The organism is Halopseudomonas pachastrellae (assembly GCF_900114765.1).
GTDB lineage: Bacteria > Pseudomonadota > Gammaproteobacteria > Pseudomonadales > Pseudomonadaceae > Halopseudomonas > Halopseudomonas pachastrellae.
Window position 1 is genome coordinate 1 of the sequence record NZ_FOUD01000007.1, and the last position, 55,750, is coordinate 55,750.

The following is a 55,750-nucleotide window of genomic DNA, read 5'->3' on the forward strand; positions in this document are numbered from 1 at the left end:
GATCTCGGGCAGGCGCGGGTAGCAGGTCTGGTCATCGCCAAACACCAGGGTATGGCCGTCACGCTGGTGCTCAAAGTGAAAGTGCAGCCCCTCTTCCTCGCACAGGCGCTGGATAAAGTGCAGGTCGCTCTCATCGTACTGAGTGCAGTAGCGCCGCGTGGGCAACGGCGTATTGAGGCTGAAGCGGTAGGCGTCGCTGTGGATGCCGTGCTCCTGCAGTACGGCGGCGATAATCTCGGACGCCGTGCGGTGCTGGAAGATGCGCTGGTTGATGCGGTGCTGCAGGTAGCCCAACTGCGGCTGCAGACGCAGCTGATAGCGTGTCAGCCGGCGACCGGACTCACCCTGGGTGAGCTGATCGATAAAACCGTGAAAACCGCTACCGGCACCGGTATCCAGCCAGGCTGGCAGGTGCAACAGGCTTGAGAGGTCAATATCTGGACGTTCGCTGACCAGGGTCAGCAGCACCGCATAGGGCTGGTTGAGCGCTTCATGGGCAGTGAACTCGAGTACCTTGAAATCGTGTTCGGCGCCGTCGATTTCGAGGCTGAAGTGCGCCTGATTGGCGGGGGAGAACATCCGTTGTTCCTATAGGGTCTGTGGCCGTTCCGTTCACCCGCCTGCCGGAGGCCATTTTTCGGCCAGGCAAGGCGGAGGAAGTGATGTGTAGTCGCTCTACCTGAGCGACCGACAACGCAGCATGGCCAAAAATGGCCCCGGCCCTACCGGTTGCGCCTGTAAAACCGCCACTCGGCGTCGCTCGTCGCTCACGTGGAATGACCACGCTACGCTCCTCGCTCCTTGATTGGCGGCTTTATAGACTGCAACAGGCGGGTGGACGGAACGGCCACAGACCCTAGCTGCTAATGCGACAGCCGAGGTTACGGACTACGGCCCTGCGTGGCAGGTGCTAATCCGGCAAAAGGCGATGCAGTGCGCATTTTACCGGGGAATTAGCTGCATGGCCTTACAGCGGCTCCAGCAGGCTGATCTGTTCTTCTTCCTGCAGTATCGGCGCAAAGGCGCTGATGCTGTCGCGGCGCGATTCGGAGCTTTCCCAGCGCTGCCAGGAGTGCATGTTTTGCCAGGTGACCATGATGATGCGGCGGTTGGGCTGCTCCATGTCACGGAAAGATTCGCCGGAGATAAAACCGGGGGACTGTACGGCAGCGGCAAGCACGCGCCGGGCGACCTCTTCGTAGGGTTGTTCCAGACCTTCTGCAATCACACGTTCAATCAGCACTTTGATCATCTTGCTTCCTTACCCTGCAGGGGTGTTGTGACTCTAACTCCAGTGTCGGTCGCCGCCGGGCGTCTGGCAAGCCCGGGATGATTGCGGGATAATCGCCAGCTTGTTGATTTAACCGAGCCTTGCCATGACTGACTCTGCCGCTACGACCCTGGATACCCGTGGGCTGACCTGCCCGGAGCCGGTCATGATGCTGCACAACGCCGTGCGCGATGTGGCCGCCGGTGAGCTGGTACAGGTGCTGGCCACCGACCCTTCTACCCAGCGCGATATTCCGCGTTTTTGCAGTTTTCTCGGCCATGAGCTGCTGGAGCAGCACGAGGCTGACGGCATCTTTCATTACCTGATTCGCAAGGCGGACTGAAGCCGAATCAGTCTGCGTTGCCCTGATCTCTTTGCTCCCAGCCTGCTTGCCCGGGTTGTGACTGGCACGCACCCAGTTGCTGCTTCCAGGCATCCGTGTGCTCAGTGAGCGCGGCCTGGTATTGCTCCCACAGACTCTGCGGCGTACCGGCCAGTTGATCGAGCGCAGCGGCGGTGGCGGCTGGTATGCCAGGCACCGCGCGCAGCGCGATGATGGATTCTGCCCAGGGCTGGCCCAGGCGTTGCAGTTGGGCCAGGTACGGCTGTATCTCGCCCGCATAGAACAGCACAAACACATTGAGCAGTACCTTGGAACGCGCCGACGGTGTGCCCATAGGGCACAGGTAGCGGCCCGGTTGCGCCTGCAGCATGGCGGTGGCCTGTTGCAGACCGTGGCGAGTTTGGGCCAGGGCGGTGATCAGTTGGCTGCCGTTGGGGCTGCGCTGCAGGGTTTGCAGGGGCTGCTCAATCAGCTCCAGCGCCGGCGGCAGCTGCGCTGGCAGGCCGGCACCGATGGCGGTCAATTGCTGCAGCGCGGCAAGCGCGGCGGTGTCATGCAGCGGCGGCTCCTGCACGGGTAACGGCGTGTCGGCAAAGCGCAGATAGCCGGCCAGCTCGGTACTGGTATTGATGGTGTTCCAGTAGACCTGCGGCAGCTGGCTGCGCTTGCGCTCGGCAATGGCGCTCAGTTCGTTGCGCAGTGGCTGCTGGTCGGGCTCACTCAGGGTGCCAAGGCACTGCTCCATGGCGCGCAGCAGTTCACCTTCATAGGCGATGCGGCTACTCCAGGGCATCACCTTACCCAGCACGCTGTTGCGCTCGGCCACGCGCTGTTGCAGTGGCCGGCATGGGTTCACGTCTACCAGCAGCTCCAAAAGGCCAATGCGCTCGGCCGGGATGCTGTACAGGCTGTCGCGGCGCTCGGGCAGGCGGTAGCGGCTGAGGCTGTCGGCGGGAAAAGGCTGCCAGTCCTGGCGCAGCACCCGGGCCAGGCGATCGAGATAATTCTCCATCTGCTGCTCGGCCGCTGGCTGTCGTTGGCAGCCGGTCAGTAGCAGAGTGCTCAGCAGGGTGATAAATAAGGTGGCCAGGCGCATGGGCACAGTATAGAGAAATTAAACCTCTGCCTGCCGTTGCCCCAGCCCGCGCTGCAGACCGGGTTTGCGGCTGACCGCGCGCAGACGCAAGCCCAGAAACAGCGCCGCACTGCTCAGGCCCACAATCAGGCCCAGCCAAAAGCCGGCCGGCCCGCGCGCCGGGCCCAGCCAGTCGGTTAGCCCCAGAATGCAGCCGGTGGGCAGGCCGATCAGCCAGTAGGCAATCATGGTCAGCAGCATTGGCAGGCGGGTGTCTTGAAAGCCCCGCAGCGCACCGGCACAGGCGACCTGAATTGCGTCCGAAAACTGATACAACGCAGCCAGTGCCAGCAGGCTGGCGGCCAGGCTGATGACCTCGCGGTCCTGGGTGTAGATCTGCGGAATCTGCTGCGCCAGGGTGTACATCGCGGTAGCGGCCAGTGCGGCAAACACCAGCGCCAATACCAGCCCCACCTTGGTTGCCAGTATGGCGTCACGGGCGCCGCTGCGGCCCAGGTTGTGGCCCACGCGCACGGTGATGGCCAGGCCCAGGCTGAAGGGCACCATAAACACCAGCGAGGAGAAGTTGATGGTTACCTGATGCGAGGCCACCACCACCGCACCCAAGCTGCCGATCAACAAGGCGATCACGGCGAACATGCTGGTCTCGGCGAACAGCGCAATGCCAATGGGAAAGCCCAGGCCGATCAGTTCGCCCTGAGTGCGCGCGTGCGGCCAGTCGAAGCGCTCGAACAGCCCGCAGGGTTGATAAAAGCGCGCGCGCTTGAGGTGAAACAGCATGCAGCCAAGCATGGCCCACATCACCAGCGCGGTGGCGACGCCGCAGCCCACTGCCCCCATCGCTGGAAAGCCGAACTTGCCGTACACCAGCACGTAGTTGGCCGGTACGTTGATCAGCAGCCCGATAAAGCCGATCAGCATGGCCGGTTTGGTACGCGACAGGCCATCGGTCAGCCCGCGCAGGGCCAGCATCAGTCCGACCGCAGGAAAGCCCAGCGAAATGGCCAAGAGGTAATCCAGCGTGACCGGTACCAGCTGCGGTTCGACCTTCATCCACACCAGCACCGGTTGCATCAGGTTAAGAAACAGCAGACAGAACAGACCGAGGATCAGCCCAAGCCAGGCACCCTGGCGCACCAGCGCGCCGGTTTCGCTGACGCGCCCGGCGCCGCTGGCCGCAGCCACCTTGGAGGTGAGGATCATCATCACCCCGGTCAGAAACAGCAGGGTCGGGATCCAGAACGAGTTGCCCAGCGCCACGGCGGCCAGGGCTTCGGCGCTGACGCGGCCGGCCATGGCGGTGTCGACAAAGCCCAGCAGGGTGTGCGCCATTTGTGCAGCGATGATCGGCAGCACCAGCACAATCAATGCCCGCAGCTCTGTTACAATGCGCGCCCTGGCGGGTTGGGGAGGTGTCTGGTTCATGTGTTGACTGGCTGCCGAGAAAAACCGCCAATGCTAGCAATTTAGCCGCCATTGTCCAGCCAACTTTATTATTCTTGCTCAGCCCTATGCCGCATCACTATCAGGATTTGATCACGCTGTTTGATGACTCCTTTCTGGCGGACTACAACACTTGCCTGCGTGGCGGCTACCCGGAGCCGGAATACCTGCCCGCCGATGCCAGCGAGCCGCATCACCGTATTCTCTTTACCCGTGATTATTTCCGCAGCGCGCTGCATGAGGTGGCGCACTGGTGTGTGGCCGGGCCCGAGCGCAGGTTGTTGCCGGACTTTGGTTACTGGTATGCGCCGGATGGCCGCAGTGCCGAGCAGCAGCGCACCTTTGAGCAGGTAGAGGTAAAGCCCCAGGCGCTGGAGCTGATTTTCTGTCTGGCTGCCGGCCACCGCTTTGATGTGAGTACCGACAACCTCAGTGGCGAGGCAACAGACCCGGCGCCATTTCGCGCCCGCGTGCGTGAGCAGGCCCGAGCCTACCTCAGCGGTGGGCTGGGCGAGCGCCCGCAGCGTTACAGTGCCGCGTTGCTCGCCCATTACCGTCCCGGCGTAGCCTGGTCTGCTTTGCTGGACGAGGTCTGAGCCTCATACCGGTAACGGCACCACCCGCGCCCCGCCAATATTGCTGATGCGCTCGGCCGGCTCGGCGCCGGTGTCCAAGCTGGGCGCCAGATAACCCAGCACCGCATCACGGGTTTGCGCCCAGGCCTCGCGGCTTTCCATATCCAGAAAATGCCCTGCGCCGCGTACGGTGGCAAAGCGGCAATGGCGGATATAGCGATTGAAATGCCGCGCATCCTCCGGGCTGGTGTAGCGGTCCAGATCGCCGTTGACGAACAGAATCGGCGTGTCGATATCGGCGCTGCCGCGCAAATAGCAGCGGGTGTCCTGGGTCAGTACCTGGCTCACGTGAAAGGCCATCTGGTGGTACTCGTGCTCGTCCAGGCTGACGATATGCCGAAAATTGAAGCGCTTGACCAGCGATGGCAGGTGCTCGCCAATGGTGCTGTTGAGCAGCTCGCCCAGGGGCTTGCGCTCGCAGTTGACCAGCAGGTCGATGCCGCGCTCCAGATAGTCGCGCATCGCCGAGTTGATCAGCGGCGAGAAGGCCAGCACCACCGCCTTGCGGATACGCGCCGGGCGCTGCGCCAGGGCCAGCAGGGCAGAGGCGCCTCCCCAGGAAAAGGACATCAGGTGATCGGCACGGTAGCGCTCGATCAGCTCCAGCAGGATGCTCGCCTCCTGCTCCTTGGTGATCGGCCGGCGATTGCTGTTGTACTGTTTGGACTGGCCCGCGTAGGGCTCATCAAACAGCACCACATTAAAGTGCGGCTGCAGGTAGCGCACGGTCTGGGCGAAGGCGGCAGTGGTGGCCAGCGAACCGTTGACCAGAATCACCGTGCCTTGCGGCGCCGGGCTGCTGTAGTAGTGGGTGTGGACGCGCAAGCCGCCCAGGGTTTCCACAACGTCGTGTTCTGCTTTCATATTCCCTGTCTCCAGTGTTGGCGTGGCTCGACCCGGCGGACGAGCGATACAGGGCAGTGCAGGCAAAGGGCCTTGGCGCAAACGCAGAAGGTCGCCGGGCGCACAGCGGCAGCGCCGGAAATTGAACATTGTTGTGGTGGCGACAGGGTGGTGAGGACAGTCCCGGGCGCGGCGCAGTGGGCGGTGCGCGGTGCGTTCCGGTACTCAGGCAGGTCCTGCAAAAACGAGGGTGTCCCTCGAAAAAACGCTTGGAATGGTTATCGGACTGAAAAGTCACATCCAGACTCTGACTTGCAGTTAAGCAGTGCCGCTGTCTCGACGCAAGGCCGATGTTGCATCAATGCGACAAACTGCAGTTGTCTGCAGAAATCGCTCCTTTGCTCGCCCGGCTGGACAGCACGCATCGCCCCCTCGACAATGGCTCATCATGCCTGCTCAAGTGACCTTTCATGCATATTGTTGCTGACGAAAACATCCCCCTGCTGGACGCCTTTTTTGCTCCGCTGGGCCGCATTACCCGGCTGGCCGGCCGGCAGATCAGCCACCAGGACCTGACCGACGCCGACGCGCTGCTTGTGCGCTCGGTCACTCGGGTAGACCCGCAACTGCTGGCGGGCACCCCGGTACGCTTTGTCGGCACCTGCACCATCGGCACCGACCATCTGGACTTGCCCGGCCTGGCCGCCGCCGGCGTCACCGTCGCCAGCGCGCCGGGCTGCAACGCCCGTGGTGTGGTCGAATATGTACTCAGCTGTCTGCTGACCCTGAGCGAGCGCACCGGCCAGGACTGGCGCGCGCGCCGCGTGGGTATTGTCGGCGTGGGCGAGGTGGGCGGGCGCTTGGCGCATACGCTCACCGCCCTCGGGGTTGAGTGCCTGCTCTGCGACCCGCCGCGCGCCGCCCTTGGCGAGGCCGGCTTCGCGCCGCTGGATCAACTGCTGACCGAGTGCGACGTCATCAGCTGCCACGTGCCCCTGACCCGCACTGGCGCCGATGCCACCTGGCACCTGCTGGATGCTGGCCGCCTGGTTGCCCTGCGCCCCGGCGCCTGGCTGATCAACAGCAGCCGTGGCCCGGTGATTGACAACCACGCGCTCAAGGCCGTACTGGCCCAACGGCCTGATCTACAGGTGGCGCTGGATGTCTGGGAGCAAGAGCCGCAAGTCGACTGCGCGTTGCTACAACGCTGCGCGCTAGGCACCCCGCACATTGCCGGTTACAGCCTGGACGGCAAGCTGCGCGGCACCGAGCAGATCTACCGCGCCCTGTGCGCCAGCCTGGGCCAGAGCGCACCGCTCAGCCTCGACAGCCTGGCCCCTGAGGCGGGCAGGGCGCAGCTGCAGTTTGCCGCCGGCACCCCGGCGCAATGGCTGCTCGAACGTTCACTCAGACAGGTTTACGATGTGCGCGATGACGACGCCCGTTTTCGTGCAGCCATGCTGCCGCTGGCCGGGCAAAGCACCGCTCAGGCGTTTGATGCACTGCGTAAGGGATACCCGCTGCGCCGCGAATGCCCCGAAGTTGAGGTGCGGCACAGCGAAGGTGAAGACGCGGCGGCGCTGCTGGCCGCCGCCGGATTCAGGCGCTGAAGCGCGGACGCGCCGGCACCCACTGTTGTTCCAGCTCCTGACAGGCTTGCTGGATCATCTGTTCGGTGATGGCAATCTCGCCGCCGTCTTCGTCGATCAGATGGCCGCCCACGCAATGGGACGGATGAATCAGGATGTCGGCACTTTCACGGCACGGTTTCAGAGCATGCACATTCATGGTTGTCTCCCAAGTGGATGGCAGCCGAAGGCTTATTGGCTGCAGGCAGGATATGGCACTGGCATGACGGATTTGTGACATGGCAAACAGCACACCCAACACACACTTCAGGCTCGGCCTGATCATCAACCCCCTGGCCGGCCTGGGTGGCCGCGCGGCCTTAAAGGGCTCGGACGGCGTTGCCGACGACGCTCTGGCCATGGGCGTCGAGCCACAGGCGCACAACCGCGTGCGTCAGACCCTGGAGCACCTGTTACCCCTGCGCGAGCGCTTGCAGATCCTCAGCGCCCCCGGCCCCATGGGCGCCGACCTGCTGGCCGACATGGGGTTTGATGCACAGGTGGTCGGTAAGCTGGCCAACCCGCCGCACACCAGCGCCGACGACACCGAAACCATCGCCCGGCAGATGCACCAGCAGGGCGTTGATCTGCTGCTGTTTGCCGGCGGCGACGGCACCGCGCGCAACATCTGCAACCAGCTGGACAGCACTCAATTGGTGCTGGGCATTCCGGCCGGGGTGAAAATTCACTCCGGCGTTTACGCCGTCAACCCACGCGCCGCCGGTGAGCTGGTTGCGCTGCTGGTGCAGGGCGAGCTGGTGCGCCTGCGTGAAGCCGATGTGCGCGACATTGACGAGCAAGCCTTTCGCAACGGCCAGGTGCGCACACGCCATTATGGCGAGCTGGCCGTGCCGGAAGAGGGCCGCTTTGTGCAGCAGGTCAAACAGGGCGGCCGTGAAGTAGAAACCCTGGTGCTCGACGACATCGCCGCCGGCCTGCAGGAAGAACAAGACGACAACACCGGCTGGATACTCGGCCCCGGCTCCACCACCCTCGGCCTGCTGGAGGCCATGGGGCTGGAAGGCACCCTGCTAGGCGTGGACGTGCTCAAGAATGGCGAGCTGACCCTGCGTGACGCCACCGAGCAGCAACTGTGGGAGCAGGTAGAGCAGGGCGGCGACTGGAGCATACTGGTCACCGCCATCGGCGGCCAGGGCCACATACTCGGGCGCGGTAACCAGCAACTGTCGCCCCGCATCATCCGCGCCGTAGGGTTGGACAACCTGCTGGTGGTCGCCACCAAAACCAAACTCCGCAGCCTCGCCGGCCGCCCGTTTTTGGTGGACACCGGCGATAGCCAACTCGACACCGACCTCAGCGGCCTGCGCCGCGTCCTCAGCGGCTACCGCGAAGAGATGCTTTACCCCGTGAGCTGGAAGGCCGAATAGCCTTCCAGCGTCTCTTTACCACGCACCACAATAGCGCTAAGTTCAATGCAGGCATGGCGCCAGCAACAGGACCAACGGATGGCCACCACCCCCGCAGCAACACCCAACTCCCACTCGCATACTGAGTCCGGCGCCTACGCGCTTGGCGCGGCCGTGCGCGCGGAAGTGATGATTGGCGTGAAAAAGAAGCGGTCAAGCGAGTACAGGCTGTGTTGCCAAGGCGTTGTTTTTTATGGGTTTAGTCGGGCGGATGGGCGTTGATTGCGGAAGTTGCTGATATGCAATCATAAAGCCTTCGGTCCAATCAGCTGTTATGTGATTTGATCGATTCCTACTGAAATAGCAATAAGGCGACATGAAAAGATGATCGAAGATGTTTTTACAATCACGACTATTTCGGCCTTTGTAGGTGGTACTTTGGGAGCGCTCGCTACATCTTATCTTAAAAAGAAAGGGGAGAATCTTGCAACGAAGGAAGATTTCGATGAGCTTCTTCGACAATTAAAAATGACTACTCATGAAACTGAATCCATAAAAATTGAGCTGACTAGAAGTAATTAGGTGAATCAACAGCAATGGATGCTTCGAGAACGCTATTATATTGGTTTACTAAACGCCCTTTATACTTTGAAAGATACAGTAGAGCACATGCAAGCTTGGTACATGGAGCCAGGCTCCGAACATAGAGATGGCGACATCAACCAAAGTGAAGGGTATGTCAAACTGAGAAGCTCAGCTTGGAAATCGTTCTCGGATATAAAAGAACTTCATGGGCCCGCTGAACTGGTCGTGTCTGGAAATGCTGTTATCGCTCTAAAAGAGTTTTATTCAATTCATTGGGAGGCATCGGAGTTTAGCGCTTGCAATGCAGAGTGGATTGATAAAGTGCACAAGGGTGTAAAGGAAGCTCACAAAATAGTGCTAAGAGAAGCTAAAAATGATCTGGTGCCAGACATCACATGAAGGGACCAAGCTACGCTCCGCCAATTTGCGGTTCGCTGCGCTCACTTTACTGCAAATTGGCTCCACTCCGTTTGGTCCCTGTTGTGGACGTTAGCTCTCGCTTACCAAGGAGGAAAAAATGAACAACTATGATAAGTACGCCGAATATACAAAAACGGGAAGCTGGGGCGAAATATGTAGGCTCAACAATGTCGAACTTGATTCGTTCGGCACAAGGAAAGAATTGAAAGCACTTCCTGAATATCTGGAGCCGGATGAGGTTGTTTTTGCGCTCACGTCAGGGGTTATGAATCAATCTGAAACTTCTAACTCTTTCGATTTCGGTGCGAACACATGGTTGGTGGTCTTAACAAGTGACAGATTTCTATTTCTCGATGCAGCGATGTTAACGAAGTCTGTAGATACACAGAGCATTCGCCACGACCATGTGCAAGCAGTCTCAGCATCTCAAGGGCTCATGCTGGGAAAGATAATGGTTGATCTTGGGAGCCGGATGCTAGTTATCGATAACTGCCAAAAGGCCACCGTCAAGGTGTTGGCTAATATTGCGAATAAATGGCTGAAGGAACTGAGTGAAAAAAAGGAAAGTGCAAGTAAGCCAGCTTCGCTGACATCAGAGACGCCTTTGCTGGATACATTGGAGCGGCTATATAAGCTTTGGAAGCTGGGAGCATTGACTGAAAGTGAATTCAAGGAGGGAAGACAGCGGTTGTTTGCATCGAAAGAATTTGCGGCTGAAAAAGATCGAATGTTGTCGAAGCTGCCATGAGCTAAAAAGTAGCTACAGCGGAACTCAAACTCCGCGCATCTTTTTGCGCATGGCTACGCCATTATTGCCCAAGCGCTGCACTCCGTTTGGGCCTGCTGAGCATTGGAGTTAGCTGGAGTAGTCATGTCAGAGTTTCGAATTAGCTCTTCATAAACGGAAGCAAGAAACTGGGGTCAGGTGGGCATTTTTCGCGCCTTCAGCGCTGGACGCAGCGCAGCGGTGTCAGTTGTTGAGGTGTTATATCTCATGCATACAGCGGTATTGGGGCCTGGCATCTGTGATCAGTTGATGCCGACCACGCGCCTGTCCCTCAATCGCGGAATCAGCAGTAGTAAAGCGCTGGTTCGGCAATGGCGGCTGGTTGTGCGTTATTCGTAATGGCTCCACAGCCGCAGTACCTTTACCACTCTGTCCTCGTCGATTACCTGGTAGACCAGGCGATGCTGGATGTTGATGCGGCGGGAGTAGGCCCCGGTAAGGTCGCCAACGAGCTTCTCAAAGGGAGGCGGCCTGCGGTAGGGGTCACAGCTAATGAGCGTCAATAGTTCCTGAGCTTTTGGCTTGAGGCCGCTGGAGGCCAGCTTCTTGGCGTCCTTCTGGGCTTGCTTGGTGTAAACCAGCTTCCATGTCACCAGTTTAGCTCTCCATCGCATTCATCCACAGGGGTTGCCATCCCCTCACGAATTGATTCCCGCATACCCGGTACTGAGAGCAGGTAAAGCGTCTCTTGAATGGCGGACCAGTCTTCTTCAGAGACGAGAATGGCGCTATTGCGCTTGCCCTGGATAACGACGGGTTGGTGGGATTCGGCGGTTTCGTCGATCAGCCGATAAAGATTGCTGCGCGCCTCGGTTGCGGTAATGCCTGTCATGACGCACCTCTTGCAGGTTTGGGTTGCTGGTCGAAAGTGTACGCCTAATGGTGCGTACGTCAAGACGAACGTCTCTGGTTTAGGCTGTACCCGGTGAGGGTGTACTGGCGAATGCAAAAGCCCGGATAAGATCGGGCAGATAAAATTCACGCAGGCCAGAGCCATGGAATACTTCCTCTTCATCCACAACAACACAGACCAGCCGACCACTGCGGCGCAGTGGGACGCGTTTTTTGCGGCGGCAAATCAGAGCGGGTTGTTTTTGGGTGGTAGCGAAGTCGCAGGTTCTGCCCAGATCGGCAGCAAAGGTGTTCGCGCGACCACCGATAGCGTTGCTGGCTTTATGCGTTTTGAAGCGGAAGAGCTAAGCCAGCTGCATCAATTGTTAGCGCTGCACCCGGTGTACCTGCAGGGCGGAACGCTTGAGTTGTGTGAGATGCCCAAGACGTCCTGAGCCTGTCGTGTCGCTGTCATCCACGGCTTTCTTGAACCTCTTTGGCTAGCCACGCCTTGATGAGCGATTGATAAGGCATGTCCCTTTTATTTGCTTCGACCTTGATGCTGTCGAGCAAGCCTTCCGGCAGGCGCAATGAAATGGTTTTGGTTGAGGGTTTCAGGTTCGGGAGGATGGCCCGCCGCGCCTTGCTTACATCCACGTAGTCGCTTGAGTCATGACTTTCCCAAAACGCACGTTCTTCCTGTTCTGTTTGAAAGGTAGGTATTTTCTTAAGTTTGGTCATAAATCATTCTCTCCTTCCGGTGCATGTCCCGGGCGGAAATCACTCGGATGAGGGTTTCGCCTTCCCTGAGAGTCAAGGTGATATGCAGCCTTCTGCCATCATCGGTTTTGCCGTAGGCGTGGTACCTCGCTTCCTGCCGGCTATGTTTCTCGTCAAGTAGCAGTAAAAGCGGTTCGTTGAAAAACACCTGCTCAGCCTCTGCTTGGCTAACATTATGCTTCTCTTTGCTTTTTCTGGCGTTTCCGGAATCCCAGTCAAAGCCTGTTATTTTGGTTAAGTTGAGCATCTTTGTATATTTTCACAATATACAAGCCAGATCAACGAGCCAAGCCCGGCCGGCTGCGACGCTTTTCTCATATTCACTATGTGTTTTCGGGCATTGTGGGGCGGCATATTTGAGTCGTTCAGAGGGCATCCGGCGCTCACCGGAGCTTAGGCAGGCTCATCCACCGCTACCTGATCGGGGAATCGGCTGATCAACACTGCCAGCACAAAGCCCACGCTCAGTACCGCGATGGTGTAGCTGAAGGCGGCGACAAAACCGCCGGTTCGCTCGATCAGCCAGCCGGCGATGGCCGGGCCCAGAAACTGGCCCACGGCGAAGAACAGGGTGGCAAAACTGAAGGCAACCGGAATATAGCGCGGGGCGACCTGTTCGGTGGCGCTGGTCTGCACCATGGAGAACACGCCGTTCACTGAAATCCCCATCAGCAAGTAGTGCACAAAGAAGTAGGGCTGGGACTGGTCGATCAGCGGCAGCGCCATGGCGCCGATCACCATCAGCAGCGACAGAGCCAGTGCGTTGCCGCGGCCGGTATAGTCCGACAGCCAGCCCCACACGGGCGAGGCGCCAATCGACAACAACCCCATAAGCGCCACGTAACGCCCGGCCACCGCAGCGCTGTGGCCACTTTCTACCATGTAGCTGACCGTGAACACCGTTTGCACGATATAGCCCAGGCCCACCGCGCCGTAGGCGCAGGCAACGATCAGCACGCGCGGGTTGCGGTAGATGCGCTGTTTTTCCAGGGCTGAGAGTTTGCCGTTGCTGCTTTGTGCCGGTTGCGGCGGGTTGCGGATATACAGGGCGATCAGCACCGTGACCAGCAGTGCGATAACTGCAAATAGCCCCCAACTGATGCGCCAGCCTTGATCGCCAAGCCGGGCCAGCAGATAGGGCACCATCATGCCGGTAATCAGTGTGCTGATACCCACACCGCTGCTCATGCCGCCAATGGCCAGGCCGCGCCGCTCCGGAAACCAGGACGCCAACAGCGACACCATGGGCGCGAACACAAAGGCCGAGCCAAACCCCAGCAGCCCCATCCAGAGCACCGCGAGCCAGAAGTTCGAGGCCCAGACCAGCCCGGTGAATCCCACCAGCACTGTGATCATGCCGAACAGAATCGACGCTTTTGCGCCCCAGCGGGCAGCGGCCAGCCCGCCGGCCAGCACAAAGCAGACGTAGCTGAGCGCTGTGACGGTGCTGAGCATGCCGGCCTGCTGATAGCTCAGGCCAAGGTCGGCGCGCATGGACGGCAGAATGACGCCATAGGCCAGGCGGCCAAAGCCAATCACTACCAGTGCGCTGAGCATGGCGCACAGCACGGTGATAAGCATGTTCGGGCGGGCGGTGCGCGATGCCATGGGGTGTCTCTTGTTGTTGTGATGTGGGCGGGTCAGGCAAGTGCCGATCGTTACGCAGGGTCTGCGGAGCTGACCGGTGTTCAGCAAACAGTGAACGCCAGCCGGCAGCCAAGTGCCATGAGGATAACGCCTGTTGTTGGTGCTGCATTCATCTGCGGTGATGACGTTGCTGCGGGTAGGGCGGTGCACCCTCACCGTAGGGGTAGACTCCGGCGCGCAAGGGCGTACCGGAGGCTGAGCCGAGCGTTAGCCGAGCTGAACGGCGGGCGCTTGCGGGCGCGGGATGCTGACTTTCTCGGTGGGCGCCATGACGGTGGCGGTGCCGTCGACAACCTGTTTGCCATCCTGGTTGATTACCCGGGTGGCGATTTTGACGCGGTTTTTCGGCAGCTTCTCGAGGATTTCCAGCTCGATAGTGACGGTGTCACCCAGGCGTACCGGACGCAGGAAGCTCAGCTCCTGACCGATGTAGATGGTGCCAGGCCCCGGCAGCTCGCAGGCGATGGCGGCGGAGATCAGCGCGCCGGAAAACATGCCATGGGCGATGCGACCCTTGAACGGGGTGGCGGCAGCAAAGTCTTCATCCAGGTGTACCGGGTTGACGTCGCCGGAGACGGCGGCAAACAGCAGCAGGTCGCGTTCTTCTACCTGGTGGCTGAGGCTGGCGCGCTCGCCGATGGCCAGTTCGTTGTAGGTGCGGTTTTCAAGGGTCTGCATCAGTGCGGCTCCGTTGCGATAGGGCGGTCAGGTGGGGCGCTAGCCAGGTGAGCAGGTCCTGCGTCACCTCGGCTCGGTTGGTCTCGTTAAAGACTTCGTGGCGAGCGCCCTGGTAAAGGCGCAATTCTACCTGCTCAAGTCCAGCCGCGCGCAAGCGCCCCTGCAGTTTCTGCAGGCCGCCGCCGGCGCTGATGGGGTCTGCGTCGCCGCCGATGATCAGTACGGGCAGGTCGGGGCGGATGGCAGCCAACTGATGCGGGCTGCGGATATCCAGCAGCGCCTGGGCCAGGCAGCGCCAGTAGTGGCAGCTCAGGACAAATCCGCACAGTGGATCAGCAACGTAGCGGTCAACCTGTTGCGTATCCCGGCTGAGCCAGTCAAAGGCGGTGCGATTGGGGGCAAAGGCGCGGTTGTATTGGGCGAAGGACAGCCGGTCGAGCGCCTTGGCCGGTGCTTCGGCACCGCGCAGCAGCCCTTCGATGCGCGCCACTACGCCGGCCATGGCGCTGAGCCCCGCGGGTTGGGCGTGGCTGCCGCTGAGCACGGCGATATCGACCAGTGCGCTGTGCTCGATCAATACGCTCTGGGCCAGGTAGGAGCCCATGCTGTGGCCCAACAGAATGATCGGCTGCCCGGGGTGAGCCACACGGGTGCGCTGCAGCAGCAAGGCGACGTCAGCCACCAGGCTGCCCCAGTTGGCAGAGGCTGGCAGCACGCCGCGCGGCAGCTCCGGGATGCTGGCACCGTGGCCGCGCAGGTCAAGCGCCTGCACGCTGATGCCCTGGGCGTTGAGCACCTCGGCCAGTGCGGCGTAACGGGCGCCGTGTTCGGCCATGCCGTGACAGATGATCACCTGTGCGCGGGCGGCCACATTGGCGGGCCATTGGTACACGGCCAGGTTGGCGCCATCGTTGGTGCTCAGGGTCTGCGGGGCTAGGGTGGGCTGCATGCTGACGTCAATCCTTTTTATGTTGTTGTTATGACTGGACATGTCGATAAGGTCACCCCGCAGCATACTGCGCACCTCGCGATATTCACAAACCAAATGAAACACTCTGAGATTTTGTGTTTGCCGCAAGCCCTGATAGGTTTGACCCACGTAAGGCCCCTGCGAGGGCCATCGGCGATGGTCGATATAAAAAAAGCACTCGGGGAAAAGGAGAACAAGATGGATGCGTCTTTCTGGGCGGACAAGCGGCCACAGGGGATTCCGAACGATATCGATCTGAGCCAGTACAGCTCGATCATCGATGTCTTCAATCAGGCTTGTGTCAAACACGCTCAGCTGCCTGCCTTCAGCAACATGGGTGTTACGCTCAGCTACGCTGACCTGGATCGTTACTCCGCTGCCTTTGCTGCCTATCTGCAGCAGCACACCGCGCTGCAGCCGGGTGACCGCATCGCCATCCAGATGCCCAACGTGCTGCAATTCCCCATCGCGGTATTTGGTGCCATTCGCGCCGGTCTGGTGGTGGTTAACACCAACCCGCTGTACACCGCCCGCGAGATGCGCCATCAGTTCAAGGACTCCGGCGCGCGTGCACTGATCTTTATGAACATGTTCGGCCACCTGGTCGAAGAAGTGCTCCCCGATACCGAAATCGAGTTCCTCTTTGAGGCGCGCCTGGGCGACATGCTGCCGGGCCTCAAGGGCACGCTGATCAATGCGGCGGTCAAGCACGTCAAAAAGATGGTGCCGAGCTACTCACTGCCCAAGGCCGTTTCGTTCAAGGCTGCGCTCAAACGCTGCAAGGGCCAGCGCCCGACAGCCGTGACCCGCACCCTGGAAGACGTGGCCGTGCTGCAATACACCGGCGGCACCACTGGCGTTGCCAAGGGCGCCATGCTGACCCACGGCAACCTGGTCGCCAACATGCTGCAGGTGTACGCCAACATGCAGCAGATCGACAGCGAAGGTAAGAAGATTTCTGGCGAGCCGGGCGAGGTCATCATCGCGCCGCTGCCGCTGTACCACATCTTTGCCTTCACCGTTAACTGTATGTGCATGATGATTGCCGGTCACCACAACGTGCTGATCAGCAACCCGCGTGACATCCCCGGCTTTATTGAAGAGCTGAAGAAGTGGCAGTTCTCCTCGGTGGTTGGTCTGAACACCCTGTTCGTTGCGCTGATGGACCACCCGGACTTTGACAAGCTGGACTTCTCCCGCCTCAAGAGCACCGGCTCCGGCGGCACCGCGCTGGTCAAGGCGACCGCCGAGCGCTGGGAAAAGCGCACCGGCTGCCGTATCGGCGAAGGTTATGGTCTGACCGAGTGTTCCCCGGTGGTGACATCCAGCCCCGGTGACGGTCTGGCGCGTATCGGTTCGGTTGGTCTGCCGGCCCCCGGCACGGCGCTGAAAGTCATCGACGAGAACGGTGTAGAGCAGGGCATTGGCGAGCGCGGCGAGCTGTGCGTCAAGGGTCCGCAGGTGATGAAGGGCTACTGGAATCGCCCGGAAGCCACTGACGAGGTGCTGGATGCCGAGGGCTGGTTCCGCACTGGCGATGTGGCCATCATCGACGAAGACGGGTTTGTCTCCATCGTTGACCGCATCAAGGATCTGATCATCGTCTCCGGCTTTAACGTCTACCCCAACGAGATCGAAGACGTGGTTGCCGCACACCCGAAAGTCGCCAACGCCGCGGCCATCGGTGTGCCGGACGAGAAGTCCGGCGAGGCGGTCAAGCTGTTCGTGGTGCCCAACGACAAGAGCCTGACCATCGACGAGCTGAAAGAGTATTGCCGCGCCAACTTCACCGGCTACAAGGTTCCCAAGCAATACGAGATCCGCGAGTCGCTGCCCATGTCTGCTGTAGGCAAAATCCTGCGTCGCGAACTGCGCGACGAGTGACCGCTAAGGTTTGCGGGTGACCTCGCAGTCACCCGCAACGCCAGCCCTGACGCGCTCCGGAGCCTGTTCCGGGGTGCTGGTTTGCCTGTCTAAAAGCTGCTAGTCTTCGAGCACTTTGCTTCCCGTGATGCGCCTGTTCAGGGCATTTCAGGGCCAACATAAAGAGTGCCAAAGGCACCTAACGATAAGACAGCAGCGAACCCACTGCAGCAGACTCAGGAGCAGGCTAGATGCTTGAAAATTTTTGGAAGGATAAATATCCGGAAGGCGTTTCTTCAGAGATCAATCCCGATTCATACCCCAATGTTCTCGCGGTTCTGAAAGACTCCTGTCAACGTTTCGCCAACAAGCCTGCCTTTACCAACCTCGGCAAGACTCTGACCTACGGTGAGCTGTACACCCTGTCCGGTCAGTTTGCCGCCTACCTGCAACAGCACAGTGGCCTGCAACCGGGCGACCGCATCGCCATTCAGATGCCTAACGTGCTGCAGTACCCGATTGCCGTCTTTGGCGCCATGCGCGCCGGCTTTGTGGTGGTTAACACCAACCCGCTGTACACCAAGCGTGAGATGGAACACCAGTTCAACGACTCCGGTGCCAAGGCGCTGGTGTGTCTGGCCAATATGGCCCATCTGGCTGAAGACGTTGTGCCCAAGACCGGCGTCAAGCACGTGATCGTGACCGAAGTGGGCGACATGCTGCCGCCGCTCAAGCGTCTGCTGATCAATGCGGCGGTCAAGTACCTGAAGAAGATGGTGCCGGCTTACAACATCCCCGGCATGGTGCGTTTCAACGACGCTCTGGCCAAGGGCCGTGGCCAGAACTTTACTGACGCCAACCCCAAGAGCGAAGACATCGCCGTGCTGCAATACACCGGCGGCACGACCGGCGTAGCCAAGGGCGCCATGCTGACCCACCGCAACCTGGTGGCCAACATGCTGCAGTCCAAGGAGCTGATGGCCTCCAACATGACCGACGGCGAAGAAGTGGTTATCTGTCCGCTGCCGCTGTATCACATCTACGCCTTCACCTTCCATTGCATGGCCATGATGGTGAGCGGTAACCACAACGTGCTGATCACCAACCCGCGTGATATTCCGGCCTTTGTCAAAGAACTGTCCAAGTTCAAGTTCACCGGCTTTGTTGGCCTGAACACCCTGTTTGTTGCCCTGTGCAACGACGAGGGCTTCCGCGCGCTGGATTTCAGCAAGTTCAAGGTCACCCTGTCTGGCGGCATGGCGCTGCAACTGGCTACCGCCGAGCGCTGGAAAAAGGTTACCGGCTGCAACATCTGTGAAGGCTTCGGCATGACCGAAACCAGCCCGGTTGCCACCGTTAACCCGATCAGCAACATTCAGCTGGGCACCATTGGTATTCCGGTGCCTTCGACCCTGTGCAAGGTGATCGACGAAGACGGTAACGAGTTGCCGCTGGGCGAGCGTGGCGAGCTGTGCGTCAAGGGTCCGCAGGTGATGAAAGGCTACTGGCAGCGCCAGGAAGCTACCGACGAGATTCTGGATGCCGAGGGCTGGCTGAAAACCGGCGACATCGCGATCATCCAGGAAGACGGTTTCCTGCGTATCGTTGACCGCAAGAAGGACATGATTCTGGTCTCCGGCTTCAACGTCTATCCCAACGAGCTGGAAGACGTCATGGCCGCCATGCCGGGTGTGCAGCAGTGCGCCGCCATTGGCGTACCGGATGAAAAATCCGGTGAGGCGATCAAGGTATTCCTGGTCAAGACTGCAGATTCCAAGCTGACCGAAGAAGACGTGAAGAACCAGATGCGCAGCAACCTGACTGCCTACAAGGTGCCCAAGTACGTCGAATTCCGCGACAGCCTGCCCACCACCAACGTCGGCAAGATCCTGCGCCGCGAGCTGCGTGACGAAGAGCTGAAAAAACTCGGCAAGCAGTAAGCTGCAACAGCCCCCGCGTTTTTGCGACAATAGAACCCCGCCCGGCATTGCCGGGCGGGGTTTTTTCACGCCACAGGATTCTGTATGCCAGCCAAACACGCCAACGCGCCCGATTTCAGCCAGGTCATGGCCAGTGACCGCCATCGCTTGCAGCAGCAGTTCAGAAAGCTGCCGGCCGATGATCAGGGCAAGGCGGCGGCCAGTTGGCTAGAGCGTTTTAACGCGTCCAGCGAGCGGGTAGCCGAACGTGCGCGGCTGATACCCAAGATTATCTACCCCGATGCATTGCCGATTGCCGACAAGCGCGAACAGATCAAGGCGGCGATTGCCGAGCATCAGGTGGTGGTGATTGCCGGTGAAACCGGCTCGGGTAAAACCACTCAGTTGCCCAAGATCTGCCTGGAACTGGGGCGCGGTACGCACGGCTTGATCGGCCACACCCAGCCGCGCCGGCTGGCGGCCCGCAGCGTGGCCTCGCGCATCGCCGAAGAGCTGCAGACACCGCTGGGCGAGCTGGTTGGCTATCAGGTGCGTTTTACCGATCAGACCTCCGAGCGCTCGCTGATCAAGCTGATGACCGACGGTATTCTGCTGGCTGAAACCCAGCACGACCGCTATCTCAACCGTTACGACACGCTGATCATCGACGAGGCCCACGAGCGCAGCCTGAACATCGATTTTCTGCTGGGTTACCTCAAGACCATTCTGGCCAAACGCCCGGATCTCAAGGTGATCATTACCTCGGCGACCATCGACCTGGAGCGCTTCTCGGCGCACTTCGACAACGCTCCGGTGATCGAGGTGTCGGGTCGCACCTACCCGGTGGGTGTCTGGTATCGCCCGCTTAGTGCGGAGCGCGACGAGGAGGGCAATACCGTTGAGGATGACCTGAGTATCGATCAGGGCATTGTAGCGGCGCTGAGCGAGATTCAGCAGTTTGAACGCGGTCAGGGCAAGACGCCGGGCGATGTGCTGGTGTTCTTGCCCGGTGAGCGGGAGATTCGCGACACCGCCGAGTACCTGCGCAAGGCCAACCTCAAGCACACCGAGATTCTGCCGCTGTACGCGCGCCTGTCTGCCGCCGAGCAGCAGAAGATCTTTGCCTCCCACGCCGGGCGGCGCGTAGTGCTGGCCACCAACGTGGCGGAAACCTCGCTGACCGTGCCGGGTATCGTTTATGTGATTGATCCGGGTGAGGCGCGCATCAGCCGTTACAGCCCGCGCTCCAAGGTGCAGCGGCTGCCCGTTGAGGCAGTCTCGCAGGCCAGCGCCAATCAGCGTAAGGGCCGCTGCGGTCGGGTGGCACCCGGTATCTGCGTGCGCCTGTACAGCGAGGACGACTTTAACGGCCGGCCTGAGTTTACCGACCCGGAAATTCGCCGCACCAACCTGGCTTCCGTGATCCTGCAGATGCTGCATTTGCGTCTGGGGCGAATCGAGGACTTTCCGTTTATCGAGCCACCCGACGGGCGCGCGATCAGCGACGGTTTTACCCTGCTGCAGGAGCTGGGTGCGGTGGAGCGCAGCGGTGCGATGACCGACATCGGTCGCCAGCTGGCGCGCCTGCCGGTCGACCCGCGCATTGGCCGCATGCTGCTTGAAGGGGCCGCGCAACAGTCACTGGCCGAGATTACCGTGATTGCCTCGGCACTGGCCGTGCAGGACCCGCGCGAGCGGCCGCTGGAGAAGCAGCAGGCGGCGGATCAGGCGCATGCCCAGTGGAATGAGGAGGGCACCGATTTTGTCGCCTTTCTCAATCTGTGGAACGGCTTTGAGGCTCAGCGCCAGGCACTGACGCAAAGCCAGCTGCGCAGCTGGTGTCGGCGTAACTTTCTCAATTACCTGCGCCTGCGCGAATGGCGCGAAACCCATCGCCAGATCCGTCTGACCTGCCGCGACCTGGGGCTGGAAGAAAACCGCCAGCCGGCCTCGCACGAGCCGGTACACAAGGCTTTGCTGGCCGGCCTGCTCAGCCACCTGGGCAACAAGACCGAAGAGGGCGATTATCTGGGCGCGCGCCAGCGCCGCTTTTTGCTGCACCCATCCTCCGGGCTGGCCAAGAAGAAGCCTGCCTGGGTCATGGTGGCCGAGCTGACCGAAACCCGTCGCCTCTATGGTCGCCTGGCCGCCAAGATTGATCCGGCCTGGGTTGAGCCGCTGGCCGGGCACCTGGTCAAGACCAGCCACAGCGAGCCGCACTGGGAGAAAAAGCGCGGCCAGGTGGTGGCCTTTGAGCAGGTGTCGCTGTACGGGCTGATCATCGTGCCGCGGCGCAAGGTGCACTTTGGCCCGATTGACCCGGTCACCTCGCGCGAGCTGTTTATTCGCCAGGCACTGGTGGGCGGTGAGTGGCATGGCCGCGCGGCGTTCAACAAGGCCAATCAGCAACTGCTGGCCCAGCTCGATGAGCTGGAAGCCAAGGCCCGCAAGCGCGATATCGTGGTAGATGACGAAACCCTGTATCGCTTCTTTGATCAGCGCATCCCGGACAACATCTACCAGCTGGCCAGCTTTGAACGCTGGCTCAAGCGCAGCAGCGAGAAGGAGCCCAAGCTGCTGCACATGACCCGCGATGACCTGCTACAGCGTGAAGCCAATGATGTGAGCGCGCAGCTGTACCCGGACGTATTGCGCTGGGAGTCGGTAGCGCTGCCGCTGAGTTATCACTTTGAGCTCAACCATGAAGCAGACGGCGTAACCGTGCGTATTCCGGCATCCCTGCTGCGTCGCATTGACCTGCAGCGGCTGGACTGGCTGGTACCGGGGCTGCTGTTCGACAAGTGTGTGGCGCTGGTACGCGCGCTGCCCAAGGCCATTCGCAAGAACTTTGTCCCGGTGCCCGACTTTGTGCGCGCTGCGCTGGAGCGCATGCCCTTTGCCGATGGCAGCCTGACCCAGGCACTGGGCCGTGAGCTGACGCGCATGACTGGCGTGCGGCTGGACGATGACGCCTGGAGCGATACCGAGCTGGAAGACCACCTGCGTATGCGCATCGAAGTGTTGGACGCCGCTGGCAAGCCGATTTGCGCCGGGCGTGATTACAGCGCGCTCTGTGCCCAGATCGACGGCCTGCCGCTGCAGGCGGCACCCGTTGAGCAACAGGCGCAAAGCACACCCACCGAGGCGCCGGGCAGCTATACGTTGCCGGAGACGCTGGTACGCAAGCAGGCGGGCATTGCGGTCAACTTTTACCCGGCTTGGGTGGAGCGGGGCGAGGAAGTGGTCGAGCAGCTGTTTGATGTCCCGCAGCTGGCCCAGCGTGAGCATCGCCTTGGTCTGCAGCGTCTGCTGCTGCAAAGCCAGCAGCTCAACGAGCAGGCCCGCTATCTGCGCCAAAAGCTCACCACCCTCAAGGACGCGGCGATTTATTACCGTGATCTGGGCACCCAGAAGCAGCTCACCGACGATGTGCTGCTGGGGGCGATTGATCGGGTGTTTTTGCCGGCAGACGCGCCCTTGCCGCGCGATGCGCAAGCGCTTAATGCGCGGCTGGAGGCGGGCCGCTCCGACTGGGTGCCGGCCTGCGAGGAGTTGGCCAAACAGGTGCTGGCGGTACTCAAGCAGTGGCATGGCCTGCGCAAGCGCTTCAAGGGCAAGGTGGAACTGGCCCATGCGCTGGCAATGAACGATGTGCGTGAGCAGCTGAACCACCTGATCTATCCCGGCTTTGCTCGCGCGGTACCCGGCGAGTGGCTGAGCCAGTACCCGCGTTATCTCAGCGCCATAGAGCAGCGCCTGGATAAACTGCCGGGCCAGGTGCCGCGTGATCGCGCCTGGACCGACGAGTTGCAAGGCTTCTGGCAGCAGTATCAGGCCCTGAGCGAGCGCTGGCAGAAAGAAGGCCGCTGGGATGCCCGGCTGGATGAGTGGCGCTGGATGCTGGAAGAGTACCGCGTGTCGTTGTTTGCTCAGCAGCTGGGCACGCGCATGCCGGTATCAAGCAAACGCCTGGGCAAACTCTGGCGCGAGATTCAGGGTGGCAGTAGTTGAGCAGGACCGCGCAAAGTTAGCGGGTTATGGCCTAGAACGGGCGCTTATGAGCGGCGAATGGCGTGATCTTGACGCGCTATTCGTCTATGCTAGCGCTCTGAACAGGCTGGCATGCCCGCGCGCTTGTGCGCCCAAGGCGATAGTCGTCAGCGGCCCACCCCGGCGCGCCGCCAGACGGCCTGAGGTCAGCCGGCTGCCGCAGCCACAGAACAGATAACAGCCGCGCCCTGGCGGTAACGCAATAGCGTTGAGGGGGCGGCCTATACGACACCACAAGAGGACCGACCGTGCACAAAGTCGTGATCAGCGGAACAGGTTTGTTTACCCCCTCCCAGAGCATCAGCAACGAAGAGCTGGTCGCCAGTTACAACGCTTACGTCGAGCAGTTCAACGCCGAGAATGCGGCTGCCATTGAAGCCGGCACCATGGAGCCGCTGGCTGCCTCCAGCACCGAATTTATTGAAAAGGCCTCTGGCATCAAGAGCCGCTTCGTTATCAACAAGAGTGGCATTCTCGATGTAAACCGCATGGTGCCGGATATCCCCGAGCGCAGCGATGACGAACAATCCCTGCTGTGCGAGATGGCTGTCAAGGCAGCCCATCAGGCGCTGGAAGCGGCGGGCCGTTCAGCGGCTGATATCGATGGCGTGATCGTTGCCTGTTCCAACCTGCCGCGCGGCTATCCGGCGCTGGCGGTAGAAGTACAGGAAGCCCTGGGCATCGACGGCTTTGGCTTTGACATGAACGTGGCCTGTTCTTCTGCCACCTTTGGCATCCAGAACGCGGCCAACACCGTTGCCCTGGGCCAGGCCCGCGCGGTGCTGATGGTCAACCCAGAAGTGTGCACCGGTCACATGAGCTTCCGTGACCGTGACAGCCACTTCATCTTTGGTGATGCCTGCACCGCCGTGGTGATCGAGCGCGCTGAAGATGCCGTTTGCGAGCACCCCTACGAGATCCTTGGCACCAAGCTGCTGACCAAGTTCTCCAACAATATCCGCAACAACTTCGGCTTCCTCAACCGCTGCGACGAGTCTGGCGTGGGTGCCCGCGACAAGCTGTTCATGCAGAACGGCCGCAAGGTGTTCCGCGATGTTTGCCCGATGGTGGCCGAGCTGATCGGCGAGCACCTGGGGGAAGTGGGTCTGCAGGTCGACAGCGTCAAGCGCTTCTGGCTGCACCAGGCCAACCTCAACATGAACATGCTGATTGCGCGCAAGCTGCTGGGTCGCGACCCGAGCGCCGAGGAAGCGCCGGTGGTACTGGATGAATACGCCAACACCAGCTCTGCCGGTTCTATCATCGCCTTCCACAAGTACCAGAACGACCTACCGGTGGGCAGCCATGGTGTGATCTGCTCCTTTGGTGCCGGTTACTCCATTGGCAGCGTGATCATCCGCAAGGGCTGAGTACGCCGATGGCCGACCAGCAGGACCTGATCCAGCGCCTGCTCAAGGGCGATCAGGCGGCCTACCGCGCTCTGGTACAGCAGTATCAGGGCGCCATGCGCGCGGTGGCCATTGCTATTGTCGGCAGCGCCAGCGCCGATGAGGTGGTGCAGGACAGCTGGCTGGCCGTGGTGCGGAACCTGCCGGGCTTTGCCGGGCGCTCAAGCCTGAAAACCTGGCTGCTCACCATTACCGCCAACACCGCCAAGAGTCGCCTGCGCAAGCAGCGACGCGAAGTCTCGCTGGAAGACGTCACCGGCCCACACGGCAGCATTGATGACGCCCGTTTTGCCGATGATGGTCATTGGGGCAGGGCGCCCACCCTCTGGCACACCGACTCCCCTGAAGCGCTGCTCAGCGAGCAGGCCCTGCGTGATTGCCTGGAGCACACGCTGGCCACACTGTCCGAAGTCCAGCGCAGCGTCTTGCTGCTGCGTGAACGACAGGCGCTGGAATTGCGCGACATCTGTAACTTGCTCGACATTTCTCACTCCAATGTCAGGGTACTGCTGCATCGCGCGCGGCTGAGCGTGTTTGCAACCCTGGAGCATTTTGAGGAAACCGGCGAATGTTGAGCTGCAAGGGCTTGGTAGCGCTGTCCAGCGATCTGCTGGACGGTGAACTGACGTGGAAACAGCGCATCGCGGTGCGTACGCACTGGCGATGTGTGTGCATTGCCGTCGTTTTATTCGCCAGTTGCGTGTCAGCCAGCGCGTGATTCGTCACCTCCCTGATGAGCAAGCCCCCGAGCTAGAGGCGCTGCTCAAGGCCATGCAGGCCCAGCAACAGCAAGGCTCAGACGCAGATTCAGGCGATTCTGCAAAATGATTTGCATCCCGCTGTAACAGCGATCACCAAGCAACGTCTAGTATGCAGAGGGTGGCAATCCGTCACGCTCTTTATCAGACGTTACTGGAGAATGCGCATGAAGAATCTCAATACCGCCGTCCTGACCCTTAGTGCCACTCTGCTGGGTGCCGCCGGTGCCGTACACGCCACCGAAAACCCCTTTGCCGTGCAGGAGCTGCAAAGCGGCTATAGCCTGGCCGACAACCACGGTGCCGGTGATATGGAAGGCAAGTGTGGCGAAGGCTCTTGCGGCGATGAAGAAGGCAAGGGCGATCAGGAAGGCAAGTGCGGTGAAGGCACCTGCGGTAGCTGAGGGTGAACGCAACCGTCAACCTGCCGGTGCACGGAGTCGGGCTGGGGCTACGCCGCAGTCTGCTCGGTGCGCTGGCACAGACGCCAGAGCCGGTCGCGGATTTTCTTGAGGTGGCGCCGGAAAACTGGATCGGTCTGGGCGGACGCCTGGCCCGCCAGTTTGCTGCGGTCTCCGAGCGTTATCCGCTGATCTGCCATGGCCTGTCCCTGAATCTGGGCGGGCTGGCGCCGCTGGATACGCGCCTGCTGCGTGATCTGCGTGCTTTTTTGGACGCCAATCAGGTGCAGGTTTACAGCGAGCACCTGAGCGCCTGCGGTGATCATGGCCAGCTGTATGACCTGCTGCCGGTGCCCTTTACCGAGGCCAACGTGCGACGCATTGCCGAGCGTATCGCACAGGTACAGGATGCCCTGGGCAGGCCGCTGATTATCGAAAACGTCTCTGCCTATCTGACCCTGCCGGGTGAGATGAGCGAACCCGCGTTTGTTGCCGCCGTGCTGGATGAGGCCGACTGCCACCTGCTGCTGGATGTAAACAACGTTTACGTCAATAGCGTCAACCTGGGCGGCGATGCCGCGCCTTACATCAGCGCCATGCCCTCAAAGCGCATCGCCTACCTGCACATGGCCGGACACTTTGATGCCGAGCCTGATCTGAAAATAGACAGCCATGGCGCGCCTATTATCGACCCGGTCTGGGCGCTGCTGGAACACACCTACCAATGCCACGGCGTGCGCCCAACCCTATTGGAGCGTGACTTCAACATGCCGCCGCTGGAGGAGTTGCAGCGTGAGCTGCAGCAGATTCGGCATTACCAGCAGGCTGCAGCCATACAGGTGCGCGCATGAGTGTTGAGCTGCAACAGCGCTTTACCGCGCGCGTGCGCGCCCCGCACCAGCAGCCGTTGCCGGCAGCGCTGCCGGCGCAGCGGGTAGCGGTGTATGAGCGGCTGATCCGCAACAATATTGAGGGCTTTGTGCGTGGCACCTTTCCGGTGTTGCACAAGCTCCTGCCGACTGCGCGTTGGGATCAGTTGATTGATGCATTTGTGGCCGGCCACGCCTGCCAGTCACCGTACTTTCGCGACATTGGCGAGCAGTTTATTGATTGGCTGCAGAGCGGCTATCAGGCGGATGCCAATGACCCGCCTTGGCTGCTGGAGCTGGCGCACTACGAGTGGGTGGAACTGGCGCTGGATATCAGCAGCGAGCAGCTGCCGGCGGGTGGGCAGGGCAGTGTGGATGCCGACGCCACGCTGCACTGGTCACCCCTTGCCTGGCCCTTGCTGTACCAATGGCCGGTGCAGCAACTGGGTACGGATTATCAACCTGTTGAGGCGCCGGCGCAGCCAACCTGCCTGCTGGTTTGGCGTGATGGCGGGGACCGGGTGCGCTTTATGCAGCTCACGCCTTTTGCCTGGCAGCTGGCCGATTTGCTGAGCCGGGAGCCGATGTCCTTACGCAAAGCGCTGGCACGTTTGAATGTGACAGCCGACGCCCAATTCATCACCGGGGCGCTGTGTCTGGTATCTGACTGGGTGGCCGCCGACGTGCTGCGTGCTACTCAACCTGCCTCTTGAAATAACGCCTATCTGGCTGATTTATCTAGCTTTACCAAAACCCGCCGCTGAGAGAGTTCGATGTGCAGGGGAAAGTTCCCCTGTCATCGAATGTTCATCTTCACGCAACTGATCTGAAATACAGCACTGCGAATATTCCCTCCAACACCGGGCCCGTCCCATCAACGCGCCCCAATGTGTTGTTTCACTGTCAACGCAAAATACTACTGAGGGAAGACTCAATGACTCTGCGCAAGCACATCGCTGGATTCGCTGTTACTGCACTGGCTGCTGCCATACCGGCCGTCGCCATGGCCGACGTAAGCATCTACGGCCGCGCCCACGTATCTGTGGATTTCCTGGATGACGGTGCTGATTACTCCGAAACCAACCTGTCCAGCAACTCTTCCCGTCTGGGCTTCAAGGGTGACCACGAAATCAACCCGAACCTGACCGCTTTCTTCCAGATCGAGCAGCAGATTGACTTCGGCACCGACAACGGTAGCTCTTTCAACACCCGCGATACTTTCGTTGGTCTTAAAGGCGGCTTCGGTTCTGTACGCATGGGTCGTTTCGACAGCCCCTTCAAAGCAGCTCGTGGCCCGGCTAACCTGTTCGGCGACCAAGTCGGCGACATGCGTAACTTGACTCGCGTTGGTAACGCCCGCTTCGACGAGCGGTATGACAACACCATCGAGTACACCACCCCGGACATGAGCGGCTTCTTCGCCAAACTGGGTTACTCCGTACAAGAAGGTACTGTTGCTAACCAAGACACCGACGAAAGCGTATTCAGCGGCTCGCTGAACTATGCTGGCGACGCTCTGGAAGCCGCTGTTGCCTACGAAACTGCTGAAGAAGATACCGGTCGCGGCGAGCGTGACGGCGTCCGCGCTGCTGGTGCCTTCAAGATCACTGACGGCTTCAAGCTGGTTGGTTTCTACCAGACTGTTGACTACACCAACCCGGCTGTTACCGCCGCTGTTCAAGACGCTCTGACTTCCGACACCTACGGTGTAGGCGCTGAGCTGAAGCTGGCTTCCGCCACTGCTCTGAAAGGCATGTGGATGACTCGTGATGCTGACGCTGACGACTTTGACACCGACATGATCGCTGTTGGTATCGAGCACAAGCTGGACAAGGCTGTACGTGTATACGCCAACTACGCCATCACCGAGAACGACGCTAACGTTGCTCTGACTCCTTGGGGTCAAGCACGTACCGCCAACCCGGCTGGTGCTGCTGGTGAAGACGCTTCCGGCTTCTCCGTAGGCCTGCGTTACGACTTCTAATCCCGTCTTACGATAGGAACAGAAGTAACCCCAAAGCCGGACTGTTACAGAAAACAGTCCGGCTTTGTCATTAAAGTGACATCCAACAGTCTTAATCTCGTCGCCAAGTGGTCATGAATGGTGATCACCAACGGACCCAATGTTCACTTGTGCCAGGAGTTTTATCCCATGCGTCAATTGCTCTGTCTCGCCGCCGCTGCACTGCTGTCTGCCTGTGCCCAGCAGGCCCCCGTCAAACTCTACTCGGGCGCCGAACAGCCGACCTCTCAGGTGCTGGTAGTAGAAATGCCCAACACCCTGGAAGTGCTGAACATCAACGGCCAGCCGGCACCGGAAGCCAACCGCATGGTAGGTAACAGCCTGCGTCAGCTGGAGCTGCAGCCGGGCAAGTACCGCATCAATGCCTACTTTGAAAATGGCTATGACGTAGGCGGTGGCCTGAGCCACGAAATCGTCCGCACCCGCAGCGCCACTTTCCTGGTTAACGGCCAGGCTGGCGATGTATGGCGCCTTGAAATTGATGAGCCGAGCAACCTGCGTGAAGCCGAAGCCATGGAAGATGACTTCTCCGGCTACGCAGTCAACACCCGCACTGGCGAGCGCGTTGCCAGCGAGCCGGGTCCTCGTTACGTCTCCATGCTCGGCCAGATGTTTGGTGGTGGCTCTGTAGTTGCTGCCCAGGACAACGGCATTGCCCCGCTGGGCGCTGCGCCGCAGGCCCAAGGCGCAGCTGCCCCGGCTGCCATCCCGGCACCGTCGCAGGCCGCCGCTCCGGCCCAAACCCTGCCGCACGACGCGTCTACCCTGGCAACCCTTAAGCAGATTTACCTGATGCTCAGCCCGGAAGGCCGCGATGCCTTCCTGGAGTGGGCCGCTCAGTAAGAATGTAATGCCCCGTCAGCTTGTGTGCTGCACGTTTATCCCCGCCTCGCGCGGGGATTTTTTTTCATGTGCCGGTAGGGTGGTCAATCGCATAGCGTTGGCCACGCGCGCTCCCGTAGGCGCCGATCAGCCCGAGGCCCATGGTGGACAAACCAGAGGCCTGTCCACCCTGCATATACCTGCCGGTGGCTTGATGCAGTCCCCGTCGGTAGGGTGGTCAATCGCGTAGCGTTGGCCACGCGTGCTCCCGTAGGCGTCGACCAGTTCGAGGCCCATGGTGGACAAACCAGAGGCTTGTCCACCGGTGGCTCAATGCGGGGACTCTTCGGTAGGGCGGTCTAAGCCGCAGGCGTGGCCGCGCTTGCTCCTAACGCGCCGCCTCGCCATCAATGGCCTGCTGTACCTGGCGGAAGAACGCCAAGCGCTCCTTGCTCTGGGTGCCGCCCTGGCTGTCGGTTGCCTGTGGCCAGTTGCCGTTGGAGGCGATCACCAGTTGGCGGTTGGGGTCGATAAAGATGCCCTGGCCGAAAATACCCTGCGCCATGTAGGCGCCGTCATCCAGCGTCCACCACTGAAAACCGTAACCGGCGCCCGGGCGACCAATATCCACCTGCTTGGTGGTGGCCTCGCTGATCCAGCCCTCGGGCAGCACCTGTTTACCACCGGCAACGCCGCCACCCAGCATGAACAGACCAAAACGCGCGTAATCGCGGGTCGCTGCTTGCACACAGCAACCGCCAATTTCATGGTCGGTGGAGCCCAGCATCCAGCTAGCGTCCTGCTGCATGCCAAAGGGAATCCAGATCTTCTCGGACAGGTATTCAGCCAGCGGCTTGTTGGCGGCAGAACTGGCCAGCACACCGATCAGGTTGGTTTCACCGGTCTTGTACACCCACTTGGTGCCGGGCTCGGCTTCTGCTGGCAGTTGCCGCATGTAGCTGACGGTCACGTCTACGCCCGGGTCTGCGTTGTGGGAGTTGAACAGTGCCACGTCCGATTGCGGGTCGGCGTAGTCCTCATTCCAGGCAACGCCGGAGGTCATGGTGAGCAGTTGTCTGATGGTGACGTTGTCGTACGCGCTGCCCTTCAGGTCAGGGATATAGTCCGACACCATGTCGTCGATGCTGTTGATGTAGCCATCCTGAATGGCGGCACCAACCAGGGTAGAGGTGAAGGACTTGGCGACCGAAAAGCTGGTCCAGCGCCCGTCAGGCCCAAAGCCCAACCCGTATTTTTCAAGCCGCACCTTGCCGTTGTGCACAATCACCAGCGCGGCGGCATGCTGGGCCGTCATGTAGGCTTCGACATCCACGCCCACATCCAGCGGCTCACCCTCAGGCAGCGGATAGACGTCACCGCCAGCGGGAATCACGCGGGATTCGCTCAGCACCGGCAGGCGGTCCATCGCGCGAAAAGCGGCGTCGCGCTGATCGCTGCTCCAGAACAGGACATTGCTGTCGGTGGGCAGGTTGAGGGCCAGACGGCGCATATCGTCATCGGCGGTTGCCCAGAAAACGCCGCCAGCCAGGCCCAGCAGCACCATGAGCGCGATAATCCCTTTCTTCATGGGTGTACTCCGTTTTTTATTGTTGTTCAGGGTGCGCTGATCAATGCGACATGCACAGCGCATATGGCATAAATCAGGGCTCCCCACGCGTAACTTACGTGACATGTGGCCTCGATTGGGCGTGATCGCAGCTAAATAAGCAGGTGTGATCCGCTGGCCGTCGCTTGCTAAATACCCCGGCCGGGCAAGGGCTTTTGCTGGTGCCTCAGTCCGGCGCCTTGGCGATCAGCTCGCGTTGCACGCGTACCGCCGTTCGCTTGGGGCGCACGTGCTTGCCACGCCCTTCAAGGTGGGCGCGGGTAAAGGCCGCGCCAAACAGCAGAATCATTGAGGAGTAGTTAACCCACAACAGCAGCAGCGCCAATGAACCGGCCGCGCCATAAGCAGACGCAGTGGCGGAATAGGCCAGGTAAAAGGCGATCAAAAAGCGACCCACCGTAAACAGCACCGCCGTGATAAAGGCGCCCACCAGCACATCGCGCCAGGACAGCAACACATCAGGCAGAATCTTGAACATCGAGGCGAACAGCAGGGTAGTCAGGCTCAGCGACAGGGCAAATTCAATGGCCACCATCGCCGGCCCCGGAATCGGTAGCCAGCTGTCAGCAAAGGCCATGATGGCGCTGAAGGCGACCGACAGCATCAACGACACCAGCAAAATAAAGCCAATGGCCAGTATCAGGGTGAGCGACAGCAGCCGGCTTTTTATCAGCAGCCACAGGTTATTGCGCGATGGCCGCGGCGCCACGCCCCAGATCTGGTTCAGCGACTGCTGCATCTTGGCGAATACTGTGGTAGCGCCCACGATAGTGGCGAATATACCGATAAGCGCTGGCCAGATACCGCTATTGTCGATCTGCGAGTTCGACACCGCCGTCTGAATCACCCCCGCCGCCTCAGGGCCGATGGTGCCCTCAAGCTGCGAAAACAACTGCCCCTGCACCGCGCTCTCACCCAACACTAATCCCACCAACGCCACCACCACAACGAGCACCGGCGCAATGGAAAACACAGTAAAAAAGGCCAGCGCTGCGGCGTAGATAAACGCCTGACTATCAAGCCAGTTCTGTACCGCTGCGCGGAAAATACCGAACCAGTGTTTGATCATAGGGGGGGGCTGCTGGGGAATTTGTGAGTCATCGGAAGGACACCTTATTTTTTAGTTGCGCGAAGGGGAAGTCGCCATTGTAGGTACGACCGGCTCAGCTGGCCAATGTTCATGGGGGAGGCGTTTGGTGATGCGCTCACTGCTTGTAGCTGCCCACCATTTTGCTGGCCAGACGCTACCGGTTTGCGGCTCAGTAGTCTTTGGCTGCGCTATCGGTTGGCATGGCCCAGAGGTGCGCGGCGACCAGGGCGCGCCAGGGGGCGAATTGGCTTAGCCATTTTTGGGTAAAGGCCTGGTCTGGCGGCTCGGGCAGGTTGAGCAGGGAGCCGAGGCGTTTGCGTACTACAACGTCGCCGTGCAGGGAGCCATCCAGTGCGCCGTAGCCGCGCAGTAGGATGTAGCTTTGTGTCCAGGGGCCGATGCCTTTGATCTGGTTGAGGGCGGCGCTGATCTCGTCGGCTGGTGGTTGGGGCTGGGCTGCCCAGTGGTCGAGGGGCAGGGCGCCGCTTTCTACGGCGCCTGCCAAGCGGGTTAGGGTGGTGGCTTTGCTGGCGGAGAGGCCGCAGCTGCGCAATTGCTCGGGGCTGGCGGCCAGCAGCTGATCGGGCAGCGGGTGGCAGATCATGCCGTTGGCCAGCGGCGTGCCGAGATGGCGAATGAGTTTGCGGCGCACCGAGATGGCCGCTTCTACGCTGATCATCTGGCCAATCACGGCCCAGCAGGCGGCTTCAAAGGGGCTGCCGCTTTGTGGCATGCGCAGGCCCGGGGTTTGGGCGAGCAGGGGGCCTATTTCCGGGTGTTTACTATGTGCAGTGTGCAGGCTGTCGATGTCTTGCTTAAGCCCCAGCATGCTGCGCAGTTGCTGCTCCAGTTGTGCGGGAGTGCTGTCGGCGCCCTGCAGTGTGGCCTGGGCCTGGCCGGGCGTGTTGAAGTCCAGTTGCAGCTGGGCGGGTTGACCTTGCCAGTGCAGGGCTTTCTCGATGCGCAGGTCAAGGACTCGCTCGGCTACCTGCTCCCGGTCACGGGCGTAGAAGCGCAGCACGTCCGCATGCCGAAAGTCTGCCGGTAGCACGAGTGTCAGTGTGGTGTCTGATTCAGTCATCCGTTGTGTCCAGTGCCTCGCGCTGCAAAAGGGCGCGCTTGCGCTCCACGCCCCAGCGGTAGCCAGACAGGCTGCCGTCGCTGCGGACGATACGGTGGCAGGGCACGGCGATGGCCAGCGGGTTGGCGGCGCAGGCGCCGGCGACCGCGCGAGCAGCACTGGGTGTACCCATGGCGTGCGCCAGTTCTGAATAGCTGCACGTCTGGCCGGGCGGAATGGCTTGCAAGGCTTGCCACACGCGACGCTGAAAGGCGGTGCCGCGTATATCCAATGGCAGCGGCGGGGCGCTATGCGGGGTTTCGATCAGGGCGACCACGGCGTCCAAATGCTGGCCCAGCGTGCTGTCTGCCAAACATTCGGCCTTGGGAAAGCGTGCGCGCAGGTCGCGTTCAAGTTCTTCATCACTATCGCCGAGCAAAATGGCGCACACGCCCGCATCGCTCTGGGCCACCAGTACACGCCCCAGGGGGCAGGGGCCGGTGGCAAAGGTGATGCGTTGCTGTTGCCCGCCCTGGCGGTAGCTCGCCGCCGACATGCCTAGCTCGGTTGGTGCCTGCGCATAAAAATGACTGGCGGAGTTGTAGCCGGCGGCCAGCGCTGCGTCTGTGGTGCTGCCTGCGTGGGCCAGCTGCTGTTGCAGGCGCTGTTGCCGCACGGCGCGGGCGTATTCGGCCGGCGACAGGCCGGTCGCCTTGCGAAACTCACGCTGCAGGTGCCAGCGGCTGAGCCCGGCGGCATCGGCCAACTGCTGCAGCGTGGGCGGTTGTTCGGCCTGCTCGATCAGGCGGCAGAGTTGGGTGATGCGGGTCCGCTGTGCATCGCCCGGTGCTTCATCTGGCTTGCAGCGCAGGCAGGGGCGAAAGCCGGCGGCACGGGCCTGGGCGGCGTTATCAAAAAAGCGAAGGTTCTCGGCCTTGGCATGGCGCGACGGGCAACTGGGGCGGCAGTACACACCCGTGGTGATCACGGCGTAGATAAAGCTGCCATCGGCGGTGCGGTCGCGCTGCTGAATCTGGTGCCAGCGCTGCTGCTGGCTGCTGGGTGTTGGCTGCGTCATGGGCTGGCTCTGGCCGAGGTGTGTGCTGTGATGGTGCCTGCGCGGGGCGGTAGCCGCATCCACTATCTTGCTACTGAATCGGCAGACGGTCATCATCGGGCTGTTCATGCCAGCCGAGTTTATTCATGGTGCCCAAACACCTCACATCCATCAATGATGTTGCTGCTGCCAGCTGGGATGGCCTGCTGGCGGCAGACTACCCGTTTTTGAGTCACGGTTTTATCCGCGCGCTGGAGGACAGTGGCGCGGTGTGCGCAGCCTCTGGCTGGCAGCCGGCGCACCGCGTGGTTGAGCGCGATGGCCAGTTGCAGGCGCTGCTGCCGCTGTATCTTAAGGATCATTCCTGGGGCGAGTACGTCTTTGACTGGCAATGGGCCGATGCCTGGGAGCGCGCTGGCCGCGCCTATTACCCCAAGTATCTGAGTGCTGCGCCGTTCTCGCCGGTGCAGGGGCCGCGATTGGTGGCCCGCGATGCGGAGGCGGCCGGCGCGTTGCTGGACAGTCTGGATGGCGACCTGCAGGCGCAGCGGGTGTCCAGTTTGCACCTGCTGTTCAATACCGGCGCAGAGAATGACTGGCTGGCGCAACGTGGCTGGCTGCAGCGGCTGGGCTGCCAGTTTCATTGGTATAACCGCGAGTACACGAGCTTTGATGACTTTCTGGCGGCCTGCAACTCACGCAAGCGCAAGAATTTTCGCAAGGAGCGGCAGGCCATTCGCGAGCAGGATATTCATTTCCGCTGGCTGACCGGCGAGCAACTGGATGCTGCTGCCTGGGCGCAGTTCTACCCCTTTTATGCCGCCACCTATTACAAGCGCGGGCAGGAGCCCTACCTGCCGCCGGCGTTCTTTACTCTGTTGAGCAGCTACTGCAACGCCAATGTGCGCCTGCTGTTTGCCATGCAGGGTGAGCGAGCGGTGGCGGGTGCGCTCTTTCTGGTCGGCGGCGATACGCTCTATGGCCGCTATTGGGGCTGCCTGGAGGAGTACGACCGGCTGCACTTTGAAACCTGCTTCTATCAAGGCATGGAGCGCTGTATCGCTGAAGGGTTAAAGCGTTTTGATGCCGGCGCCCAGGGCGAGCACAAGCTGGTGCGCGGGTTTGAACCGGTGTTGACGCAGTCTTGGCACAAGCTGCAACCGGGGCTGCATGAGGCGGTGGGGGACTTTCTGCTGCGCGAGCGCGCTGGAGTGGAGGCGTATCGGGAGGATGCGCTCAGCTACCTGCCGTTTCGGAGGGCAGATCAGTAGCGAGTGGTTTGAAATGGCGGACAGAGATGTTGGCGGCAGGTGGTTTGGTAACTGTAAAAGCGGGGCGTACCTGTCGCGCGATAAGATTTTCTTCGTGGAGCTGCTCGCGAGTCTGTCTTTCGCCTTCACGGCGAGCTAAGGGGGCTGCTTGCCCAGCCCCCTTAGCGATCCCCCGGGCACCCGACTACGCGGCCCTTCGGGTTCGCTGCGTTGCTCGGGCTGACGGGGAGACATAAAACTCGGCTCTTCGAGCCTCAGACATCCTATGACTCTTTTTCCCGCCAGCCCTGCGCTACTCGCCCGCGTAAACGGGACTACTTTTTGTGCACACTCCAACAGTTGAGCACGCGGTAAGCAACTTTGGTGTAAGGCCTAGCTGGCCAGCCCCATAACCTTTATTCAGCACTCTCTTCCAGGCGAGTGGCGCTGATGATGCTGACCGGGTTGACCGGTACGTTCTGGTGGCCGGCGCGGCTGGTGGTTTGTACTTTGCCGATGGTTTCGACGACGTTCTGGCCGCTGACTACTTCACCGAATACCGCGTAGCCAAAGTCGCGGCCGCCGTGGTCGAGGAAGTCGTTATCGCCGAGGTTGATGAAGAACTGGCTGGTGGCGCTGTCGACAATCTGGGTGCGGGCCATGGCCAGGGTGTAGCGGCGGTTCTTCAGGCCGTTGTCGGCTTCGTTCTTGATGGGGCGGCCGGTGTCCAGCTGACGCATGTTGCTGTCAAAGCCGCCGGTTTGAATCATGAAGCCCGGAATCACGCGATGGAAGATCACGCCGTTGTAGTGGCCGGCTTCGACATAGCGCAGAAAGTTCTCGGTGCTGATGGGGGCCTGCTCTTCGTTCAGCTCGACGACGATGTCGCCCAGGCTGGTGCTCAGTTGCACGCGTGGATTGTCGGCCAGGGCGGCGGTACTGAGCAGGGTTAGGGCGGCTGCGCCAATCAGGTGTTTCAGCATGGATGACTCCGTGGTCAGGGGCTTGTAAGTCCCGCTTGGGCGGGATCTGTTATTGCGGCGGCCGGGCCGCTGTCGACCTCGGCGAGAAAATCCAGCAGTAACTGGTTAAAAGTGTCTGGCTGGTCGACCGGCGTAGCATGCCGCGAATCGGCGATGACTTCCAGCCGGGCATCGCCCAGGTGGCTGACGTACTCACGCTTGTGCTCGACCGGGGTGTAGTCACGGTCGGCGCTGACCACCAGCACCGGGCAGTTGATACGCTCCAGCCGGTTGCTCACACCCCAGCCGACAATGGCGCGCAGTGAGGCCAGGTAGCTCTTGCGATCATTGGCACACCAGCGGTCGATAAAGGTCTGGCGGTGGTGTTCCTGCTCGGGCTTGGGAAACAGCAGCCGAGCCAGCCCCTTGGCGATTGCCGACATGGGCAAGACGTGAGCAAAGAACAGGCGCTTGCCGGCCATCCAGTACTCCAGCGGCTTGCGCGGAATGACCTCGGGGGCGCTGTTGACGATGGTCAGGCTGGCGGGTACGTCAGGTGCGTCGGTGGCTAGCTGAAAGGCGATCATGCCGCCCATCGACAGGCCGACGATATGGGGTTTGTGCAGATCCATCGCCTGGATAAAGGCCAGGCAATCGCGGGCGAAGAGGTCAATCGAGTAGCCCTTGCCGGTTTTGTCGGTACCGCCGTGGCCGCGCATGTCCAGGCAGAGCACCCGGTAGTGCGGGGTCAGCGCGGGGAGCTGATACTCCCAGTCCTGCTCGCTGGACCCCAGGCCGTGCAACAGCAGCAGGGGCGGGCCGGAGCCCTGGTCGGTGTAGTGAAACTGACAGTCGTTCAGCGTGATCTGCGGCATGGGCAGCGTCCGAATGGCCGAAAGGGCCATTCTAGGCGTGAAATTGCGGGGAATTGAAGCCCTTCAGTGGTCTGTCATCGAATGTTCAATGATCAGGTCGGCCAGAATGCGCGTGGCCGGGCCGACCGGTCGCTCCTTGTTGGCGTAGAGAAACAGGTACGCCGAGCGCTGGGCGCCTTGCTCCAGTGGCAGAGGTTTAAGCTGCTCGTTTTCAAGGTATCGAGATATTTCATGCTCGGGCAGCCAGGCGAAGCCCAGGCCTCGGGATACCAGACGCGCGGCTGTGCCGAGGCTGGCGACGGTCCAGCGCTGCTCGGCGCCAAGCCAGCCGGTATCGCGTGGCTGCCGCTCGCCGGAATCACGGATGACCACCTGTAGATGCGTTGCCAGGTCGTCGTGGGTGAGGGTGCGCTGCAGCTGATGCAGCGGATGATTCGGGTGGGCAACAGCGACAAACTGCACGGCGTTGAGCTGCTGCGGCAGATAGCCGGCGATGCTCAGGCCCGAGATGGCCAGGTCGGCGCTGCCGTCGTGCAGTCGCTCTTCTACGCCGGAGAGGACTTCTTCGCGCAGCTGTACACGACAGCCGCGGCTTTGAGGCATGAAGGCGTGCAGCGCGCTGGCCAGGCGGTCGGTAGGGTAGGCGGCGTCTACTACCAGGCGTACTTCTGCTTCCCAGCCCTGGTCCATCTCGCTGGCGAGCATCTCCAGTTGGCTGGCCTGGGCGACCAGATGCCGGGAGCGGCGCAGCAGCGCGGCGCCGGATTCGGTCAGTACCGCCTTGCGGCCTTCTATTTCCAGCAGCGGGATGCCCAGTTGTTCCTGCATGCGGGCAACCGTGTAACTGATCGACGACTGTGAGCGGTGCAGCGCCTCGGCTGCCTGGGCAAAGCCGCCGTGGTCGACCACGGCTTGCAGCGTGCGCCATTGCTCAAGGGTTACACGGGGTGCTTTCATCCTGCCATCCTCTGCCGTATTGTGAGCGTGGGACAAGTGACTGTCCCACGTGGCGCCAGCGTAGTGCCGCAACCCGATCTGCCCCAGGAGCGAACCATGCGTACATTTGCCGCTGCCACCTTGCTGTTGTCCTGCCTGATGCCTGCCGCTGCTCAAGCCTTTCCGATTGACCTGCAAAGCCAATTCGACGGCGTCACCGTTGAGGCTGAAACCACCGACATGAGCAATATCGCCACGGTGCTGCTGCGTAACACCGGCAATACCGCTGCGCTGTGCGAGGCGACCTTCGTCAACGGCCCGGAGCGGCCTACGCCGCGACGGGTCAAGCTGGCTGCCGGTGAGAGCACGACGATCAGTCAGTCATTCCTGCGCGCCATCACCCGTGTGCGTGTCACGCTGAACTGCCACGCCAGCTAAATCTATCAGTTTTATCGATATTTTTTAGCGTATTTTTGCGCTTTTTTATCTTTTTATTGGTTCTATTATGGCTCCATCTCGCCAACATTGATGGAGCAACACCATGAAAAAGATTCTTGTCGTCCAGTCCAGTGCACGCCAGGAAGGCTCTCTGAGCCGTGAATACGCCAACAACCTGGTAGCCCAGCTGCAGGCCAAATACCCGGGCTCCTGGGTGGTTGCTCGTGATCTGGGCGCAGAGGCTGTGCCGCACCTGGACGCGACCCTGCTGGGCGCCTGGATGAAGCCGGCTGAAGAGCAGACCGATGCAGAGAAAGCGGCCTCTGCACGCTCTGATCAATTGATTGATGAGCTGCTAGCCGCTGATATCGTGGTGATTGCCTCTTCGATGTACAACTTCGGCATGACCTCTACCCTCAAGGCTTGGTTTGACCACGTACTGCGCGCGGGCCGTACCTTCAAGTACACCGAGGCTGGCCCGATTGGTTTGACGCCGGATCGCAAAGTTTACGTAGTGACTGCTCGCGGCGGTCGTTACACCGGTTCGCCGCTGGACTTTCAGGCGCCTCACGTTCGTCAGTTGCTGGGTTTTATCGGTATCACCGATGTTGAGTTCGTCAACGTAGAGGGGCAGTCGATGGGGCCGGAGGAAGCGGCTAAAGGCCGTGCCGAAGCGGACGAAGCACTGGCTGCGCTGGCGTAAGGTAAATCGCAGGCAATAAAAAACCCGGCTGATGCCGGGTTTTTCAATTTGGCTCCGCGACCTGGACTCGAACCAGGGACCCAATGATTAACAGTCATTTGCTCTACCGACTGAGCTATCGCGGATCGGACGCTGCGCACTTTACCAAAAAAACGATCAAAGTCAACGTCTTGAGGCCCGGTTTTGCAACCGGGCCTTGAAGCTTAGCCTTTCATCACTGCCGCCATGGCGGTTGCCACAGCATCAATGTTGCTGGTGTTCAGTGCGGCTACGCAGATACGGCCGCTGCCGACAGCGTAAATGCCGAACTCGTCTGCCAGACGAGCTACCTGATCTTTACTCAGGCCGGAGAAGGAGAACATGCCGCGTTGGCGCTGGATAAAGCTGACGTCTTGCTCTACACCGGCGGCCCGCAGTTTTTCGACCAGCGCGGCGCGCATGTCGCGAATGCGGTCGCGCATTTCAGCCAGTTCATCTTCCCACTGGGCGTACAGCTCAGGGTTGGTCAGTACCGCGGCGACTACCTTGGCGCCGTGGGTCGGCGGATTGGAGTAGTTGGTGCGGATAACGCGCTTGAGCTGCGACAGCACCGGTGCGGTTTCTTCCTTGCTGGCAGTGACCATGGTCAGGGCGCCAACGCGCTCGCCGTATAGCGAGAAGGACTTGGAGAAGGAACTGGCCACCAGGAAGGGCAGGCCGGACTCGGCAAACAGGCGCACGGCAACGGCGTCGTCTTCCAGGTTTTCACCAAAGCCCTGATAGGCGATATCCAGGAACGGCACCAGCTGGCGGCGGCCAACCACGTCGATGACCTTGGCCCAGTCGGCCAGGCTCAGATCGACACCGGTCGGGTTGTGGCAGCAGGCGTGCAGGATGACCACGCTGCCTTCGGGCAGGGCGTCCAGATCGGCCAGCATGCCGTCCAGGTTCAGGCCGTTGGTGGCCGGGTCAAAGTAGGTGTAGTTGACCACATCGTAGCCAGCGGCTTCGAACAGCGCGCGGTGGTTTTCCCAGCTGGGGTTGCTGATCGCCACGGTGCGCTTGTCGGTCAGACGGTAGAGAAAGTCAGCGCCGAGTTTCAGTGCGCCGGTGCCACCCAGGGCCTGGGCGGTGATCAGGCGGCCGGAGTCCAGCAGGGCGGAATCGGCGCCGAACAACAGTTTTTGCACCGCCAGATCGTAGGGCGCCAGGCCGTCAATCGGCAGGTAGGCGCGGGCAGCGTGCTCGGCTACGCGGGCCTCTTCGGCAGCCTGCACCGCGCGCAGCAGCGGCACCTTGCCGGCTTCATTGCAGTACACGCCAACACCCAGATTGACTTTGTTCGCACGGGTATCGGCGTTGAACGCTTCGTTCAAGCCAAGGATGGGGTCACGCGGGGCCAGTTCTACCGGGGAAAACAAACTCATGATATGGGCAAACTCGATATTCAAGTGAATGTAGGGTGTCGGGCTATGCCGGTGCTGGGCATCGAGCGGGCGGGCAGGCGGGAGGTGCGGTACTCCGCCAACCGGGTCGATCAATGACGTCTTAGCGGCCGTTTATTATAGAGAACTGAACGCATAACTCCAATCGGGTTCCCATGTTCCGTATCCTGAATCCGCAGGTCTGAACGAAATGGCGGCAGCGCCTGACGTGACCAGCTGCGTTATCATGTTCGTTTGTTGTTGCCCTGTGAGGTCCGGTAGTGATGAGTCAGTTCAACCTGCAAACCCGCTTCGAGCCGGCTGGTGATCAGCCCACGGCCATTGCCCAGCTGACCGAGGGAGTGGAGGCGGGCCTGTCGCACCAGACCTTGCTGGGGGTGACCGGCTCGGGCAAGACCTTCACCATCGCCAATGTCATTCAGAAAATGCAGCGCCCGGCCATTATCATGGCGCCCAACAAGACGCTGGCGGCGCAGCTGTATGGTGAGTTCAAGGAGTTCTTTCCGAACAACGCCGTCGAGTACTTTGTTTCCTATTACGACTATTACCAGCCCGAGGCCTATGTGCCGTCCTCCGACACCTATATCGAGAAGGACGCCTCCATCAACGACCACATTGAGCAGATGCGTCTGTCGGCGACCAAGGCGCTGCTGGAGCGACCGGATGCGATCATCGTCGCTACGGTATCGGCTATCTATGGTCTGGGTGATCCGGAGTCTTACCTGCACATGGTGCTGCACGTGGATCGGGGTGATCGGGTTGATCAGCGCACCCTGCTGCGTCGCTTGGCGGAGCTGCAGTACACCCGCAATGATATGGAGTTGGCGCGCGCTACCTATCGGGTGCGTGGTGATGTGATTGATGTCTTTCCGGCGGAATCTGACCTGGAAGCCATTCGTATCGAATTGTTTGATGATGAGGTCGAGACGATCAGCTTCTTCGATCCGTTAACAGGTGAGGTTTTACGTAAGGTTCCGCGTGTAACTATTTATCCTAAAAGCCATTATGTGACGCCACGTGAGACTTTGCTTGAAGCCGTGGAACATATAAAAGTGGAGCTGGGTGAGCGCCTGGCAGTGCTCAAAGAGCAGAACAAGCTGGTCGAGTTTCAGCGTCTGGAGCAGCGCACGCGCTTTGATCTGGAGATGATTCTGGAGCTGGGTTACTGCAACGGCATCGAGAACTACTCACGCTATCTGTCGGGGCGCGAGCCGGGCGCGCCGCCGCCGACCCTGTTTGATTATCTGCCGGACAATGCGCTGTTGATTATCGACGAGTCCCACGTGTCTGTGCCTCAGGTCGGTGCCATGTACAAGGGCGACCGCTCGCGCAAGGAGACGCTAGTCGAGTACGGGTTTCGTCTGCCCTCGGCGCTGGATAACCGGCCCATGCGCTTTGATGAGTGGGAGGCCATTTCGCCGCAAACCATCTTTGTGTCCGCCACCCCCGGCCCGTATGAAGAAGCTCACGCCGGCCGTGTGGTCGAGCAGGTGGTGCGCCCGACCGGTCTGGTAGATCCGGAGATTGAAGTGCGCCCGGCCACCACCCAAGTGGATGACCTGCTCTCGGAGATTCGCCTGCGGGTGGATAAGGAAGAGCGCGTGCTGGTCACCACGCTGACCAAGCGCATGGCCGAGGATTTGACCGATTATCTGGGCGACCACGGCGTGCGGGTGCGCTATCTGCACTCTGATATCGACACCGTGGAGCGCGTCGAGATCATCCGTGACCTGCGCACCGGTGCCTTTGATGTACTGGTGGGTATCAACCTCTTGCGCGAGGGTCTGGATATGCCCGAGGTATCGCTGGTCGCGATTCTGGATGCAGATAAAGAAGGCTTCCTGCGTTCGGAGCGCTCGCTGATCCAGACCATTGGCCGCGCCGCGCGTAACCTGAACGGCAAGGCCATTCTGTATGCGGATCGCATTACCGGCTCCATGGAGCGCGCCATCGGTGAAACCGAGCGGCGTCGCGAGAAGCAGATCACTTTCAATAAAGAACACGGCATTACACCGCGCGGCGTCACCAAGAGCGTGGCGGATATTCTGGAAGGGGCGGTGGTGCCGGGTAGTCGCAGCGGTCGCAGGCGTCAGCAAAAGGCCGCCGAAGACGCTGCGGGTTATGCAGCGCCGCGCACGCCGGCGGAAATTACCAAGCGCATCGGCGAGCTGGAAGAGAAGATGCTGCAGCATGCGCGCGATCTGGAATTCGAATCCGCTGCCCAGGCGCGTGATCAGATTCAGACGTTGCGCGATCAGTTGATGCAGGCCTGAGGCGGCTTTCTGGTCTTTATTTGAGCGATTTGGGTAAAGATTAAACAGCGTCTGGTTGTTTGTTGAGCACCTTGTCTGACAGCCAAGGTTTTTTCAGGTTTTCAGTAACTTAGTGGTTGACAGGGTCAGGGGAGGTGCGTAAAGTTCGCCTCCATCGCAGGCACGTAGCTCAGTTGGTTAGAGCACCACCTTGACATGGTGGGGGTCGTTGGTTCGAATCCAATCGTGCCTACCAAATTTAAAACCCGGTCCCTGTGGCCGGGTTTTTTGTTTCTGTGCTGTGCGGAGTGCTGTTGCAGTAGCCTGATGAGGGCTGCCGGTAATCGTGACATCGGTATGAACTGCAGCGGGGCATCCGTGCGGCGTTTCCATCATGTGGCCTTGCGTAGGGGTCACCACTGAGAAGGAGTGGCACATGCCCGTTATTACCCTCCCTGACGGCAGTCAGCGCAATTTTGATAATCCCGTTACCGTTTCTGAAGTCGCCCAGTCGATTGGTGCCGGTCTGGCCAAGGCTACGATCGCCGGCAAGGTAGATGGTCGCCTGGTTGATGCCTGTGACCTGATTGAGCAGGACGCAAGCCTGCAGATCATCACCGCCAAAGACGAAGAAGGTGTTGAGATTATCCGCCACTCCTGTGCTCACCTGATCGGTCATGCCGTCAAGCAGCTGTATCCCACCGCCAAGATGGTTATCGGCCCGGTGATTGATGACGGCTTTTATTACGACATCTCCTACGAGCGCCCCTTCACGCCTGACGACATGGCTGCCATCGAAAAGCGCATGGCTGAGCTGATCGCCACCGATTACGACGTGATCAAGAAAGTGACCCCGCGTGACGAGGTCATCAAGGTGTTCGAGTCCCGTGGTGAGGAGTACAAGCTGCGCCTGGTCGAGGATATGCCCGACGAGAAGGAGATGGGCCTGTACTACCACGAAGAATACGTCGACATGTGCCGTGGCCCGCACGTGCCGAACACCCGCTTTTTGAAAGCATTCAAGCTGACTCGGATTTCCGGTGCCTACTGGCGCGGCGATGCCAAGAACGAGCAGCTGCAGCGTATCTACGGCACTGCCTGGGCAGACAAGAAGCAACTGGCTGCCTACATCCAGCGTATGGAAGAGGCCGAGAAGCGCGATCACCGCAAGATCGGTAAGCGTCTTGATCTGTTCCACACCCAGGAAGAAGCGCCCGGCATGGTGTTCTGGCACCCCAATGGCTGGTCCATCTATCAGGTGCTTGAGCAGTACATGCGCAAGGTGCAGATCGACGCTGGCTACAAAGAGATCAAGACCCCGCAGGTCGTGGATCGTGTGCTGTGGGAACGCTCCGGTCACTGGGAGCACTACGCTGCCAACATGTTCACTACCGAGTCGGAAAGCCGTGATTACGCGGTCAAGCCGATGAACTGCCCGTGCCACATTCAGGTGTTCAACCAGGGCCTGAAAAGCTACCGCGAGCTGCCGCTGCGCTTGGCCGAGTTCGGCTCCTGCCACCGTAACGAGCCGTCTGGCTCGCTGCACGGCCTGATGCGCGTGCGTGGCTTTACCCAGGATGACGCCCACATCTTCTGTACCGATGAGCAGGTCAAGAAGGAAGCGGCGGACTTTATCGCCCTGACCCTCAAGGTTTACCGTGATTTCGGCTTTGACGATGTTGAGCTGAAGCTGTCTACCCGCCCGGAAAGCCGGGTAGGTGACGATGCGCTGTGGGATCAGGCCGAAAAAGGTCTGGAAGACGCGCTGAACGAAGCCGGCCTGGAGTGGGATCTGCAGCCGGGTGAGGGCGCGTTCTACGGTCCGAAGATCGAATTCTCCCTGCGCGACTGTATTGGCCGGGTCTGGCAGTGCGGCACGCTGCAGCTGGACTTCATGCTGCCGGGACGTCTGGGTGCGCAGTATGTGGCTGAAGATGGCGCGCGCAAAACGCCGGTTATGCTGCACCGCGCGATCCTCGGCTCCTTTGAGCGCTTTATCGGTATCCTGATCGAGCACTACGCGGGTGACTTTCCGGCCTGGCTTGCACCGACCCAGGCTGCGGTGCTGAATATCACCGATAATCAGGCTGCGTTCTGTGCCGAAGTAGAGAAAACTCTCAATGAATCCGGCTATCGAGCCGTTGCGGACTTGAGAAACGAAAAGATCGGCTTTAAAATCCGCGAGCATACTTTGCACAAGACTCCCTACCTGCTAGTTGTGGGAGACCGCGAAGTGGAATCGCAAACCGTGGCCGTGCGTACGCGAGAGGGTAAAGATCTGGGTTCGATGTCCATCACCGAGTTCACTGCATTCCTCGACAGCGCCATCGCACAACGGGGCCGCCTGAATTCGGAGCAATAAAGATTAAACGCGAGATGAGACAAGACAGAAAAGCTGCGCAACGCCCGCCGATTAACGAAAACATCACGGCGCGCGAAGTGCGCCTCATTGGCCCCGACGGAGAGCAAGTCGGCGTCGTATCCATTCAGGAGGCGCTAGCCGCCGCTGAAGAGGCCAAGCTGGATCTGGTTGAAATCTCCCCCGATGCGACACCGCCCGTGTGCCGCATCATGGACTACGGCAAGCACATCTTCGAAAAGAAGAAGCAGCAAGCCGCAGCGCGCAAGAATCAGAAGCAGATTCAGATTAAAGAAATCAAGTTTCGTCCAGGGACGGAAGAGGGAGACTATCAGGTCAAGCTTCGCAACCTGATTCGTTTCCTCTCTGACGGGGACAAGGCCAAGGTATCCCTGCGATTCCGTGGCCGCGAAATGGCGCATCAGGAGCTGGGCATGGAGCTGTTGAAGCGGGTCGAAGCCGACCTGATTGAATACGGCACTGTGGAACAGCACCCGAAGATGGAAGGTCGTCAGCTGATGATGGTCATCGCCCCCAAAAAGAAAAAGTAATCTCCAGGGCAACGCCAGGCCTTGCGATTATTTGATGCACTTCACTTTGGAGTAATTGAACATGGCAAAAATGAAGACCAAAAGTGGCGCTGCCAAGCGCTTCAAGAAAACCGGGAACGGCATCAAGCACAAGCATGCTTTCAAAAGCCACATCCTGACCAAGATGAGCACCAAGCGTAAGCGTCAACTTCGCGGCACTTCGCAGCTGAATGCTGCTGACGTCCAAAAAGTCGAGCGCATGCTGCGTCTGCGTTAATCATCAGGTTACAGGTTAGAGGAAGAAAGCAATGGCTCGTGTAAAACGTGGTGTCATGGCGCGTAAGCGTCACAAGAAAGTTCTCAAGCTGGCTAAAGGTTACTACGGTGCTCGCTCGCGCGTGTTCCGCGTTGCCAAGCAAGCGGTTATCAAAGCTGGTCAGTATGCATATCGTGACCGTAAGCAGCGCAAGCGTCAGTTCCGCGCGCTGTGGATTGCCCGTATCAACGCAGGTGCTCGTCAGAACGGTCTGTCCTACAGCCGCCTGATCGCCGGCCTGAAAAAGGCGTCCGTCGAGATCGATCGCAAGGTTCTGGCTGATCTGGCCGTGAACGAAAAAGCGGCGTTTACCGCGATTGTCGAAAAAGCAAAGGCTAGCCTGGCTTAAGCCCTCGTTACGACAATCACCACGCCCTAGGGCGTGGCTGGCAACGTCAATGATAGGGGAAGAGCCTCCAAGCTCTTCCCCTATTTTTGTTTCTGGAGTACGTGTTGATGGAAAACCTTGACGCCCTGGTCGCACAAGCACTTGAGGCAATTGAACAGGCCGCAGATGTGGCCACGCTGGAACAGATCCGCGTGCAGTACCTCGGCAAGAAGGGCGAGCTGACTCAGGTGATGAAGACCCTGGGCAACATCCCGGCTGAGGAGCGTCCCAAGGTTGGCGCCCTGGTCAACCAGGCCAAAGAGCAGGTACAGAGCGTGCTCAACGGACGCAAGTCCGAGATGGAAAGCGCGGCGATGAATGCCCGCCTGGCTGCCGAGCGTGTTGATGTCACGCTGCCTGGCCGTGGTCAGACAACCGGTGGTTTGCACCCGGTTACGCGTACCATGGAACGCATCGAACAGATTTTTGCCCACGTCGGTTACACCGTCGCGGAAGGCCCCGAAGTCGAGGACGATTACCACAACTTCGAGGCGCTAAATATTCCGGGCCACCACCCGGCGCGTGCCATGCACGATACCTTCTATTTCAACGCCAATACCCTGCTGCGTACCCACACCTCGCCGGTGCAGGTGCGTACCATGGAGAGCCAGCAACCGCCGATCCGCATCATTTGCCCGGGCCGCGTGTATCGCTGCGACTCGGATCAGACCCACTCACCGATGTTCCATCAGGTTGAAGGCCTGTTGATCGACGAGGGTGTGAGCTTTGCTGATCTGAAAGGCACCATCGAGCAGTTTCTGCGCGAGTTCTTCGAGGCTGATCTGGAAGTGCGCTTCCGTCCCTCGTTCTTCCCCTTTACCGAGCCGTCCGCCGAGGTGGATATCCGTCGCCGTGTGGTCAAGAACGGCGAAGAGAAGGCCGACTGGCTGGAAGTACTGGGTTGCGGCATGGTGCACCCGGAAGTACTGCGTATGTCCGGTATCGACCCGGAAAAATATCAGGGGTTTGCTTTCGGGATGGGCGTAGAGCGTCTGACCATGCTGCGTTATGGCGTGGGCGATCTGCGTATTTTCTTCGACAACGATCTGCGTTTCCTTGAGCAGTTCCGTTGAGCGCCGCACCCGCAACCCTTTTGACAGCAGGAATCGATAATGAAATTCAGTGAACAGTGGCTGCGCACCTGGGTGAACCCCGACGTCTCCCGCGATGAGCTGGTGGCGCGCCTGTCCATGACCGGACTCGAAGTAGACAGCGTTACCCCGGCAGCCGGCGAGTTTTCCGGTGTCGTGGTGGGTGAGATTCTCAGTGCAGAGCAACACCCGGACGCCGACAAGCTGCGCGTATGCCGCGTCAGCAACGGCAGCGAAGAGTTCCAGGTGGTGTGCGGCGCACCCAATGCCCGTGCCGGTATCAAGATCCCGTTCGCCATGGTAGGCGCGGTACTGGGCGAAGACTTCAAGATCAAGAAGGCCAAGCTGCGCGGTGTCGAATCCTTCGGCATGCTGTGCTCTGCGGCCGAGCTGCAGATCTCCGAAGACCACGACGGCCTGTACGAGCTGCCGCAGGATGCCCCGGTCGGGCAGAGCGTGCGCGAGTATCTGGGCCTGGACGACGCCATCATTGAGGTCGACCTGACCCCGAACCGCGGTGACTGCCTCTCTATTGCTGGCTTGGCCCGTGAAGTGGGCGCCAACTACGGCGCTGCCGTTACCCGTGTCGAGGTTGCGCCGGTTGCTGCCGTACACGACGACGTGCGACCGGTAGAGCTGGTTGCCCCCGAGGCTTGCCCGCGTTATCTGGGCCGGGTGATTCGTAATGTTGATCTGTCGCGCGCCACGCCCCTGTGGATCGTTGAGCGCCTGCGTCGCAGCGATATCCGCAGCATTGACGCGGTTGTCGACATCACCAACTACGTGATGCTCGAACTGGGTCAACCGATGCACGCCTTTGACCTCGCTGAAATCAAGGGCGGCATTCGTGTACGCCTGGCAGAAGAGGGCGAGAAGCTGGTGCTGCTGGACGGCCAGGAAATCAGCCTGCGCGCCGACACCCTGGTCATCGCCGATCACGAACGCCCGCTGGCCATGGCCGGCATCATGGGTGGCGAGCACAGCGGTGTGAGCGAGAATACCCGTGATCTGTTCCTGGAAAGCGCCTTCTTCGACACCATCGCCATCGCCGGTAAGGCGCGTGGTTACAGCCTGCACACCGATTCCTCGCACCGCTTCGAGCGCGGCGTAGATTGGCAGCTGCAGCGCGAAGCCATGGAGCGTGCCACCGCGCTGATTCTGGATGTCGTCGGCGGCGAGCCTGGTCCGATTGTCGAGGCGGCAGAGCAGGGCGCGTTGCCCACGCTCAAGCAGATTACCCTGCGCAATGAGCGCATTACCCAGATGCTGGGTATGCAGATGAGCGAAGCCGACGTGGTCGGCTACCTCAAGGGGCTCGGCCTGGGTGTCAGCGCCCAGGCAGAGGGTCAGTGGCAGGTGGATGTTCCCAGCCACCGCTTCGACATCAGCATTGAGGTCGACCTGATCGAAGAGCTGGCCCGTCTGTATGGCTACAACCGCCTGCCGGTCAGCGCGCCGACAGCGGCACTGACCCTGGCCGGCAAGCCCGAAACCCGCGGCGAGCTGCCGGCGCTACGCCGTCTGCTGGTTGCCCGTGGTTACCATGAAGCGATCACCTACAGCTTCATCGAGCCTGGTTTGAGCAAGCAGTTTGAGCCGCAGATCGAGCCGCTGGCCCTGGCCAACCCGATCTCCAGCGACATGGCCGTCATGCGTCCCTCGCTGTGGCCCGGCCTGAGCAAGGCTGTGCAGTACAACCAGAACCGTCAGCAGGGCCGCGTGCGCCTGTTCGAGAGCGGTCAGCGCTTTATTCCCGCTGCCGAAGGCCTGCAGCAGGAAGTCATGCTGTCCGGCATCGTTACCGGTAGCCGTCAGCCGGAAGGTTGGGCCAACGGCGCAGAGAAGATCGACTTCTTCGATGTGAAAGCCGATGTAGAGGCGATTCTGGCGCAAAGCGCTGCCGGTGTTTCCTTCCGGTTTGAACCGGTTGAACACCCGGCGCTGCATCCGGGCCAGTCCGCGCGCATCCTCAACGGCGACGAGCAGGTAGGTCTGATGGGCGCTCTGCACCCGCAGCTGGTAGCTGATCTTGACCTCAACGGTCCCGTTTTTGTGTTCGAGTTGGCATTGGCGAAAATTTGCCAGGGTCAATTGCCGCGCTTTGAGGAATTGTCCCGCTACCCTGAAGTCAGACGGGACATAGCGCTGGTGGTGGACCGTACCGTGCTGGCCGAAGATTTGCTGTCCTGTATCCGTGCAGAAGCCGGAGCCTATCTCAAAAACCTCGGGTTGTTTGACGTTTATGAGGGCAAAGGTATTGATCCGCATAGAAAAAGCATGGCAATCGGCTTGACGTTGCAGGATTCGTCGCGCACTCTTACTGATGACGAGGTGAATGCTGTCATGGACAGAGTGCTGCAGTCCTTGGAGCAAGGGTTCAACGCCACACTAAGGAAATAGGTCAAATGGGGGCTCTGACAAAAGCGGAAATGGCTGAGCGGCTGTACGAAGAGTTAGGGTTCAACAAACGCGAAGCCAAAGAGTTGGTCGAGTTGTTTTTCGAAGAAATTCGCAATGCACTCGAGACCAATGAGCAGGTGAAGCTGTCGGGTTTCGGCAACTTTGATCTGCGCGACAAGCGTCAGCGCCCCGGCCGTAATCCCAAGACCGGCGAAGAAATACCCATTACTGCCCGCCGGGTAGTGACCTTTCGCCCAGGACAAAAACTGAAGGCACGAGTAGAAGCCTATGCTGGAACCCAGCCATAACGACGAATTGCCGGCTATCCCCGGCAAACGCTATTTCACCATTGGTGAAGTAAGCGAGCTGTGTGCAGTGAAACCCCATGTTCTGCGTTATTGGGAGCAGGAGTTTCCGCAGCTGTCGCCGGTCAAGCGTCGTGGTAATCGACGCTACTACCAGCGCCAGGATGTCCTCATGATCCGCCAGATCCGGGCATTGTTGTACGATCAGGGCTTCACCATTGGTGGCGCGCGTCAGCGCCTGTCCGGTGAAGAGGCCCGCGAAGACCTCACCCAGTACAAGCAACTGATCCGCCAGACTATTGCCGAGCTGGAAGAAGTGCTCAACGTACTTCGCGTTCGCTGATATCCAAAAAAAACTTTCTCATTTCAGATAGTTAATGTATTATGCGACCCGCTTCGGCAGACAAACCGAAGCATCGTCGGGGCGTAGCGCAGCCTGGTAGCGCACTTGCATGGGGTGCAAGGGGTCGAGTGTTCGAATCACTCCGTCCCGACCAATAAAATCAAGGGGTTAGATCGATACGGTCTAGCCCCTTTTTATTTGTCTCGCATTTTTGCCCCACCTAATTTTGCGTCGATGTTGGCTGCCCCTAATCCTTGTCGAGCAGCCGCTGGGCGGCGTTTGCGCTCGGTTGTTCACGCCGGGGAAACCAGTAAAATGCGCCGTTCGCATTTTTCCTGTCTGTTGCCGGAGTTGCTGCATGTCCAACCTGATCTCCCCGCCGGAACGTCTGGCGCCGTTGTTTCTTGCCTGTCTGATGGCATCACCTGCATTTGCCCAGACCGATGACGTTGCCCAGCTGGATGCGATTACGGTTTCCGGGCAGAAATACGACGAGGTCGCCAAAGCCCGCGAGGCTCTCAATGAGGTGCCGGGTGGCACCAACGTGGTCGACATGCAGCAGGTTGAGCAGGGGCGAGTGTCTGGCGTGGCCGATGTGTTGGCCTATCAGCCGGGCGTCTACGCCCAGTCACCGGGCAACGAGGGCGTGAAGATCAGCATTCGCGGCTCCGGTATCAACCGTGGCCCCGGTGCCCATGCCTCCGGTAATCACATTTTGCTCGACGGACTGCCCCTGACCGGGTCGGGCGGTACGCCCTATGAGCTGCTGGAGCCGCTGTGGCTCAGCCGCGCTGAGGTACTACGCGGTGCTAACGGCTTTGAGCGCGGTGCGCTGGCGCTGGGTGGTGCCGTTGATTACATCACCCGCACCGGTTTTGATGCGCCGCGCCTGCAGGTGCGGATGGAGGTGGGCAGTGACGGTTATCTCAAGCGTCACATCGCTTCCGGTCAGGTGATTGGTGATCTGGACTACTACGTTGGCATTACCGACCTGCACTACGATGGCCAGCAGGACCATTCCGCCGGTAGTGGTAAGGGTGTAGTTGCCAATGTCGGTCTGCAGCTGACGCCTGATCTGGAAACCCGGTTTTACGTTCGCTACCGGGAAACCGAGCACCAGTCGCCGGGTCGCCTGACCCAGTCGCAAATCGATGATGACCCAACTCAGGCTAACGCCGACAACATTGCCCGTGACGCCAGGCGCGAGCAGCCGGGCAGCACCTGGCTGGCAAATAAGACCACCCTGCGTCTGGATGACGTCAGCACGCTGGAGATGGGGCTGGTTTACCACCACTACCCGATGGACCTGATGGAAAGCCCGTACCGCATTCGGGTGGACTACAGCGACATCAGCGCCACCCTGAACTACAAGCGTGAGCACGAGCTGTTCGGGATCAACTCGAATACCACCGTTGGCTGGCGCACCACCACCAATCTGCCCAGCAGTGATGCAAAAGAGAGTGCTTATGAGACGCTGACGCTGCAAAGCAATCAGCAGTCTGTTTCTTATCCCGTTGGAACGCTGATGCGCGAATACACCCATCAAGGCTCTGACAATGTATTGCACGTCAGCAACGAACTGGAGCTGGCGCCCAAACTGTGGCTGAGCAGCGGACTTGCGCTGATTTACACCGAGCGCGAGGTCGAGGTGACTTGGCCCGAGACGGATGAAAAACTCAATGAAGGCACCTGGGATTATGCGCCGCGGCTAGGCCTGCGTTATCAGCTGGAGTCTGGTGCCGAGGTTTACGGCAACCTGTCGCGTTCAGTAGAGCCGCCGCATCCGTGGTCAATGATTTGGGGGTCGCCGATTAGGTTCGATGCGAGCACCCAGCCCTGGAGCAGACGCCAGAGCACGCCAATCAAGCTAGATAACCAGACTGCAACCACCTTCGAGCTGGGGGGGCGTGGTGAGTCGTTTCTGGGGTTATGGGACCTCGCCTGGTACTACTCGCGGGTTAATCACGAGTTGTTGATGGTTGAAATTCAGCAAGGTGTCCCAGCCGCCGAGTCCAATGCCAGTGCTACCGTGCACCAAGGCATCGAAGCCGGTCTCACCAGCACCCTGTGGCAGGGCGATGAGCTGGGTGCACTGGCGTTGCGTCAGGCTTACACCTTCAGCGACTTCCATTACCGTGATGACGACACCTTTGGTAGCAACGCGCTGCCTGGTTTGCCACGGCATTACTATCAGGGTGAGGTGCGTTATCAGCACCCGGCAGGCGTCTACGTTGGGTTGAATACCCAGTATGCGTCCAAGGTGCCGGTGGACTACGCCAACTCATGGGATGCGGATTCGTACACTATCTTTGGTGCCATCGTGGGCTACGACGCACCCAAGCAGGACTGGCAGACCTGGCTGGAACTACGCAACCTGACCGATGAGCACTACGCGGCCACGGTGACGCCCGGTTACAACGACAATGGGGTGGAAGTGGCGCGTTTGACACCCGGCGAAGGCTTTGGCGTGTACGCCGGATTTTCCTGGAGCTGGCTCTAGTAAATATCGCGGCGGTAACGGCCGTCGGCCGCCATCTGCTTGATGGTGGCCGCGCCCAGCAGACCCTGCAGGATGCTGTCCACGGCTTGCCCCGTGGCCATGCTGCCGCAGACGCGGATGCTGGCGCCACGGCTTACCCACTCTTGCAGCCGTTCGGGCTGTTCGCGCAGCAGCTCCTGCACATAGCGTGGCGTGTCGGCACTACTGTTGTCGCGCGAGAAGCAGCGTTGCAGCAGCACCTGCTGTGGCGTCAGTTGATCCAGCTCGCTGGCCAGCCAGCGGTCATGTTCCGGACTGCGCTCACCAAACAGCAGCCAGCTGGGTTGCCCGCGTTGCAGCTGTTCTTGCAGCAGGGCACGCAAACCGGCCAGGCCGGTGCCACTGCCAATCAGAATGCTAGGCGCGGGACTATCTGGCAGCGCGAATGACGGGTTGTGATGCACGCGCGCCTCAATCTGCTCGCCGGGCGCTGCCTGCTGGCACAGCCAGCCTGACATCAGACCCTGGCTGCCGTCTTCTTTCATCACATGACGTACAAGCAGCTCCACCTGTTTGCCAGCGCCCAGGTTGGCGATGGAGTACAGTCGGCGCTGGTCGGCGTGCTGCAGCTCCAACAGATCGCCGGCTTGCCACGGACCCAAAGCATCGGCTTGCAGGCTCAGGTGGTAGGCGGTCAAACCGGGGCTGCCGGGATTGAGGGCGCTGCGGCTGAGCAGGGTGGCGGGCTGCCAGGGCTGCTCGTCGGCTTCCGGCAGCGCATGCAGGCCGGTGTGCTGGGCCAGGCTGGCGCGCCAGCGCACCAGGCCGTCCGGGTCCTGATTGTCGAGGTAAATGCTGTCTTGCAAGGGTTGTGCGCCGCGGTCGCGCAGCCAGCTCTCTAGTCGCTTGGCGAAGGCGCAAAAGTGCGGGTATTGGCTATCGCCCAGGCCGAGCAGGGCGAAACTCAGCTCCGGCAGGACAGGGGCCTGCGGCATCAGGCGGTGTTCAAAAGTCTGCGCGCTGTCTGGCGCCTGGCCGTCACCGTAGGTGCTTGCCACCAGCCAGAGCTGGCGGCAAGCAAGAAGTTGGGCCGGGGTCACTTGCCCCAGCGGCAAGCCGGCGGCCGCGTGGCCAGCGGCTTGCAGTGCGTGCAGCGCCTGGTTGGCAAGGCGCTGCGCTTGACCAGTCTGGCTGGCCCAGACCACCAGGATCTGGTACTCGCCGGTAGGCTGATCGCGGCGCCACAGCGGGCGCAGCCAGTAGCAGCTGGCGGCCAGCCAGAGCAGGCTGGCCGCCACTGCCCAGGCGGTATCGCCCATCAGGGCGCGAGCACTTCAAGGGTAGCGCTGTAGCTGGCGCGGCGCTGACTGACCGGCGCCTCCAGACCTTCGGTCTGCTTGTACTCGGCTTCCAGCCAGAACAGGCCAGCTTGACCCCATTCAATGCTTACCTTGCCGTCGGCGTTGGTGGTCAGCTCGCGTGCCTGCTCGCTATCGCGGTAGCGCGCGCCGGCCGGGATCAGGGTGATTTCCAGGCCTGGCGCCGGTTGGCCGTCGAGCAGAAAGACAAACTCGGCGGCTTCGTCGGCGTACAGATCATTGGGATGGGTGACCGGCTGGAGTTCGAGGCCCTGGCCGCTGGGCTTGAGCACGTCCTCGGTCGGGTTGCCGGAGGTCACAAACAGCTCCATGCGTGAGTCGCTGCGAATGATATTGACCTTCTCGGCGTCCGCCGGAATCTGCTTGACGATGTCATCCAGGCTGCCCATCACACGTTCACGCTCACCGTTGAGCTCGTACATGCCCATGACTCGGCCGATGTTGGCAATAGCGATCTTGTAGGTGCCTTTCTGTTCCAGCTGCAGGTCAAAGCTGCTGCGCAGGCGGCCCAGATGGCCGTTCTGCGGTGCAACCTCGCTGCCATCGGGTGCGGTGATGGTGAGCGGGGCGGGCTGGCGGTTGCTGTTGGCTGGCGGTGTACCAACACCCTCCAGCATCATCGGAAAGTGGTCGAAGTAAAAAATGCCGTTGCCGGCAGCGGCATCGACGGTAACCCAGGGCGCGTCGCCAGACAGCACAGTGGAAGAGGGCAGCATCCAGGCGCGGTGGGCATCGGCAGTCAGCGGCAGGGCGGCGGCTACGGCCAGTACAGAGAGTTGTTTGAGCAGTTTCATGATGTTGTCCTTATTGTTCAGGGAGTGAGTTGCAGACGGATCTGACCCAGTTCGCGACTACCTTGGGCTTGCAGGTCGGCGCCTTGGCTGACGGGCCAGCTGAAGGGCACCTTCAGCAGTTCACGGCCGCCCACTTCACGGGCCGCTTCAACGACCAGCTCATAGTCGCCGGGGGCCAGTTCCTTGAAGGCTGGCAGATCTTGCAGCGCCAGCTCATGGGTTCCCGGTGGGCGGGTGGCCGCGCTGATGCCGTCG

Annotated in this window: 56 protein-coding genes and 3 tRNA genes (1 of these 59 cut by a window edge); 34 read left to right on the top strand and 25 right to left on the bottom strand. The window is 60.5% G+C overall.

Features of this window, described 5'->3' with window-relative positions:
- Both tssI and BM116_RS06695 read right to left on the bottom strand, forming a co-directional pair.
- Positions 1-579, bottom strand: a 579-nt coding sequence (tssI, locus tag BM116_RS06690; protein ID WP_139222355.1) for a type VI secretion system tip protein TssI/VgrG, incomplete at its 3' end; no start/stop codon positions are given.
- 388 nt (positions 580-967) lie between these two features.
- A complete protein-coding gene (locus BM116_RS06695; RefSeq protein ID WP_083727896.1) occupies positions 968-1,252 on the bottom strand; it encodes an antibiotic biosynthesis monooxygenase family protein in 285 nt (94 codons plus the stop codon).
- Positions 1,253-1,376: 124 nt separating this feature from the next.
- Here BM116_RS06695 and tusA point away from each other — a divergent pair, with 124 nt between their 5' ends.
- Complete coding sequence (tusA, locus tag BM116_RS06700; RefSeq protein WP_083727895.1) at positions 1,377-1,613, top strand: sulfurtransferase TusA; 237 nt, start codon at positions 1,377-1,379, stop codon at positions 1,611-1,613.
- Positions 1,614-1,620: 7 nt separating this feature from the next.
- Here the strand turns inward: tusA and BM116_RS06705 are convergent, their stop codons facing one another.
- Both BM116_RS06705 and BM116_RS06710 read right to left on the bottom strand, forming a co-directional pair.
- The gene (locus tag BM116_RS06705) at positions 1,621-2,709 is read right to left on the bottom strand and encodes a DUF3080 family protein (RefSeq protein WP_083727894.1); all 1,089 of its coding nucleotides are present in this window, start codon (positions 2,707-2,709) and stop codon (positions 1,621-1,623) included.
- Positions 2,710-2,727: 18 nt separating this feature from the next.
- A complete protein-coding gene (locus tag BM116_RS06710) occupies positions 2,728-4,134 on the bottom strand; it encodes an MATE family efflux transporter (RefSeq protein ID WP_083727893.1) in 1,407 nt (468 codons plus the stop codon).
- Between the two features lie 86 nt (positions 4,135-4,220).
- Between BM116_RS06710 and BM116_RS06715 the strand changes: the two genes are divergently transcribed.
- Positions 4,221-4,748: an elongation factor P hydroxylase gene (locus BM116_RS06715; protein WP_083727892.1), complete on the top strand. Its 528-nt coding sequence runs from the start codon at positions 4,221-4,223 to the stop codon at positions 4,746-4,748.
- Between the two features lie 3 nt (positions 4,749-4,751).
- On the opposite strand, the gene BM116_RS06720 is transcribed toward BM116_RS06715, so the two are convergent.
- Complete coding sequence (locus BM116_RS06720) at positions 4,752-5,651, bottom strand: alpha/beta fold hydrolase (RefSeq protein WP_083727891.1); 900 nt, start codon at positions 5,649-5,651, stop codon at positions 4,752-4,754.
- A gap of 449 nt (positions 5,652-6,100) precedes the next feature.
- Between BM116_RS06720 and pdxB the strand changes: the two genes are divergently transcribed.
- The gene (pdxB, locus tag BM116_RS06725; RefSeq protein ID WP_083727890.1) at positions 6,101-7,240 is read left to right on the top strand and encodes a 4-phosphoerythronate dehydrogenase PdxB; all 1,140 of its coding nucleotides are present in this window, start codon (positions 6,101-6,103) and stop codon (positions 7,238-7,240) included.
- On the opposite strand, the gene BM116_RS06730 is transcribed toward pdxB, so the two are convergent.
- Positions 7,230-7,418: a PA1571 family protein gene (locus tag BM116_RS06730; RefSeq protein WP_083727889.1), complete on the bottom strand. Its 189-nt coding sequence runs from the start codon at positions 7,416-7,418 to the stop codon at positions 7,230-7,232. The genes pdxB and BM116_RS06730 overlap by 11 nt on opposite strands.
- A 79-nt stretch (positions 7,419-7,497) precedes the next feature.
- On the opposite strand from BM116_RS06730, the gene BM116_RS06735 reads away from it, so the two are divergent.
- The 4 genes from BM116_RS06735 to BM116_RS06740 all read left to right on the top strand — a co-directional run bounded on the left by BM116_RS06735 (position 7,498) and on the right by BM116_RS06740 (position 10,378).
- A complete protein-coding gene (locus BM116_RS06735) occupies positions 7,498-8,646 on the top strand; it encodes an ATP-NAD kinase family protein (RefSeq protein WP_083727888.1) in 1,149 nt (382 codons plus the stop codon).
- A 363-nt stretch (positions 8,647-9,009) separates the two neighbouring features.
- Positions 9,010-9,207 (top strand): hypothetical protein, encoded by a 198-nt coding sequence (locus tag BM116_RS18655; protein WP_139056982.1) that lies wholly within the window; start codon positions 9,010-9,012, stop codon positions 9,205-9,207.
- The gene (locus BM116_RS18660) at positions 9,208-9,609 is read left to right on the top strand and encodes a hypothetical protein (RefSeq protein WP_139056981.1); all 402 of its coding nucleotides are present in this window, start codon (positions 9,208-9,210) and stop codon (positions 9,607-9,609) included. It begins immediately after the preceding gene.
- Positions 9,610-9,727: 118 nt separating this feature from the next.
- Positions 9,728-10,378, top strand: a complete 651-nt coding sequence (locus tag BM116_RS06740) for a PH domain-containing protein (RefSeq protein WP_083727886.1) — start codon at positions 9,728-9,730, stop codon at positions 10,376-10,378.
- Between the two features lie 368 nt (positions 10,379-10,746).
- On the opposite strand, the gene BM116_RS06745 is transcribed toward BM116_RS06740, so the two are convergent.
- Positions 10,747-11,010, bottom strand: a complete 264-nt coding sequence (locus tag BM116_RS06745) for a Txe/YoeB family addiction module toxin (RefSeq protein ID WP_083727885.1) — start codon at positions 11,008-11,010, stop codon at positions 10,747-10,749.
- A complete protein-coding gene (locus BM116_RS06750) occupies positions 11,007-11,249 on the bottom strand; it encodes a type II toxin-antitoxin system Phd/YefM family antitoxin (protein WP_083727884.1) in 243 nt (80 codons plus the stop codon). Before BM116_RS06750 ends, BM116_RS06745 begins: the two co-directional genes overlap by 4 nt.
- Positions 11,250-11,412: 163 nt before the next feature.
- On the opposite strand from BM116_RS06750, the gene BM116_RS06755 reads away from it, so the two are divergent.
- Positions 11,413-11,703 carry a hypothetical protein gene (locus BM116_RS06755; RefSeq protein ID WP_083727883.1) on the top strand — a complete coding sequence of 97 codons (291 nt, stop codon included), beginning with the start codon at positions 11,413-11,415 and terminating at the stop codon, positions 11,701-11,703.
- 16 nt (positions 11,704-11,719) lie between these two features.
- Here the strand turns inward: BM116_RS06755 and BM116_RS06760 are convergent, their stop codons facing one another.
- The 5 genes from BM116_RS06760 to BM116_RS06780 form a co-directional block, all read right to left on the bottom strand.
- The gene (locus tag BM116_RS06760; RefSeq protein ID WP_083727882.1) at positions 11,720-11,989 is read right to left on the bottom strand and encodes a BrnA antitoxin family protein; all 270 of its coding nucleotides are present in this window, start codon (positions 11,987-11,989) and stop codon (positions 11,720-11,722) included.
- Positions 11,976-12,275, bottom strand: a complete 300-nt coding sequence (locus BM116_RS06765; protein WP_083727881.1) for a BrnT family toxin — start codon at positions 12,273-12,275, stop codon at positions 11,976-11,978. The genes BM116_RS06760 and BM116_RS06765 overlap by 14 nt, the downstream gene beginning before the upstream one ends.
- Positions 12,276-12,421: 146 nt before the next feature.
- On the bottom strand, positions 12,422-13,636 hold the full coding sequence (locus BM116_RS06770; protein ID WP_083727880.1) for an MFS transporter: 1,215 nt from the start codon (positions 13,634-13,636) through the stop codon (positions 12,422-12,424).
- A 246-nt stretch (positions 13,637-13,882) separates the two neighbouring features.
- Positions 13,883-14,353 (bottom strand): MaoC/PaaZ C-terminal domain-containing protein, encoded by a 471-nt coding sequence (locus BM116_RS06775; RefSeq protein ID WP_083727879.1) that lies wholly within the window; start codon positions 14,351-14,353, stop codon positions 13,883-13,885.
- Positions 14,340-15,302 (bottom strand): alpha/beta hydrolase, encoded by a 963-nt coding sequence (locus tag BM116_RS06780; protein ID WP_083727878.1) that lies wholly within the window; start codon positions 15,300-15,302, stop codon positions 14,340-14,342. Before BM116_RS06780 ends, BM116_RS06775 begins: the two co-directional genes overlap by 14 nt.
- A gap of 219 nt (positions 15,303-15,521) precedes the next feature.
- Here BM116_RS06780 and BM116_RS06785 point away from each other — a divergent pair, with 219 nt between their 5' ends.
- From BM116_RS06785 to BM116_RS06835, 11 genes are all read left to right on the top strand, one after another.
- Positions 15,522-17,207, top strand: coding sequence for a long-chain-fatty-acid--CoA ligase (locus tag BM116_RS06785; RefSeq protein ID WP_083727877.1), 1,686 nt, complete (start codon positions 15,522-15,524; stop codon positions 17,205-17,207).
- Positions 17,208-17,437: 230 nt separating this feature from the next.
- The gene (fadD1, locus tag BM116_RS06790; protein WP_083727876.1) at positions 17,438-19,126 is read left to right on the top strand and encodes a long-chain-fatty-acid--CoA ligase FadD1; all 1,689 of its coding nucleotides are present in this window, start codon (positions 17,438-17,440) and stop codon (positions 19,124-19,126) included.
- 84 nt (positions 19,127-19,210) lie between these two features.
- Positions 19,211-23,116 carry an ATP-dependent RNA helicase HrpA gene (gene hrpA, locus BM116_RS06795; RefSeq protein WP_083727875.1) on the top strand — a complete coding sequence of 1,302 codons (3,906 nt, stop codon included), beginning with the start codon at positions 19,211-19,213 and terminating at the stop codon, positions 23,114-23,116.
- 287 nt (positions 23,117-23,403) lie between these two features.
- Positions 23,404-24,525 carry a beta-ketoacyl-ACP synthase III gene (locus BM116_RS06800; protein WP_083727874.1) on the top strand — a complete coding sequence of 374 codons (1,122 nt, stop codon included), beginning with the start codon at positions 23,404-23,406 and terminating at the stop codon, positions 24,523-24,525.
- Positions 24,526-24,533: 8 nt separating this feature from the next.
- Positions 24,534-25,139 (top strand): RNA polymerase sigma factor, encoded by a 606-nt coding sequence (locus BM116_RS06805; RefSeq protein ID WP_083727873.1) that lies wholly within the window; start codon positions 24,534-24,536, stop codon positions 25,137-25,139.
- A 52-nt stretch (positions 25,140-25,191) separates the two neighbouring features.
- On the top strand, positions 25,192-25,392 hold the full coding sequence (locus tag BM116_RS06810; RefSeq protein ID WP_235846713.1) for a hypothetical protein: 201 nt from the start codon (positions 25,192-25,194) through the stop codon (positions 25,390-25,392).
- A 97-nt stretch (positions 25,393-25,489) separates the two neighbouring features.
- The gene (locus BM116_RS06815) at positions 25,490-25,726 is read left to right on the top strand and encodes an HvfA family oxazolone/thioamide-modified RiPP metallophore (protein ID WP_083727872.1); all 237 of its coding nucleotides are present in this window, start codon (positions 25,490-25,492) and stop codon (positions 25,724-25,726) included.
- Between the two features lie 2 nt (positions 25,727-25,728).
- Complete coding sequence (locus tag BM116_RS06820) at positions 25,729-26,574, top strand: HvfB family MNIO-type RiPP peptide maturase (RefSeq protein WP_407920306.1); 846 nt, start codon at positions 25,729-25,731, stop codon at positions 26,572-26,574.
- Positions 26,571-27,305: an HvfC family RiPP maturation protein gene (locus BM116_RS06825; protein WP_083727871.1), complete on the top strand. Its 735-nt coding sequence runs from the start codon at positions 26,571-26,573 to the stop codon at positions 27,303-27,305. The genes BM116_RS06820 and BM116_RS06825 overlap by 4 nt, the downstream gene beginning before the upstream one ends.
- Before the next feature lie 221 nt (positions 27,306-27,526).
- Complete coding sequence (locus BM116_RS06830; RefSeq protein WP_090475073.1) at positions 27,527-28,576, top strand: porin; 1,050 nt, start codon at positions 27,527-27,529, stop codon at positions 28,574-28,576.
- Positions 28,577-28,744: 168 nt separating this feature from the next.
- Entirely contained in the window at positions 28,745-29,458 is a 714-nt protein-coding gene (locus BM116_RS06835; RefSeq protein WP_083727870.1) for a DUF2057 family protein, read from the top strand.
- A gap of 367 nt (positions 29,459-29,825) precedes the next feature.
- Here the strand turns inward: BM116_RS06835 and BM116_RS06840 are convergent, their stop codons facing one another.
- The 4 genes from BM116_RS06840 to ada all read right to left on the bottom strand — a co-directional run bounded on the left by BM116_RS06840 (position 29,826) and on the right by ada (position 34,292).
- On the bottom strand, positions 29,826-31,025 hold the full coding sequence (locus tag BM116_RS06840) for a serine hydrolase domain-containing protein (protein WP_083727869.1): 1,200 nt from the start codon (positions 31,023-31,025) through the stop codon (positions 29,826-29,828).
- Positions 31,026-31,230: 205 nt separating this feature from the next.
- Positions 31,231-32,133 carry a YihY/virulence factor BrkB family protein gene (locus tag BM116_RS06845; RefSeq protein ID WP_083727868.1) on the bottom strand — a complete coding sequence of 301 codons (903 nt, stop codon included), beginning with the start codon at positions 32,131-32,133 and terminating at the stop codon, positions 31,231-31,233.
- A 190-nt stretch (positions 32,134-32,323) separates the two neighbouring features.
- The gene (locus BM116_RS06850) at positions 32,324-33,235 is read right to left on the bottom strand and encodes a DNA-3-methyladenine glycosylase 2 (RefSeq protein ID WP_083727867.1); all 912 of its coding nucleotides are present in this window, start codon (positions 33,233-33,235) and stop codon (positions 32,324-32,326) included.
- Complete coding sequence (gene ada / locus BM116_RS06855; RefSeq protein WP_083727866.1) at positions 33,228-34,292, bottom strand: bifunctional DNA-binding transcriptional regulator/O6-methylguanine-DNA methyltransferase Ada; 1,065 nt, start codon at positions 34,290-34,292, stop codon at positions 33,228-33,230. Before ada ends, BM116_RS06850 begins: the two co-directional genes overlap by 8 nt.
- A 125-nt stretch (positions 34,293-34,417) precedes the next feature.
- Between ada and BM116_RS06860 the strand changes: the two genes are divergently transcribed.
- Positions 34,418-35,542: a GNAT family N-acetyltransferase gene (locus tag BM116_RS06860; protein WP_083727865.1), complete on the top strand. Its 1,125-nt coding sequence runs from the start codon at positions 34,418-34,420 to the stop codon at positions 35,540-35,542.
- Between the two features lie 395 nt (positions 35,543-35,937).
- Here BM116_RS06860 and BM116_RS06865 read toward each other — a convergent pair whose 3' ends face one another.
- The 3 genes from BM116_RS06865 to BM116_RS06875 all read right to left on the bottom strand — a co-directional run bounded on the left by BM116_RS06865 (position 35,938) and on the right by BM116_RS06875 (position 38,315).
- Entirely contained in the window at positions 35,938-36,504 is a 567-nt protein-coding gene (locus BM116_RS06865) for a peptidylprolyl isomerase (protein ID WP_083727864.1), read from the bottom strand.
- Between the two features lie 14 nt (positions 36,505-36,518).
- The gene (locus tag BM116_RS06870) at positions 36,519-37,358 is read right to left on the bottom strand and encodes an alpha/beta fold hydrolase (RefSeq protein ID WP_083727863.1); all 840 of its coding nucleotides are present in this window, start codon (positions 37,356-37,358) and stop codon (positions 36,519-36,521) included.
- A 63-nt stretch (positions 37,359-37,421) separates the two neighbouring features.
- Entirely contained in the window at positions 37,422-38,315 is an 894-nt protein-coding gene (locus tag BM116_RS06875; protein ID WP_083727862.1) for a LysR family transcriptional regulator, read from the bottom strand.
- A 96-nt stretch (positions 38,316-38,411) separates the two neighbouring features.
- Here BM116_RS06875 and BM116_RS06880 point away from each other — a divergent pair, with 96 nt between their 5' ends.
- Together BM116_RS06880 and BM116_RS06885 are read left to right on the top strand one after the other, a co-directional pair.
- Positions 38,412-38,732 carry a hypothetical protein gene (locus BM116_RS06880; protein ID WP_083727861.1) on the top strand — a complete coding sequence of 107 codons (321 nt, stop codon included), beginning with the start codon at positions 38,412-38,414 and terminating at the stop codon, positions 38,730-38,732.
- Between the two features lie 103 nt (positions 38,733-38,835).
- Positions 38,836-39,435 carry an FMN-dependent NADH-azoreductase gene (locus BM116_RS06885; RefSeq protein WP_083727860.1) on the top strand — a complete coding sequence of 200 codons (600 nt, stop codon included), beginning with the start codon at positions 38,836-38,838 and terminating at the stop codon, positions 39,433-39,435.
- A gap of 49 nt (positions 39,436-39,484) precedes the next feature.
- On the opposite strand, the gene BM116_RS06890 is transcribed toward BM116_RS06885, so the two are convergent.
- Positions 39,485-39,560, bottom strand: a tRNA-Asn gene (locus BM116_RS06890).
- A gap of 78 nt (positions 39,561-39,638) precedes the next feature.
- On the bottom strand, positions 39,639-40,841 hold the full coding sequence (locus tag BM116_RS06895; protein ID WP_083727897.1) for an amino acid aminotransferase: 1,203 nt from the start codon (positions 40,839-40,841) through the stop codon (positions 39,639-39,641).
- A gap of 281 nt (positions 40,842-41,122) precedes the next feature.
- On the opposite strand from BM116_RS06895, the gene uvrB reads away from it, so the two are divergent.
- From uvrB to BM116_RS06955, 12 genes are all read left to right on the top strand, one after another.
- On the top strand, positions 41,123-43,132 hold the full coding sequence (gene uvrB, locus BM116_RS06900; RefSeq protein WP_083727859.1) for an excinuclease ABC subunit UvrB: 2,010 nt from the start codon (positions 41,123-41,125) through the stop codon (positions 43,130-43,132).
- 158 nt (positions 43,133-43,290) lie between these two features.
- A tRNA-Val gene (locus BM116_RS06905) sits at positions 43,291-43,367 on the top strand.
- A gap of 180 nt (positions 43,368-43,547) precedes the next feature.
- Positions 43,548-45,473, top strand: a complete 1,926-nt coding sequence (gene thrS / locus BM116_RS06910) for a threonine--tRNA ligase (protein ID WP_083727858.1) — start codon at positions 43,548-43,550, stop codon at positions 45,471-45,473.
- Entirely contained in the window at positions 45,470-46,021 is a 552-nt protein-coding gene (gene infC, locus BM116_RS06915) for a translation initiation factor IF-3 (protein WP_175494032.1), read from the top strand. The genes thrS and infC overlap by 4 nt, the downstream gene beginning before the upstream one ends.
- Before the next feature lie 61 nt (positions 46,022-46,082).
- Positions 46,083-46,277, top strand: coding sequence for a 50S ribosomal protein L35 (rpmI, locus tag BM116_RS06920; RefSeq protein WP_083727856.1), 195 nt, complete (start codon positions 46,083-46,085; stop codon positions 46,275-46,277).
- 31 nt (positions 46,278-46,308) lie between these two features.
- Entirely contained in the window at positions 46,309-46,665 is a 357-nt protein-coding gene (rplT, locus tag BM116_RS06925; RefSeq protein WP_083727855.1) for a 50S ribosomal protein L20, read from the top strand.
- Positions 46,666-46,772: 107 nt separating this feature from the next.
- Complete coding sequence (gene pheS / locus BM116_RS06930) at positions 46,773-47,777, top strand: phenylalanine--tRNA ligase subunit alpha (RefSeq protein WP_083727854.1); 1,005 nt, start codon at positions 46,773-46,775, stop codon at positions 47,775-47,777.
- Positions 47,778-47,816: 39 nt separating this feature from the next.
- On the top strand, positions 47,817-50,195 hold the full coding sequence (pheT, locus tag BM116_RS06935; RefSeq protein ID WP_083727853.1) for a phenylalanine--tRNA ligase subunit beta: 2,379 nt from the start codon (positions 47,817-47,819) through the stop codon (positions 50,193-50,195).
- A 5-nt stretch (positions 50,196-50,200) separates the two neighbouring features.
- Complete coding sequence (gene ihfA / locus BM116_RS06940; RefSeq protein ID WP_083727852.1) at positions 50,201-50,503, top strand: integration host factor subunit alpha; 303 nt, start codon at positions 50,201-50,203, stop codon at positions 50,501-50,503.
- On the top strand, positions 50,484-50,843 hold the full coding sequence (locus BM116_RS06945) for a MerR family transcriptional regulator (protein WP_083727851.1): 360 nt from the start codon (positions 50,484-50,486) through the stop codon (positions 50,841-50,843). The genes ihfA and BM116_RS06945 overlap by 20 nt, the downstream gene beginning before the upstream one ends.
- Before the next feature lie 77 nt (positions 50,844-50,920).
- Positions 50,921-50,997, top strand: a tRNA-Pro gene (locus BM116_RS06950).
- A 204-nt stretch (positions 50,998-51,201) separates the two neighbouring features.
- Positions 51,202-53,343 carry a TonB-dependent receptor family protein gene (locus tag BM116_RS06955; RefSeq protein ID WP_083727850.1) on the top strand — a complete coding sequence of 714 codons (2,142 nt, stop codon included), beginning with the start codon at positions 51,202-51,204 and terminating at the stop codon, positions 53,341-53,343.
- Here BM116_RS06955 and BM116_RS06960 read toward each other — a convergent pair.
- The 3 genes in view from BM116_RS06960 to BM116_RS06970 are tightly spaced (at most 17 nt apart) and all read right to left on the bottom strand, a layout consistent with a single transcriptional unit that may run on beyond the window.
- Positions 53,340-54,641: an NADPH cytochrome P450 oxidoreductase family protein gene (locus tag BM116_RS06960; protein WP_083727849.1), complete on the bottom strand. Its 1,302-nt coding sequence runs from the start codon at positions 54,639-54,641 to the stop codon at positions 53,340-53,342. The two genes, BM116_RS06955 and BM116_RS06960, sit on opposite strands and share 4 nt — an antisense overlap.
- Positions 54,641-55,495, bottom strand: a complete 855-nt coding sequence (locus BM116_RS06965; protein ID WP_083727848.1) for a DUF4198 domain-containing protein — start codon at positions 55,493-55,495, stop codon at positions 54,641-54,643. The genes BM116_RS06960 and BM116_RS06965 overlap by 1 nt, the downstream gene beginning before the upstream one ends.
- Positions 55,496-55,512: 17 nt before the next feature.
- Positions 55,513-55,750, bottom strand: partial view of a DUF2271 domain-containing protein gene (locus tag BM116_RS06970; protein ID WP_083727847.1) — the end only. Its footprint extends 272 nt past the window's final position; 238 of the gene's 510 nt are visible here — the last part of the coding sequence; its start codon lies beyond the right edge, outside the window — the gene reads right to left on this strand; the stop codon is at positions 55,513-55,515.

Coding starts and splice junctions, on each gene's coding strand:
- BM116_RS06695 (WP_083727896.1), bottom strand. CDS start 1,252: ATGATCAAAGTGCTGATTGAACGTGTGATTGCAGAAGGTCTGGAACAA.
- tusA (WP_083727895.1), top strand. CDS start 1,377: ATGACTGACTCTGCCGCTACGACCCTGGATACCCGTGGGCTGACCTGC.
- BM116_RS06705 (WP_083727894.1), bottom strand. CDS start 2,709: ATGCGCCTGGCCACCTTATTTATCACCCTGCTGAGCACTCTGCTACTG.
- BM116_RS06710 (WP_083727893.1), bottom strand. CDS start 4,134: ATGAACCAGACACCTCCCCAACCCGCCAGGGCGCGCATTGTAACAGAG.
- BM116_RS06715 (WP_083727892.1), top strand. CDS start 4,221: ATGCCGCATCACTATCAGGATTTGATCACGCTGTTTGATGACTCCTTT.
- BM116_RS06720 (WP_083727891.1), bottom strand. CDS start 5,651: ATGAAAGCAGAACACGACGTTGTGGAAACCCTGGGCGGCTTGCGCGTC.
- pdxB (WP_083727890.1), top strand. CDS start 6,101: ATGCATATTGTTGCTGACGAAAACATCCCCCTGCTGGACGCCTTTTTT.
- BM116_RS06730 (WP_083727889.1), bottom strand. CDS start 7,418: ATGAATGTGCATGCTCTGAAACCGTGCCGTGAAAGTGCCGACATCCTG.
- BM116_RS06735 (WP_083727888.1), top strand. CDS start 7,498: ATGGCAAACAGCACACCCAACACACACTTCAGGCTCGGCCTGATCATC.
- BM116_RS18655 (WP_139056982.1), top strand. CDS start 9,010: ATGATCGAAGATGTTTTTACAATCACGACTATTTCGGCCTTTGTAGGT.
- BM116_RS06740 (WP_083727886.1), top strand. CDS start 9,728: ATGAACAACTATGATAAGTACGCCGAATATACAAAAACGGGAAGCTGG.
- BM116_RS06750 (WP_083727884.1), bottom strand. CDS start 11,249: ATGACAGGCATTACCGCAACCGAGGCGCGCAGCAATCTTTATCGGCTG.
- BM116_RS06755 (WP_083727883.1), top strand. CDS start 11,413: ATGGAATACTTCCTCTTCATCCACAACAACACAGACCAGCCGACCACT.
- BM116_RS06760 (WP_083727882.1), bottom strand. CDS start 11,989: ATGACCAAACTTAAGAAAATACCTACCTTTCAAACAGAACAGGAAGAA.
- BM116_RS06765 (WP_083727881.1), bottom strand. CDS start 12,275: ATGCTCAACTTAACCAAAATAACAGGCTTTGACTGGGATTCCGGAAAC.
- BM116_RS06770 (WP_083727880.1), bottom strand. CDS start 13,636: ATGGCATCGCGCACCGCCCGCCCGAACATGCTTATCACCGTGCTGTGC.
- BM116_RS06775 (WP_083727879.1), bottom strand. CDS start 14,353: ATGCAGACCCTTGAAAACCGCACCTACAACGAACTGGCCATCGGCGAG.
- BM116_RS06780 (WP_083727878.1), bottom strand. CDS start 15,302: ATGCAGCCCACCCTAGCCCCGCAGACCCTGAGCACCAACGATGGCGCC.
- BM116_RS06785 (WP_083727877.1), top strand. CDS start 15,522: ATGGATGCGTCTTTCTGGGCGGACAAGCGGCCACAGGGGATTCCGAAC.
- fadD1 (WP_083727876.1), top strand. CDS start 17,438: ATGCTTGAAAATTTTTGGAAGGATAAATATCCGGAAGGCGTTTCTTCA.
- hrpA (WP_083727875.1), top strand. CDS start 19,211: ATGCCAGCCAAACACGCCAACGCGCCCGATTTCAGCCAGGTCATGGCC.
- BM116_RS06805 (WP_083727873.1), top strand. CDS start 24,534: ATGGCCGACCAGCAGGACCTGATCCAGCGCCTGCTCAAGGGCGATCAG.
- BM116_RS06815 (WP_083727872.1), top strand. CDS start 25,490: ATGAAGAATCTCAATACCGCCGTCCTGACCCTTAGTGCCACTCTGCTG.
- BM116_RS06825 (WP_083727871.1), top strand. CDS start 26,571: ATGAGTGTTGAGCTGCAACAGCGCTTTACCGCGCGCGTGCGCGCCCCG.
- BM116_RS06830 (WP_090475073.1), top strand. CDS start 27,527: ATGACTCTGCGCAAGCACATCGCTGGATTCGCTGTTACTGCACTGGCT.
- BM116_RS06835 (WP_083727870.1), top strand. CDS start 28,745: ATGCGTCAATTGCTCTGTCTCGCCGCCGCTGCACTGCTGTCTGCCTGT.
- BM116_RS06840 (WP_083727869.1), bottom strand. CDS start 31,025: ATGAAGAAAGGGATTATCGCGCTCATGGTGCTGCTGGGCCTGGCTGGC.
- BM116_RS06845 (WP_083727868.1), bottom strand. CDS start 32,133: ATGATCAAACACTGGTTCGGTATTTTCCGCGCAGCGGTACAGAACTGG.
- BM116_RS06850 (WP_083727867.1), bottom strand. CDS start 33,235: ATGACTGAATCAGACACCACACTGACACTCGTGCTACCGGCAGACTTT.
- ada (WP_083727866.1), bottom strand. CDS start 34,292: ATGACGCAGCCAACACCCAGCAGCCAGCAGCAGCGCTGGCACCAGATT.
- BM116_RS06860 (WP_083727865.1), top strand. CDS start 34,418: ATGGTGCCCAAACACCTCACATCCATCAATGATGTTGCTGCTGCCAGC.
- BM116_RS06865 (WP_083727864.1), bottom strand. CDS start 36,504: ATGCTGAAACACCTGATTGGCGCAGCCGCCCTAACCCTGCTCAGTACC.
- BM116_RS06870 (WP_083727863.1), bottom strand. CDS start 37,358: ATGCCGCAGATCACGCTGAACGACTGTCAGTTTCACTACACCGACCAG.
- BM116_RS06875 (WP_083727862.1), bottom strand. CDS start 38,315: ATGAAAGCACCCCGTGTAACCCTTGAGCAATGGCGCACGCTGCAAGCC.
- BM116_RS06880 (WP_083727861.1), top strand. CDS start 38,412: ATGCGTACATTTGCCGCTGCCACCTTGCTGTTGTCCTGCCTGATGCCT.
- BM116_RS06885 (WP_083727860.1), top strand. CDS start 38,836: ATGAAAAAGATTCTTGTCGTCCAGTCCAGTGCACGCCAGGAAGGCTCT.
- BM116_RS06895 (WP_083727897.1), bottom strand. CDS start 40,841: ATGAGTTTGTTTTCCCCGGTAGAACTGGCCCCGCGTGACCCCATCCTT.
- uvrB (WP_083727859.1), top strand. CDS start 41,123: ATGAGTCAGTTCAACCTGCAAACCCGCTTCGAGCCGGCTGGTGATCAG.
- thrS (WP_083727858.1), top strand. CDS start 43,548: ATGCCCGTTATTACCCTCCCTGACGGCAGTCAGCGCAATTTTGATAAT.
- rpmI (WP_083727856.1), top strand. CDS start 46,083: ATGGCAAAAATGAAGACCAAAAGTGGCGCTGCCAAGCGCTTCAAGAAA.
- rplT (WP_083727855.1), top strand. CDS start 46,309: ATGGCTCGTGTAAAACGTGGTGTCATGGCGCGTAAGCGTCACAAGAAA.
- pheS (WP_083727854.1), top strand. CDS start 46,773: ATGGAAAACCTTGACGCCCTGGTCGCACAAGCACTTGAGGCAATTGAA.
- pheT (WP_083727853.1), top strand. CDS start 47,817: ATGAAATTCAGTGAACAGTGGCTGCGCACCTGGGTGAACCCCGACGTC.
- ihfA (WP_083727852.1), top strand. CDS start 50,201: ATGGGGGCTCTGACAAAAGCGGAAATGGCTGAGCGGCTGTACGAAGAG.
- BM116_RS06945 (WP_083727851.1), top strand. CDS start 50,484: ATGCTGGAACCCAGCCATAACGACGAATTGCCGGCTATCCCCGGCAAA.
- BM116_RS06955 (WP_083727850.1), top strand. CDS start 51,202: ATGTCCAACCTGATCTCCCCGCCGGAACGTCTGGCGCCGTTGTTTCTT.
- BM116_RS06960 (WP_083727849.1), bottom strand. CDS start 54,641: ATGGGCGATACCGCCTGGGCAGTGGCGGCCAGCCTGCTCTGGCTGGCC.
- BM116_RS06965 (WP_083727848.1), bottom strand. CDS start 55,495: ATGAAACTGCTCAAACAACTCTCTGTACTGGCCGTAGCCGCCGCCCTG.